Origin of the sequence: Jeotgalibacillus terrae, from assembly GCF_016908195.1 — a bacterium.
GTDB classification, from domain to species: domain Bacteria; phylum Bacillota; class Bacilli; order Bacillales; family Jeotgalibacillaceae; genus Jeotgalibacillus; species Jeotgalibacillus terrae.
The window spans coordinates 1-50,196 of sequence record NZ_JAFBDK010000023.1; the positions used below are offsets into that span (position 1 = coordinate 1).

Genomic DNA, 50,196 nt, shown 5'->3' on the forward strand with positions numbered 1-50,196 from the left:
TCCCATGCCGAACACGGAAGTTAAGCTCTTCAGCGCCGATGGTAGTTGGGGGTTTCCCCCTGTGAGAGTAGGACGTCGCTAGGCACTTTGAAAAAAGTCTTTCCTTTAGGGGAAGGCTTTTTTTGTGCGTTTGGAAGGAAAAAGGCCAGTGACTTAAAGGCATGAAGTGCCAAGGGACGGAATCCTAAGTGCATTTCAGTGCTAAGAGCCAGTCACCTGAGTGCATTCAGGGCAAAGAGCCGGGATCCCAAGGACGGAAACCGGATGTGCACCCCTTCAGACTGCCACCATACGTCAGTAATTCCTTCATCTGATAGCTTCGTTCCTTCAGGCGCCCGCTGCGAACGATCTCTACCGCAATTCCTTTGTCAGTGGCACCAGCTCCTGCTACCTTACCCCTTAATAGATACCTAAAAATCACTACTTATCTGTACCCAACCCCTCAAATTGCACATAACCTAAAATGTGTTGTATAATCATAGTCAAAGATAGTCAAAGTCAAGGTGGGGGAGGTGGCAATGTGAAAAATATTTCTGATGTGATCGAAAACTATTTGAAAGAGGTTTTAGAGAAGAGCGGGAGTGAAATAGTGGAAATAAAGCGCAGTGAAATTGCTGAGCGTTTTCAGTGTGTGCCTTCTCAGATTAATTATGTGATGAAAACCCGTTTTACGATTGAAAGTGGCTACGTTGTGGAGAGTAAGCGTGGTGGCGGAGGGTATATACGTATTATAAAGGTAAAAAGTGATGATCACGCTCATTTAATTGATCAGATATTGGCAATTCTTCAGCCGGCAGTTCCACAGGCTGCTGCTGAGAGTGTGGTTTTCAGGTTGATTGATGAAGAAGTTATTTCTAAGCGTGAAGCAAAGCTAATGCTTAGTGCGATGGATCGTTCTACGCTTAATGTCCCGCTGCCTGTCCGGGATGAAGTAAGGGGACGTATTCTGACTGCTATGCTGACGGTTTTAAAATATCAATAAGGTCGCGGGGTGATCGAGATGATGTGTGAGCAATGCCAGGAGCGGCCTGCTGCTGTTCATTTAAAGAACGTGGTGAATGGAAAGACGACAGAGGTTCATTTATGTGAAGTGTGTGCCCAGGATAAGGGCGAGGCTTTTATGAATGATGATGGTGCTTTTTCATTCAACCATCTGCTTGCAGGGCTGTTGAATGTTTCGCCGGTTATGAAGCAGAATCAGCCAACACAAAATAGGCGTGGGACAGTGGAATGCAGCGGCTGCCAGATGACATTTGACCAGTTTTTAAAGATTGGGAAGTTTGGCTGTCCTAAGTGTTATGAGTCATTCAGAGACCAGCTGCCACCTATTTTAAAAAGGCTGCACAGCGGTAATACTGTTCATCAGGGGAAGCTGCCTGAACGTCAGGGCGGAACGATTCACATGAAGAGGAAGGTCAGTGATCTTCGTGTTGAATTGAAGTCATTGATTGAGCAGGAGGAGTTTGAACAGGCTGCGACCATTCGTGATCAGATCCGTTCTCTTGAAAAAGAAATAGATAGTGAAAGGGGCGGTGCTGATGAGTCTTAAGAGGTTTTTGAATCAGGCGGTCAGCTCCTGGATGAATGAGGATGGTCCTGCTTCTGAGATTGTTCTGTCTACGAGGATCAGACTCGCCAGGAACCATAACCAGTACGCGTTTCCTACTGTATTTACAAAGGAAGAGGCGGAACAGACTGCCCAGGCAATGAGAGCTGCTGTAGAGCAGGCAGGGTATCCGCTTGAAGAACTGAAAATGAATGAACTTCAGGGACTTGAGAAAAGGGTGCTTGTAGAAAAGCATCTGATCAGTCCGAATCTTGCAGAAGATACAGGCTCGTCATCTGTGTGGCTGTCAGATCAGGAAGATATCAGTCTGATGGTCAATGAAGAGGATCATTTAAGAATTCAGTGTCTGTTTCCGGGGCTTCAGTTAAAAGAGGCTTTACGGAAGGCGCTTGAAATTGATGATGCGATTGAACAGCATTTTGATTATGCATTTGATGAGAATTTTGGTTATCTGACGACGTGCCCGACAAATGTGGGGACGGGATTGCGTGCATCTGTTATGATGCATTTACCAGGATTAATGATGACCCATCAGATGAACCGGATTATTCCTGCGATTGGACAATTTGGTCTGGTGGCGAGAGGAATTTACGGTGAAGGCAGCGAAGCTTTAGGTAACATCTTTCAGATCTCCAACCAGACGACTCTCGGTAAGTCTGAAGAAGACATTACGGAGGATCTGCTGCATGTGGTGGATCAGATTATTGCCCAGGAGAAAGCTGCCCGGGAAGCACTGGTGAAGTCATCAGGTATTCAGCTTGAAGACAGAGTGTTCCGGTCATATGGAACGCTGCGTTACAGCAGAGTGATTGAGTCAAAGGAAGCGGCGAAATGTCTGTCGGATGTTCGCCTCGGTATTGATCTTGGCTTCATTGAAAATGTGTCGAGAAGCATTTTGAATGAGCTGATGATTTTAACGCAGCCAGGATTTTTACAGCAGTATGCAGGAGGTTTCCTGCGTCCTGTGGAAAGAGATATCAGACGTGCTTCGCTGATCCGCGAGCGTCTGGAGATGGATGTAAGTAAAGATAAAGGAGGATCAGACTTATGATGTTTGGACGATTCACAGAGAGAGCACAAAAAGTATTAGCATTGGCACAGGAAGAGGCGATCCGTCTTTCCCATTCAAATATCGGTACTGAGCATATCCTTCTTGGTCTCGTTCGTGAAGGAGAGGGCATTGCAGCGAAAGCACTGCAGACGCTTAATTTGAGCACAACGAAAATTCAGGAAGAAGTAGAAGAATTGATCGGCAAAGGGACAGAACAGTCACCGAGCGTTCACTATACACCTAGAGCAAAGAAAGTGATTGAGCTTTCAATGGATGAAGCGCGTAAGCTTGGTCATTCCTATGTAGGAACTGAACATATCCTTCTTGGCTTAATCCGTGAAGGAGAAGGCGTGGCAGCACGTGTACTCAATAACCTTGGCGTGAGCCTGAATAAAGCCCGCCAGCAGGTGCTTCAGCTTCTTGGCAGTAATGAAGCAGGCAGCCAGCAGGCATCAAACGCGAGCGCAAATACGCCGACGCTTGACGGACTTGCACGTGACCTGACAGTCATTGCACGTGAAGGAAGCCTTGATCCGGTTATCGGAAGAAGCAAGGAAATCCAGCGTGTGATTGAAGTGTTAAGCCGCCGTACGAAGAATAACCCTGTATTAATCGGTGAGCCTGGTGTCGGTAAAACAGCAATTGCTGAAGGGCTGGCACAGCAGATTGTACAAAATGAAGTGCCGGAAATTCTGCGTGATAAGCGCGTCATGACACTTGATATGGGTACAGTTGTTGCAGGTACAAAATACCGCGGTGAATTTGAAGACCGTCTGAAAAAGGTAATGGATGAGATCCGCCAGGCGGGTAACGTCATTCTGTTCATCGACGAGCTTCATACATTAATTGGTGCAGGCGGAGCAGAGGGTGCGATTGATGCATCCAACATCCTGAAGCCGTCACTTGCACGCGGTGAGCTTCAGTGTATCGGTGCGACAACGCTTGATGAATACCGTAAGTATATCGAGAAGGACGCAGCGCTTGAGCGACGTTTCCAGCCGATTCAGGTAGATGAGCCGACAGCTGAAGAGTCAGTGCTTATTCTAAAAGGGCTGCGTGACCGCTATGAAGCCCACCATCGCGTATCGATTACAGATGCAGCGATTGAAGCTGCAGTGAAAATGTCTGACCGTTATATCTCAGACCGTTTCCTTCCGGATAAAGCAATTGATTTAATTGATGAAGCAGGCTCTAAAGTGCGTCTGCGTTCATATACAACACCGCCTAATCTGAAAGAACTTGAAGCTAAGCTTGAAGGCATCCGTAAAGAAAAGGATGCAGCCGTTCAGAGTCAGGAATTTGAAAAAGCAGCGTCTCTGCGTGATTCTGAGCAGAAGACGAAAGAGAAGCTTGAAGAAACGAAGAAAGAGTGGAAAGAAAAGCAGGGTCAGGAGAATACTGAAGTCACTGTTGAAGATATTGCGCACGTTGTCTCTACGTGGACAGGTGTACCGGTATCACGCCTTGCTGAGACTGAAACGCAGAAGCTTCTGCATCTTGAAGATTCGCTTCACGGCCGCGTCATCGGTCAGGAAGATGCTGTAACAGCTATTGCTAAAGCAGTACGCCGTGCCCGTGCAGGTCTGAAGGATCCGAAGCGTCCGATCGGTTCATTCATTTTCCTTGGACCAACCGGTGTCGGTAAAACAGAACTTGCCCGCGCGCTTGCTGAATCAATGTTCGGTGAAGAGGATGCGATGATTCGTATCGATATGTCTGAGTATATGGAAAAACACTCGACATCACGTCTTGTCGGTTCACCTCCAGGCTATGTAGGATATGAAGAAGGCGGCCAGCTGACTGAGAAAGTCCGCCGCAAGCCATACTCAGTCGTGCTGCTTGATGAGATTGAAAAAGCGCACCCTGATGTCTTTAATATTCTTCTTCAGGTACTTGAAGATGGACGCCTGACAGATTCTAAAGGCCGTACAGTCGACTTCCGCAACGTCGTACTGATTATGACGTCAAACGTTGGTGCAAGTGCACTGAAACAGAACCGTCATGTAGGATTTGCGGTACAGGATTCCAGTCAGGATTACAAGGATATGAAAGGCAAAGTGCTTGAAGAATTAAAGCGCGCCTTCCGTCCGGAGTTCCTGAACCGTATCGATGAAACCATTGTGTTCCATTCTCTTGAAAAGAACCATTTAAAACAGATCGTATCACTGATGTCAGGAGAGCTTGTTAAGCGCCTGAAGGAAAAAGACATTGATCTGGTGATTACAGAAGCTGCAAAAGAAAAAATTTCAGATGAAGGTTTCGATCCTGAATACGGAGCGCGTCCGCTGCGCCGTGCGATTCAAAAGCATATCGAAGACCGCCTGTCTGAAGAGCTGCTGAAAGGCAATGTGCTTGAAGGCTACAGAGTGGAAATTGATTATAAAGACGGTGAGTTTACCGTATCACGTAAAGAAGAAGCGGATGTAACGCAATAATGGCTGAAGGTGCACGTGTGAATGAATACAATCACGTGCACCTTTTTTAACGGAGGTTATCAGTTTGGCAAAAAAGAAATCCAAGTTTATGTGTACGTCATGCGGGTATGAGTCTGCTAAATGGATGGGTAAATGTCCGGGGTGTGGAGAGTTCAATACGATGGTGGAAGAAGTAACGGTGACTGGCAAACAGCCGAGAAAATCTTTTACCCATACACCGGAAGGCAGCCAGTCTAAGGCGACACCGCTGATTAAAGTTGAGACACAGGAAGAAACGCGCGTTTTGACAAAAATGCAGGAGTTAAACCGCGTGCTCGGTGGGGGCGTTGTTCCCGGTTCTATGGTGCTGATCGGGGGAGATCCCGGTATCGGAAAATCCACGCTGCTGCTCCAGGTATCATCACAGCTCGCTGAAACGAAAAATAAAGTGCTTTATATCTCAGGTGAGGAATCAATCAAACAGACGAAGCTTCGTGCTGACCGCCTGAGTGTTACCTCAGAAGAGCTGATGATCTATGCTGAGACAAACCTTGAGTCGATTCACCACTCCATCGAGCAGGTATCCCCTGATATTGTCATTATTGATTCTATTCAGACGGTCTATCACCCTGAAGTCACATCAGCACCCGGAAGCGTTACGCAGGTACGTGAATGTACAGCGGAACTGATGCGGATTGCCAAGACGAAGAATATTGCGATTTTCCTTGTGGGGCACGTAACGAAAGAAGGGTCTATTGCAGGGCCGAGAATCTTAGAACATATGGTAGATACCGTCCTCTATTTTGAAGGGGAGCGTCATCATACTTACAGAATTCTGCGCGCTGTGAAAAACCGTTTTGGTTCGACAAATGAAATGGGTATTTTTGAAATGCGTGAAGAAGGGTTAAGAGAGGTCGGCAACCCGTCAGAGATTTTCCTTGAAGAACGCTCCCAGGGGGCCGCCGGTTCGACAGTTGTGGCATCAATGGAAGGAACGCGGCCGATTCTCGTTGAAATTCAGGCACTTGTCACACCGACAAGCTTTAACAACCCGAGAAGAATGGCGACAGGAATTGATCAGAACCGTGTGTCTCTTTTAATGGCAGTACTTGAAAAGCGTGTCGGACTGATGCTGCAGACGCAGGATGCCTATCTGAAAGTAGCGGGTGGTGTGAAGCTGGATGAGCCGGCAGTTGACCTTGCTGTACTTGTCAGTATTGCGTCAAGCTACCGGGACGAGCCGCCGAAGCCTTTTGACTGTATGATCGGTGAGGTTGGGCTGACTGGTGAGGTGCGCAGAGTGTCAAGGATCGAACAGCGTGTTCAGGAAGCGGCAAAGCTTGGCTTTAAGCGTGTCATAATCCCTGAAAATAATATTGGGGGCTGGACGTTCCCGGAAGGCATTGAAATTATTGGCGTATCAAATGTAGCAGAAGCACTGAAGAAGACATTGGAGGGATAAAAGATGGATAACAGGAGAAGAAAGCGCCCGTCAGCTGATATTATTCAGCTTGTTGCACCGGGTACACCTTTTAGAGAAGGAATTGATAATGTGCTGCGTGCAGGGACAGGCGGACTGATTGTTGTCGGATGCAACGATAAGATGAAGCCGCTTGTAGACGGGGGCTTTCAGATCCATTGTCCATTTTCCCCGACTTATCTGTATGAACTTGCGAAGATGGATGGTGCGATTATTCTCAATGAATCAGGGAGCAAGATTCTCATTGCCAATGCGCAGCTGAATCCGAGCCCGATGGTTCCTTCATCTGAAACCGGTATGCGTCACAGAACAGCTGAGCGGGTGGCAAGAGAGACAGATTCGCTTGTGATTGCGATTTCACAGAGACGGAATGTCATTACGCTGTACAAAGGAACTTACCGTTACGCATTAAAAGAGATTGCTGTGATTTTAGCGAAAGCGAATCAGGCACTTCAGACACTTGAGAAATATCGCACTGTGCTTGATCAGAGCCTGTCACACTTAACACTTCTTGAATATGAGGAAGCGGTGACGTATAACGATGTCTTACAGGTGATTCACCGTTTTGAAATGGTCATCCGTATTAAAAATGAGCTCCTGCTCTACCTGAATGAACTGGGGTCTGAAGGCCGTCTTGTTAGACTGCAGCTGAATGAGCTGCTTGCTGACCTTGAAAAAGAAGCGGCTATGGTCATCAGGGATTATGCTTCATATGATCAGGCCAGCGCCCATGATATGTATGAGGCGTTTGCTGAAAAAGTGTCATCTAAAATCATGGAGGATGAATCCATCATGAAGATGCTCGGTCATCCGTCATCAACTGAATATGAGAGTCAGGCAGTGCCACGAGGGTATCGTGTACTGAATAAGATTCCAAGGCTTCCGCTTACGATTATTGAAAATATCATAGGGGATTTCGGTACGCTTGATCAGTTGAAGAAGGCGACGGTTGAAGAACTTGATGAAGTCGATGGAATTGGAGGCGTCCGGGCAAGAAAAATCAAAGAAGGATTGAAGTCAGTGAAAGAACAGTCTTTGGCGGACCACTAACAAAAAATGGTTTGTAAGCATTCTCTTTGTATGATATGATAATTCATTTTTATTAAAATTGACTTGCTTATTACTGTCATGCTACTCTTTTCACAAGCTTTATTTATAGAAAAATTTTCATCTGAGGAGGTGAAGGAATGTTAAAACGTATTATTCAAGTCTGTTTCCTGATCGTCGGCGGAACATTAGGCGTATTTTTATTACCTGAATTAGTCCTTATACCTTTTAATCTTGATTATGCACTTTTAAACAACCCTTATGTGACTGCTATTTTAGGAGCGATCATCTTTTATGCTGCTACGTTTTGGGCGATTAAGTATGTAGTTAATTTTATTACCTGGGCAGAGGATTCTCTTGTAAAGGCACCTGTTACAGATATTTTATTCGGGGCACTTGGACTGATCATCGGTCTGATTACCGCTTTCCTTCTGGGGGTGGCAGTTAATGATATTGAGATTCCAATCGTTAATACTGTTGTTCCGATTCTGTTAACACTGATTCTCGGGTATCTTGGATTCCAGGTTGGTTTCACAAAAAGGGACGAACTGGTCCAGCTGTTTTCACGAGGCGGTGCAGCTAAAAGAGCAGAAGAATCTGCTGCAAAAGAAGTCAGTGATGTTCCGGCTTCAAAGCGCCACAAGATCCTTGATACAAGCGTGATTATTGACGGTCGTATTGCGGATATCTGTCAGACAGGCTTTTTGGACGGTGAGATTGTCATTCCTCAATTCGTGCTTGGTGAACTGCAGCATATTGCGGATTCATCAGACGCACTGAAGCGTAACCGGGGCCGCCGGGGACTTGATATTTTAAAAAGAATTCAGCGTGATATCCCGATTCAGGTTACGATTTATGAAGGTGATTTTGAAGAGATCCAGGAAGTCGACAGTAAGCTTGTAAAGCTTGCAAAAGTACTGAATGGTATTGTTGTGACTAATGACTTTAACTTAAATAAAGTATGTGACCTGCAGGATGTGCAGGTGCTGAATATTAATGACCTTGCCAATGCTGTAAAACCTGTTGTGCTCCCGGGTGAAGAACTGCACGTACAAATGATCAAAGACGGTAAAGAACAGAACCAGGGAATTGCCTACCTTGATGACGGCACGATGATCGTAGTAGAGGACGGCAAAAACTTTATCGGCAAACATATCGATGTAATCGTAACGAGTGTGCTTCAGACTTCAGCCGGCCGCATGATTTTCGCTAAGCCGAAGTCGTATGAAAAAGCACTGTAAAAGGAGTTTCAGATGACATATGAAGTGGTAATTCCGGCAGCGGGCCGGGGCAAACGCATGGGAGCAGACCGCAATAAGCTGCTGCTTGACTTAAAAGGGATTCCGGTTATCATCCATACGCTGCAGGTATTTGAACGCGATCCGTTATGCAGCGGCGTGATTCTTGTCATTCACCCTGACGACAAAATGATACTTCAAAAGCTGATTGATCAGTATCATCTGACAAAAATCACGCAGATGGTGCCAGGCGGTGCTGAACGTCAGCACAGTGTCTATGAAGGACTCAAAAAGGCAGCTGCTAAGGTTGTGATGGTTCATGACGGGGCGCGTCCTTTTATCAGTGAGGATGTCATCCACAAGCTTGCAGAAGCCGCTGCATCAGAAGGCGGTGCGATTGCGGCTGTTCCTGTAAAAGATACAATTAAAAAAGTTCAAAATGGCACAGTAACGGAAACAGTTGAGCGTTCAGATCTGTGGTCAGTTCAGACACCTCAGGCTTTTTTGCTTGAGGTGCTGATGGCTGCCCATGAGAATGCAGTCCGTATAGATTTTCTCGGCACAGATGAAGCGTCACTGGTCGAAAAAACTGGCGGAAAAGTAGCGGTTATTGAGTCGGATTATGATAATATAAAGCTGACAACAAAAGAAGATCTCGTTTTTGCTGAAGCGATTTTAGCGAAAAACGGTCAATAGAGAGGGGAAACTGCCATGTTTCGAATTGGACAGGGCTATGACGTCCATCAGCTTGCAGAGAACCGTCCACTCATTATCGGCGGGGTAACAATTCCTTATGAAAAAGGACTTCTCGGTCATTCAGATGCAGATGTGCTGCTTCATGTAGTGGCAGATGCAGCGCTGGGTGCGATCGGTGAAGGTGATATAGGAAAGCATTTTCCGGATACAGATCCGGAATTTAAGGATGCCGATTCAAAGAAACTGCTTCAGCACGTCTGGGGCATTGTCAGAGAGAACGGCTACCGGTTAGGCAACATAGACTGTACGATTATTGCACAAAAGCCAAAGATGGCGCCTCATATCAGTGATATGCGCAAAGTAATCGCAGAGCTTCTCGAAGCGTCAGAAGGCCAGGTCAACGTCAAAGCGACAACAACTGAGCAGCTGGGCTTTGAAGGACGCGGCGAAGGCATCGCTGCACAGGCAGTTATTCTTTTACAGAAAACATAATAAGTTAAGCTGCTTAAAGTCGTTTTGGATTTATAAACTCATAGGGGCATGATTTTATAAAAATACACTTTGTAACATGCACAGCGGTGATCGCAGTGGAAGGCGGCGACTCCGGGACGATTAGAGGGAAGCTGAGACCCCGCAGCCGAAGGCGAGGAGGCTCAGCAACCTCCGTCCGGAAAGCGTCCGCCTGAAACGGAGATCTAACGCCAAAATATTAAGCAATCATTCTAGGAGGATTTTTTTATGTCTACAGACATTCGCGTGCGTTACGCACCAAGCCCGACAGGACACCTGCATATCGGGAACGCAAGAGCAGCATTATTTAACTATCTATTCGCAAGAAGCCACAACGGGACATTCATTATCCGCGTTGAAGATACTGATACAAAGCGGAACATTGAAGGTGGAGAAGAATCTCAGCTTGAGTATCTGAAGTGGCTCGGCATTGACTGGGATGAAAGCATTGATGTCGGCGGAGACTACGGCCCATACCGCCAGTCAGAGCGTAATGACCTTTACAAAAAGCACTATGATGACCTGCTTGAGCGCGGGCTTGCATATAAATGCTATTGCACAGAGGAAGAACTTGAAGCAGAACGCGAAGGACAGATCGCACGCAGCGAAATGCCGCGTTACAGCGGAAAGTGTCGCAACCTGACAGATGAAGAGCGTGCAGCACTTGAAGCGGAAGGCCGCAAGCCGAGTATCCGTTTTGCTGTACCGCAGGGGAAGACGTATACATTCAATGATATCGTAAAAGACGATGTGTCATTTGAAAGTGATGGTATCGGCGACTTTGTTATTGTGAAAAAAGACGGGATTCCGACTTACAACTTCGCAGTGGCAGTAGATGATCACTATATGGAAATCTCTCATGTACTGCGCGGAGATGACCACATTTCCAATACACCGAAGCAATTGATGATTTATGAGGCGTTCGGATGGGATATTCCGAAGTTCGGTCATACGACACTGATTGTCAATGAAGAGCGCAAGAAGCTGAGCAAGCGTGACGGCTCAATTATTCAGTTCATTGAGCAGTATAAAGACCTTGGCTATCAGCCGGATGCGTTATTCAACTTTATTGCCCTGCTTGGCTGGTCACCTAAAGGCGAAGATGAGCTATTCTCAAAAGAAGAGCTGATTGAACGCTTTGATGCTGACCGTCTGTCGAAGTCACCGGCAGTATTTGACACGAAAAAGCTTGAGTGGATGAATAATCAGTATATGAAGAATCTTGACCTTGATGAGGTTGTGGCGCTGTCAGTTCCTCACCTTGAAGAAGCAGGTAAGATTTCAAAAGACCGCACAGCTGAACAGAATGAGTGGGTGAGAAAGCTTGTAGCACTTTATCAGGAGCAGATGAGCTATGGTGCTGAGATCGTGGCACTGTCTGAACTGTTCTTTAAAGATGAGATCGCTTATGACGAAGAAGCGAGCGCAGTCCTTGCTGAGGAGCAGGTGCCTGAAGTAATGGCAGAACTGAGCCGCCAGCTTGAAGCACTTGAAAACTTCGAAGCGGCAGAAATTAAAAAGGCGATTAAAGCAGTACAGAAAGAAACCGGTCATAAAGGTAAAAAACTGTTTATGCCAATCCGTGTAGCAGCGACTGGTCAGACACATGGACCGGACCTTCCGAGTGCAATTGAAGTATTAGGAAAAGAAAAAGTACTTGCACGCCTTGCGAAGCTGACTGATTAACATTTTGAAAAGAATAGTATATAGTATGTCTATAGAAAACTTTTAAACAGCTGATGAACACAGTGATATAAATAAAAGCTTTGAGAGGGAGAAGTAGGAAAAGTGGAAGCGCCGAAAGAGAGAACCGCCATCAGGCTGAAAGCGGTTTGGGCTGAATGCTTTCTGAAATGCACCCTTGAGCCTTTTGCTGAAAGTTGATGTAGGCAACAGCGGTTCAGGCCGTTATCCTGACTAAGTTGGGGGCAGTATTGCCTCAAACAGAGTGGAACCGCGCAAAAGCGTCTCTGTCATTTGACAGAGACGCTTTTTCTATTTTAAAACAGTTAATTCTGATCGTATTAGTTGGATTTGAGTGTAAATCGGATAAAATGAAAGGAGTGAACCGTATGTTCAAGCGGATTCGTGAAGATATAGATACGGTGTTCGACCAGGACCCGGCAGCCCGCTCAGCTTTTGAAATCGTTCTGACTTATTCAGGGCTTCATGCAATCTGGGCTTACAGGATCGCACACTGGTTTTATAAGCGGAAAATGTTCTTTATTGCCCGGGCAATATCGCAAATTGCAAAGGTTCTCACAGGCATTGAAATTCATCCTGCAGCAAAAATCGGGCGCCGCTTTTTCATTGACCACGGCATGGGTGTCGTCATTGGAGAAACGTGCGAAATCGGGAATAACGTGACGGTTTTTCAGGGGGTAACCTTAGGTGGGACCGGTAAAGAAAAAGGAAAGCGTCACCCGACACTTGAAGATAACGTACTGATTGCTACAGGTGCAAAAGTGCTCGGATCGATTATTGTCGGTGAGAATTCAAAAGTTGGAGCGGGATCTGTTGTATTAAAAGACGTACCTGCGAATTCCACAGTTGTTGGTATACCAGGTAAGGTCGTGATCAGAGACGGCAAGAAAGTCCGCAGGGATCTTGATCATCAGGATATGCCGGACCCGATCTGGGAGCGGATCAGAACACTCGAAACAGAACTGGCTTTTGTTAAAGATCAGCTGAAGAAAGAACGTGAAAGGAGCTCACAGCCATGAGCATTCAAATGTATAACACTGTAACAAGAAAGAAAGAACCGTTTAAACCGCTAGAAGAAGGAAAAGTATCCATGTATGTGTGCGGTCCAACCGTTTACAACTATATTCATATTGGGAATGCACGTCCGCCGATCGTCTTTGATACAGTCAGACGTCACCTTGAATACAGAGGATACGATGTCAATTATGTATCTAACTTTACAGATGTAGACGACAAATTGATCCGTGCAGCTAATGAACTTGGTGAAGAAGTGCCTGCAGTGGCAGAGCGTTTCATTGACGCTTATTTTGAAGACGTGGGTGCACTTGGATGCGCGCGCGGTACTGCACATCCGCGTGTAACAGAAAACATTGACCTGATCATTGAGTTCATCGAGTCACTGATCGAGAAGGACTTTGCTTATGAATCAGGCGGTGATGTCTATTACCGCACAAGAAAGTTCAATGGTTACGGCAAGCTTTCTCACCAGTCAATTGATGAGCTGCGCATTGGTGCAAGAATTGAGTCTGATGAGCGAAAAGAAGATGAACTGGATTTCGTTCTCTGGAAAGCGGCGAAAGAAGGAGAAATTTCCTGGGAAAGTCCATGGGGAGAAGGGCGTCCGGGCTGGCATATTGAGTGCTCTGCAATGGCACGCAAGTATCTCGGAGATACAATTGATATTCATGCAGGCGGTCAGGATCTGGCTTTCCCTCACCATGAAAATGAAATTGCCCAGTCTGAAGCCTTAACCGGTAAACCATTCGCCAACTACTGGCTCCACAATGGTTATATCAACATTGATAATGAAAAAATGTCAAAATCACTCGGTAACTTTGTCCTTGTGCATGACATTTTAAAAGAAGCAGATCCGCAGGTGCTGAGATTCTTTATGCTGTCTGTACATTACCGTCATCCGATTAACTATAACCGCGAATTGCTTGAAGCGGCGGGGGCGGGACTTGACCGGATCCGTACAGCTTATGAAAACTTAAAGCACCGTAAAGAAGCAAGCTCAGGACTGACTGAAAACGATACAGAATGGTTTGAAAAAGTTGCAGCACAGAAAGAAGCATTTATTAAAGAAATGGATGATGACTTTAATACAGCCAACGCGATCTCTGTTCTGTTTGATCTTTCAGGAGAAGCAAATCTTTATTTAAGAGAAAAGAATACCTCTCCGGAAGTCATTGATGCATTTACGGATACACTAAAAGAACTAGCAGGTGTACTTGGCATTGAAATGAAAGAGCAGGAAATGCTTGATGAAGACATTGATGCGCTCATTCAAAAACGTGAGACAGCGCGTAAAGATCGTGATTTTGCGACAGCAGATGCCATTCGTGATCAGCTGAAAGACATGAATATTATTCTGGAAGATACAAAACAGGGTATCCGCTGGAGAAGAGGGTAATATGACGTATTCATCTCCACTTGATCCAAAGCAGTTGAATGCACTTGCGCTTGCCTATATGGGGGATGGTGTCTATGAGCAGTATGTCAGGCACCATCTTCTCAAGATCGGCACCATCCGCCCCCATGCCCTGCAGCGGGAAGCGATCCGTTATGTATCAGCAAAAGCACAGGCGCAGGTACTGCATCAGATGTTTGAAGAAGAGCTGTTTACTGAAGAGGAGATGGCGATCATCAGACGTGGACGCAATGCCAAGTCAGGCAGCGTACCTAAGAACACAGATGTCGCCACTTACCGTTACAGCACAGCATTTGAAGCAGTGATCGGCTATTTATATTTAACAGAACAAAAAGAACGTATGGAAGAAATTATATTAAAGGCGATTTCCATGATAGTGGAAAGCAGAAAGGAGCCGGGCAATGAGTGAAGAGTTTATTGGCGGCAAAAATCCGGTACTTGAAGCACTGAGAGCCGGAAGAGAAATCAATAAGATCTGGATTGGTGAAGGATCTCAGAAAGGACAGATGCAGCAGGTGATTCAGCTGGCTAAAGAGGCGAATGTACTTGTGCAGTTTGTACCGAAAAAGAAGATTGACCAGCTGTTGGATGGGCAGCACCAGGGTGTTGTTGCATCAATCGCAGCTTATGAATATGCAGAACTTGATGATGTGTTTGCCCTGGCTGAAAAAAAGGGTGAGGATCCGTTTATCATGATCTTAGATGAGCTTGAAGATCCCCATAACCTCGGTTCGATTATGAGAACAGCAGATGCAGTCGGCGTTCACGGCATTATTATTCCAAAGCGCCGCGCGGTTGGTCTGACTGCGACAGTAGCGAAAGCTTCAACAGGAGCGATTGAACATGTGCCGGTTGTGCGCGTGACGAACCTTTCCCGTACGCTGGATGAGCTGAAAGATAAAGGATTATGGATTGCCGGAACGGATGCAAAAGGCAGTGAAGACTATCGCCGTTTTGATGGCACGATGCCTGTTGGTCTCATTATCGGTAGTGAGGGAAAAGGAATGAGCAGAATCCTGCGTGATAAATGTGATTTTCTGATCCACCTTCCGATGAGTGGACATGTTACTTCGCTGAACGCTTCAGTTGCCGCAAGCATTCTGATGTATGAAATCTACCGCCGCCGTCATCCGCTGGAAGGATGACGTGCGATGAAAAACGTGCTGCTCGTCGATGGCTACAACATTGTAGGCGCCTGGCCTGAATTAACTGAATTAAAAAGCCACGACCTTGGTTCAGCGCGGGACAGGCTGATTGAAATGATGGCGGAATACCAGGGCTATACGGGCCACCGCGTCATTATTGTCTTTGATGCGCAGTTTGTCGAAGGCATGTCCAAAAAAATGTATAACTACCGCGTAGAAATTATTTTCACGCGGAAAAATGAGACGGCTGATGAGCGGATTGAAAAGCTTGCAATTGAACTGAATGATATACGTACCCAGGTGATTGTAGCAACTAGTGATTACACAGAGCAATGGGCAATATTCGGTCAGGGAGCGCTCAGAAAGTCCGCCCGTGAACTTTTAATTGAAGTGAAGCAAATTGAGAAGAAAATATCAAAAAATATTGAAAAAAACCAGTCAGCACGCCCTGTATCCAAAATTCCGATCAGTGATGAAGTCGCCGAAATATTCGAAAAATGGAGGCGTGGAGACAAATGAGCGGTTGACGCTCGAAAATTCAGTAAAGTATAATATTTCTATCTATTTGTTTCACAGAGTCGGGGGGATCCATTTGAACGCACATACTCAGACGTCGGACCGAAACTTATTCAGCGGAATGGAAGACGATAAGATCATCGAACTGATTCATCATGGTAACAGCGATGCACTTGATTTTCTGATTAATAAATACCGCCAATTCGTCAGGGTGAAAGCCCGCTCTTATTTTCTGATTGGAGCTGACAAGGAAGATATTATACAAGAAGGCATGATTGGACTTTATAAGGCAATCAGAGACTACAAGGGTGAGAAACTGACATCCTTTAAGGCATTTGCCGAGCTTTGTATTACCCGCCAGATTATTACCGCTATCAAAACAGCAACCCGCCAGAAGCACATCCCGCTTAATTCCTATGTGTCCCTGGATAAGCCAATCTATGATGAGGAGTCTGACAGGACGCTGATGGATGTCATTTCACCTGCCAAGCCGACTGACCCCGAAGCACTCGTGATCCATCGGGAGGAGTTCAGTAAGATTGAAGGGAAAGTAGCTGAGCTGCTCAGTGACCTTGAAAGGAAAGTGCTTGCACTATACCTGGATGGTCAATCCTATCAGGAAATATCTGAAGAACTGGATCGTCATGTCAAATCAATTGATAATGCACTTCAGCGTGTCAAAAGAAAGCTTGAGCGCTATCTGGAGGCGCGGGAATTGACTTTCTAGCTTGAATGTTATATTGACACAACTTCCATAGAGTGTTATTTTTTAAAGGATGCACATCCTGAAAAGGAATGAACATTATGACTAAAAAGACAATCCTTGCCTGTACGGAATGCGGGTCCCGTAATTATACGATTCCTGCAAACGGTAACAGACAGACCGATAGATTAGAAGTAAAGAAATTTTGCCGTTACTGCAATGCACATACTGTTCATAAACAGACAGTATAATGGTCTGCCCCCGGGCAGGCACTAATGATTAACACTGGTTGGAGGGTACGTCATCATGAGTAAAATCAGCAACTTTTTTCGTAACGTTGCTTCCGAAATGCGCAAGGTCAGCTGGCCAAAGCGTAAAGAACTTACAAAGTACACTGTTACAGTACTATCAACAGTTGTCTTTGTTGCAGTGTTCTTTTTCGTAGTTGATATGGGTATTGATGCGATCATTAACTGGATTTTATAATCCGCTTTGTTTTCGCAACTGATCAGCATTTCGTGTACAATAGCAGGAGACATGCAAAAGCCCGTTTAACGGGTTTTTTCATTGTTTAAAATGATTTTTGGATATTATGACTGTCAGATAGATAAGTGTTATGTGAAAAAAGGCAAGCGCCTTAAAAGAGGAGGAACCCCTTCGTGGAAAAGAATTGGTATGTTGTTCACACATATTCCGGTTACGAGAATAAGGTGAAAATGAACTTGGAAAAACGGGTAGAGACAATGGGGATGCAGGATAAAATCTTCCGCGTGGTTGTACCTGAAGAAGAAGAGACTGAAATTAAAGATGGTAAAGCAAAAACAGTGAAGCGTAAAACATTCCCTGGTTATGTGCTTGTAGAAATCGTAATGACAGATGACTCATGGTACGTTGTGCGTAATACGCCGGGCGTAACAGGCTTCGTCGGATCATCAGGCGGCGGCGCAAAGCCGACTCCGCTGCTTCCGGAAGAAGTTACACAGCTGCTTAAGCAGATGGGTATGCAGGAGCGCACAATCGATGTGGACTTTGAACTTGGTGAAAATGTAACCGTGAACGACGGTCCATTCGCTAACTTTGCAGGCGTGATCGAAGAGATCGACGCTGATAAAGGAAAAGTGAAAGTACTCGTTAACATGTTCGGCCGTGAAACACCGGTTGAACTTGAATTCACACAGATTACGAAGCTGGATTAAGAGGTGTTACAGCGGTTTTGATTCGATTAATGAAAAGGGACTTTACTAAGAGGTTTAATAAAACCCATCTTTAGTATCGGCACAGCTCTTGGTTGTAGCGGAAGGGGGCGACTCCAGCAGGAGAAGTCGGACAGGTGAGACCCCGCAGTGCGAAGCGCGAGGAGGCTCACCGCCGACCCTGCGGAAAGCGTCCCCCTGGAGCTACAACCAACAGCCAACTTGAATATAACCAAGAGAAAAAACCGCTTATTTCACCAATTTCCTTAAAATATAAAAAGAACGTCTTGAATTATGATTTGAAAGATGGTAACATCTTTTAAGTCAGTATGTCTCAATAGAGAGACTGAACTAACATTTTATATTCTTTATATAAAAAGAATCAGTTTTGAGTGGGAGGGCAAAAACAAAAGCCCTATTACCACATCACGGACTTAAGGAGGTGTGTCTCGTGGCTAAAAAAGTTATTAAAATGGTAAAGCTTCAAATCCCTGCTGGGAAAGCTAATCCAGCTCCGCCGGTAGGTCCTGCACTAGGTCAGGCTGGTGTTAACATTATGGGATTCTGTAAAGAGTTTAACGCTCGTACAGCTGATCAGGCTGGTCTTATCATCCCTGTTGAAATTACGGTTTTTGAAGACCGTTCATTTACATTCGTTACTAAAACTCCGCCGGCTGCAGTTCTTCTTAAGAAAGCAGCAGGAATCGAGTCAGGTTCTGGTGAACCAAACCGCAACAAAGTAGCGGCTGTCAAGCGTGACAAGGTACGTGAAATCGCGGAAACAAAAATGCCAGATCTTAACGCAGCTGATGTTGAAGCAGCAATGCGTATGGTCGAAGGTACGGCTCGAAGCATGGGTATCACGATTGAAGACTAATTGATGTTTTGTTTTTGGACTGGGTTGCGAAGCTGAAGAACTTTCACTCGCAACCTTTATTCGTGGGAGGTTATTCCGCTAAAACCACATTAGGAGGAACTTATAATGGCTAAAAAAGGTAAAAAGTATCAAGAAGCTGCAAAGCTTGTTGACCGTTCAGTAAACTACTCAGTAACTGAAGCAATCGAGCTTGCACAAAAGACAAGCACAGTAAAATTCGATGCAACAGTGGAAGCAGCATTCCGTCTTGGAATCGATACTCGTAAAAACGACCAGCAGATCCGTGGAGCAGTAGTGCTTCCAAACGGAACTGGTAAAACGCAAAGCGTTCTTGTTTTCGCTAAAGGCGAAAAAGCGAAAGAAGCTGAAGCGGCTGGCGCAGACTACGTAGGAGACAGCGAGCTTGTTCAAAAGATTCAGGGCGGCTGGTTTGATTTCGACGTAATCGTTGCAACACCTGACATGATGGGTGAGGTTGGTAAGCTTGGACGTGTCCTTGGACCAAAAGGCCTTATGCCAAACCCTAAAACTGGTACAGTTACATTTGACGTTGAGAAAGCTGTTAATGAAATCAAGGCTGGTAAAGTTGAATACCGTGCTGAAAAGTCTGGTATCATCCACGTGCCAATCGGTAAGGTTTCATTTGATCAGGAAAAGCTTGTTGAAAACTTCAATGCAATCTTTGATGTTGTTCAAAAAGCGAAGCCATCTTCATCTAAGGGTACTTACATGAAGTCAGTAGCTGTAACAACGACTATGGGCCCTGGAATCAAGGTTGACCCATCTTCTGTAACAGTAAAATAATTTCTGAAACTTATTGACACAACGGGAGAACGTCTGATATGATGTTCTCTGTTGTGAAATTATATATTCATTTGTACCGTAGACAGCAGGTGTCTCAGACTTAATTTCCTGCCGAGGTCATGACGATTAAAAGAACTTTCTTTTATTTGAAATGATACGCCTCTATGTCTACTTTCCGGCATAGAGGCTTTTTTATGATCGGGACGGTATAGGTGTACAGCAAATATTACAGGAGGTGTTAGGATGAGCAGTATTATCGAGCAAAAGAAACAGGTTGTAACAGAAATCCAGGAAAAGCTTCAATCAAGTGCAGCATCTGTAATTGTTGACTACCGCGGACTATCTGTTTCAGAAGTAACTGAGCTTCGTAAACAGCTTCGTGAAGCAGGCGTTGAGTTTAAAGTATACAAAAACTCAATGACTCGCCGTGCGGCAGAAGCTGCTGGTCTTGAAGGTCTTGATGAAAGCCTTACAGGTCCTAATGCAATCGCATTTTCTGCTGAAGATGTTGTTGCGCCAGCGAAGATTCTTAACAACTTTGCGAAAGACCACGAAGCACTTGAACTTAAAGCAGGTGTGATCGAAGGTACTGTAGCGTCACTTGACCAGGTGAAAGCTCTTGCGGAACTTCCATCACGCGAAGGCCTACTTTCTATGCTTCTTAGCGTTCTTACTGCGCCAATGCGCGGATTCGCATTTGCGACTCAAGCAGTTGCAGATCAAAAAGAAGAACAGGGCGCATAATTCCCTGTTAACCGGATAGCAATATCCAAAAAAACTAAAAACATTCCACGAGGAGGAACTATATCATGACTAAAGAACAAATGATCGAAGCAATCAAAGAAATGACAGTTCTTGAACTGAACGACCTAGTAAAAGCAATCGAAGAAGAATTCGGCGTATCTGCTGCTGCTCCTGTAGCTGTAGCTGGTGGCGGAGGCGGCGAAGCTGCTGCTGAGCAAACTGAATTTGACGTTGTTCTTACTGAAGCTGGTTCTCAGAAGATCAAGGTTATCAAAGTGGTTCGTGAAATCACTGGTCTTGGCCTGAAAGAAGCGAAAGAAATGGTTGATAACACACCTAAAGCTGTTAAAGAAGGCGCTTCTAAAGAAGAAGCTGAAGAGCTTAAAGCTAAACTTGAAGAAGTTGGCGCTGGCGTAGAAGTTAAGTAATTTTGCCTTAAGAGAAAGTCCGCTTGAAATATAGCGGGCTTTTTTTATCGAAAAGAAGAAGGGTGGAGTGATCAGAGTGGCAGATCATTATTACTCAAAGAAACCCGGCGTTGAAAGTAAACCGAACTGGTGGAACTATACGCTTCGCGGTCATGTCATCAAATTTAAAACCGATCAGGGTGTATTCTCAAAAAAAGAAGTAGATTTCGGTTCGAGGGTGCTAATTGAAGCGTTCGAAGAGCCTGTAACCGGGGGTCCGGTCCTGGATGTGGGCTGCGGCTACGGTCCGATTGGTTTGTCGCTCGCTAAAAGTATGCCCGAGCGAAGTGTTCACATGGTAGATGTGAATGAGCGGGCGCTTGAATTAGCAAAAGAAAATGCGGAACAAAACCAGATTCGCAATATCTCAATTTATGAAAGTGATTGCCTTGATCAGGTGGAGGAGCAGTCTTTTGCAGCCATTCTTACAAATCCGCCGATCCGCGCAGGGAAGCAGACTGTACACCGCATTTTTGAACAGAGTGCAGAAAAACTTACCTCAGGCGGTGAGCTTTGGGTAGTCATTCAAAAAAAACAGGGCGCACCATCCGCTAAGGCGAAGCTTGAAGAATTATTCGGTGCTGTGGAAACGGCTGATAAGCAAAAAGGCTACTTTATCTTCCGTGCGAAAAAAGATTGACCGGCTATAACGGTTGTGTTACTATTATAAGATGTAAAAATATTAATATCAGTAAGTATGTCCATTTTGTATAAATGGGCTGTCTTTTGGGTAAAATGGTTTAAATAAAGTTTTAAAGAATAGAAAATGTGGAGATTTCCCGTTTTCTATTTGTGTTATGTTCGTTTTTTCTTTTTTAAAGAAATAAACGGACACTAAAATGCTTGATTTGAGGGGTGAATCAGTTGACAGGTCAACTAGTTCAGTATGGACGACACCGCCAGCGCAGAAGCTATGCGCGTATTAGTGAGGTGCTGGATTTACCGAATCTGATAGAGATTCAGACAGCTTCTTACGACTGGTTTTTAGAAGAAGGATTACGCGAAATGTTCCGAGATATTTCGCCGATCGAAGATTTCACAGGCAACTTGTCACTTGAGTTTATTGATTACAGCCTTGGTGAGCCGAAATATTCTGTTGATGAATCTAAGGAGCGCGATGTAACTTATTCTGCGCCGCTTCGTGTGAAGGTTCGTCTATTGAATAAAGAAACCGGTGAAGTAAAAGACCAGGATGTATTTATGGGAGACTTCCCGCTGATGACTGAAACAGGTACCTTCATTATTAATGGAGCAGAACGTGTTATCGTTTCTCAGCTTGTACGTTCTCCAAGTGTATATTTCCACGATAAAATGGATAAAAACGGGAAGAAAGGCTTTGGCGCAACGGTTATTCCAAACCGTGGTGCGTGGCTTGAGTACGAAACTGATGCAAAAGACGTTGTTCACGTCCGTATCGACCGTACGCGTAAGCTTCCTGTGACTGTATTACTGCGTGCACTTGGTTTTGGTTCGGATCAGGAGATTATTGACCTGGTTGGAGACAACGAGTATATCCGTAATACGCTTGAAAAAGACAATACCGAAAGTGTTGAAAAAGCGCTTCTGGAAATCTATGAGCGTCTGCGTCCGGGCGAGCCCCCGACAGTAGAAAATGCGAAGAGTCTTCTGGAATCCCGTTTCTTTGACCCTAAGCGTTACGATCTGGCTAATGTAGGCCGTTATAAAATGAATAAAAAGCTTCATATTAAGAACCGTCTTTTCGGTCAGGTGCTTGCTGAAACGCTTGCTGATCCGGAAACTGGCGAAATTATCGCAGAAAAAGGAACATTACTTGACCGCCGTAATCTTGATAAGCTGATTCCTAACCTTGAAAGCGGAGTAGGTTTCATGACTTACAATCAGGTGAGTGGAGTTGTCGAAGAAGACTTAAAGCTTCAGACAATTAAAATTCAGGTACCTAATTCTGAAGAAGGTCAGGAAATTAATGTAATCAGTAATGCATATGTTGATGACAGCGTGAAAAACATCACGGTAGCTGACATTGTATCTTCAATCAGTTACTTCTTTAACCTGCTGCACGGCGTTGGCTTAACAGATGATATTGATCACCTTGGTAACCGTCGTCTGCGTTCAGTAGGGGAGCTTCTTCAAAACCAATTCCGTATTGGTCTCTCACGTATGGAGCGTGTTGTTCGTGAAAGAATGTCTATTCAGGATACGAATACAATTACGCCTCAGCAGCTGATTAACATTCGCCCTGTAATCGCGTCTATTAAAGAGTTCTTTGGAAGCTCTCAGCTTTCTCAGTTCATGGATCAGACAAATCCGCTTGCAGAATTAACGCATAAGCGTCGTCTTTCTGCGCTTGGACCGGGTGGTTTGACACGTGAACGTGCAGGCTTTGAAGTACGTGACGTACACTATTCTCACTATGGCCGTATGTGTCCGATCGAGACACCTGAGGGCCCGAACATCGGTCTGATCAACTCACTTTCAAGCTTCGCAAAGGTAAACCGTTTCGGCTTCATCGAGACACCTTACCGCCGCGTTGACCCTGAAACTGGCAGAGTGACAGAACGCATTGATTATCTGACTGCTGATGAAGAGGATAATTATGTTGTAGCACAGGCAAATGCCCGTCTTGGTGATGACGGTTCATTCCTTGATGAAGAAGTTGTTTCCCGTTTCCGCGGTGAGAACACTGTATTCAAGCGTGACCGTATTGACTATATGGATGTATCGCCTAAGCAGGTCGTATCTGCTGCGACAGCATGTATCCCGTTCCTTGAAAACGATGACTCGAACCGTGCGTTAATGGGAGCGAACATGCAGCGTCAGGCAGTTCCGTTAATGAATCCGGAAGCGCCTTTTGTAGGTACAGGAATGGAACACGTTTCTGCGAAGGATTCAGGTGCTGCTGTTATTAATAAGCATGAAGGAATCGTTGAGCGCGTACAGGCAAACCAGGTTTGGGTACGCCGCTTAGTAGATGTGGACGGCAGGGAAACTGAAGCCGACCTTGATAAGTACAAGCTGCAGAAATTCATACGTTCCAACCAGGGAACATGCTACAACCAGCGTCCAATCGTTGCTGTAGGTGACCGCGTTGAAAAAGGTGAAATTCTTGCAGACGGACCATCGATGGAAGCAGGAGAGCTTGCGCTTGGACGTAACGTTCTTGTCGGCTTCATGACATGGGACGGTTTTAACTACGAGGATGCTGTTATCATGAGTGAGCGCCTTGTAAAAGATGATGTATACACGTCTATTCATATTGAAGAATATGAATCAGAGTCCCGTGATACAAAGCTTGGACCTGAAGAAATCACACGTGACATTCCTAACGTTGGTGAAGATGCACTGCGCAATCTTGACGACCGTGGAATCATCCGTGTCGGTGCTGAAGTAAAAGACGGCGATATTCTTGTTGGTAAAGTAACGCCTAAGGGTGTAACGGAACTGACAGCTGAAGAGCGTCTGCTTCATGCAATCTTTGGTGAAAAAGCACGTGAAGTACGTGATACGTCACTTCGTGTACCACACGGAGCAGGCGGAATCATCCTTGATGTGAAAATCTTTAACCGTGAAGACGGCGATGAGCTGCCTCCTGGTGTAAACCAGCTGGTACGTGTCTATATCGTACAGAAGAGAAAGATCTCTGTAGGGGATAAGATGGCCGGACGTCACGGTAACAAGGGTGTTATCTCACGTATTCTTCCGGAAGAAGATATGCCATATCTTCCAGACGGCACGCCGATTGACATTATGTTAAATCCACTGGGTGTACCATCCCGTATGAACATCGGTCAGGTTCTTGAGATGCACATGGGAATGGCTGCCCGCGCAATGGGTATTCATATTGCTACACCGGTATTTGATGGTGCCAATGAGGAAGACGTTTGGGAAACAATCGCAGAATCAGGTATGTCACGTGATGGTAAGACAGTTCTTTATGATGGAAGAACCGGCGATCCGTTCGACAACCGTGTATCTGTCGGCGTCATGTATATGATCAAGCTGGCTCACATGGTTGATGACAAGCTTCACGCACGTTCAACAGGACCATACTCACTTGTTACACAGCAGCCACTGGGCGGTAAAGCACAGTTCGGCGGACAGCGTTTCGGTGAGATGGAGGTTTGGGCACTTGAAGCATACGGTGCTGCATATACACTTCAGGAAATTCTAACTGTCAAATCAGATGACGTTGTCGGACGTGTGAAAACGTACGAAGCGATCGTTAAAGGTGACAGCGTTCCGGAACCGGGCGTTCCTGAATCATTTAAAGTATTAATCAAAGAACTTCAGAGTCTTGGCATGGACGTGAAGATGCTGTCTGCCAACGATGAAGAAATCGAAATGCGCGACCTGGATGACGATGACGACATCCACCAGGCTGATGCATTGAATATTGCCCCGGAAACAGAAGCAGCGGCTTCTGAAACTGTCGGCACGAAAGAATAGTTGTGACACTGGGAATCAACAAAAGGGTGAAACCTTTAAACGAAAAGGGAGGTAGGCTCCTTGATAGATGTTAATAACTTTGAATATATGAAAATTGGTTTAGCCTCACCAGATAAGATCCGTTCTTGGTCATTTGGTGAAGTGAAGAAGCCTGAAACGATCAACTATCGTACACTGAAGCCTGAAAAAGACGGTCTTTTCTGCGAGCGAATCTTCGGCCCGCAGAAAGACTGGGAGTGTCATTGCGGTAAATACAAACGCGTCCGTTATAAGGGCGTCGTTTGTGACCGCTGTGGTGTTGAAGTAACACGTGCGAAAGTGCGCCGTGAACGTATGGGTCACATCGAACTTGCAGCACCTGTTTCTCACATCTGGTACTTCAAAGGCATCCCGAGCCGTATGGGACTTGTTCTTGACATGTCACCGCGTGCGCTTGAGGAAGTTATCTACTTTGCTTCTTACGTAGTAACAGAAGCAGGAGATACTGCACTTGAAAAAAAACAGCTTCTATCTGAGAAGGAATACCGTGCGTACCGTGAAAAGTACAGCGGCAAATTCCAGGCTGCAATGGGAGCTGAAGCAATCCGCAAGCTTCTTCAGGATATCGATCTTGATAAAGAAGCGGAAACGCTGAAAGAAGAATTAAAAACTGCTCAGGGGCAGCGACGTACGCGTGCGATCAAGCGTCTTGAAGTAGTTGAATCATTCCGTAACTCAGGTAACCTTCCTGATTGGATGGTTCTTGATGTACTACCTGTGATCCCACCGGAACTTCGTCCGATGGTTCAGCTTGATGGCGGACGTTTCGCTACATCTGACCTGAATGACCTGTACCGTCGTGTGATCAACCGTAACAACCGTCTGAAGCGCCTATTGGACCTTGGTGCACCAAGCATCATCGTTCAGAACGAGAAGCGTATGCTGCAGGAAGCTGTAGATGCACTAATCGATAACGGCCGCCGCGGACGTCCTGTTACAGGACCGGGTAACCGTCCACTAAAATCTCTTTCTCATATGCTGAAAGGGAAGCAGGGACGTTTCCGTCAGAACCTTCTTGGTAAGCGTGTTGACTATTCAGGCCGTTCAGTTATCGTAGTTGGACCTAGTCTGAAAATGTATCAGTGCGGACTGCCGAAGGAAATGGCACTTGAACTGTTCAAGCCTTTTGTAATGAAAGAGCTTGTTGAGCGCGGACTTGCGCATAATATTAAGAGTGCAAAACGTAAGATTGAACGTGTTCATGATGAAGTATGGGACGTACTTGAAGATGTCATTAAGGAGCATCCGGTTCTTCTTAACCGTGCACCGACGCTTCACCGTCTTGGTATCCAGGCATTCGAACCTACACTGGTTGAAGGCCGTGCGATCCGTCTTCACCCGCTCGTATGTACAGCTTATAACGCTGACTTTGACGGTGACCAGATGGCGGTTCACGTACCACTATCATCTGAAGCTCAGGCTGAAGCGCGTCTTCTTATGCTTGCTGCACAGAACATCCTTAACCCGAAAGACGGAAAACCTGTTGTTACGCCGTCTCAGGATATGGTACTTGGTAACTACTACCTGACATTAGAACGTAAAGATGCTGTAGGTGAAGGTTCAGTATTCCACGATGCGGATGAAGTCCTTCTTGCATACCAGAATGGTTATGTACACCTGCACACACGTATTGCGATTCATGCAGGTGCTGTTAACAAACCAACATTTACAGAAGAACAGACGAAGAAACTTCTTCTGACAACAGTCGGAAAAGTGATCTTTAACGAAATTCTTCCTGAAGAGTTCCACTACATTAATGAGCCGACAATGGAGAACCTTGAGGTGAACACACCTGATAAGTACTTCGTTGACCCGACCACTGATGTAAAAGAACACTTCAAATCAGCAGACCTTGTAACGCCGTTTAAGAAAGGATTCCTTGGAAGCATCATCGCTGAAGTCTTCAAGCGATTCCACTTAACGGATACATCTAAAATGCTTGATAGCATGAAAAATCTTGGATTCAAGCACTCAACACGTGCTGGTATTACAATCGGTATCGCTGATATCGTGGTACTTCCTGAAAAGCAGGGAATCCTTGACGATGCACAGTTAAAGGTTGATAAAGTCCAGAAGCAATTCCGCCGTGGTCTGATCACAGAAGAAGAGCGCTATGAGCGTGTCATCTCAATCTGGTCAGCTGCAAAGGACATTATTCAGGATAAGCTGATGCTTACACTCGACAGTCTGAATCCGATCTACATGATGAGTGATTCAGGTGCCCGTGGTAACGCATCTAACTTTACGCAGCTTGCCGGTATGCGTGGTCTGATGGCCAACCCGGCTGGACGTATCATCGAGCTTCCGATCAAGTCAAGTTTCCGTGAAGGTCTGACAGTACTTGAGTACTTCATCTCTACACACGGTGCACGTAAAGGTCTTGCCGATACAGCATTGAAGACTGCCGATTCAGGTTACCTGACTCGCCGACTTGTTGACGTGGCACAGGATGTTATCGTCCGTGAAGAAGATTGCGGCACTGACCGCGGTCTGCGCGTAAGCTCACTGAAAGATGGAACAGAAGTCATCGAAGCGCTTGAAGAGCGTCTTGAAGGCCGTTATTCAAACCAGACAGTCAAACATCCTAAGACTGGTGAAATCTTCGTAAAACGTAATGAGCTGATTACAGAAGACATCGCCCGTCAGATTATTGAAGCTGGTATAGAAGAAGTATCAATCCGTTCTGCATTCACTTGTAACACGCGTCATGGCGTATGTGAGAAGTGTTATGGTAAGAACCTTGCGACTGGTGAAAAAGTTGAAGTCGGCGAAGCAGTCGGTATCATCGCAGCCCAGTCAATCGGTGAGCCGGGTACACAGCTTACAATGCGTACATTCCACACAGGTGGTGTAGCAGGAGACGATATTACACAGGGTCTTCCGCGTATCCAGGAAATTTTCGAAGCGCGTAATCCTAAAGGTCAGGCTACGATCTCTGAAATTGATGGTGTCGTAACTGAAGTAACAGAAGGTAAAGACCGTCAGCAGGATATTACAGTAAAAGGTGAAGTAGAAACAAAGACGTATTCTGCTCCTTATACTGCCCGTATTAAAGTTGCAGTTGATGACGTGATCGAACGCGGTCAGGTTCTGACAGAAGGTTCAATCGATCCGAAGGAACTGATCAAGATCCGTGACGTTGCTGCTGTACAGGAATATCTGCTTAAAGAAGTACAGAAAGTATACCGTATGCAGGGTGTTGAAATCGGTGATAAGCACGTTGAAGTCATGGTTCGCCAGATGCTTCGTAAAGTCCGTGTCATTGAAGCCGGAGAAACTGAACTGCTGCCAGGTTCACTGCTTGATGTACACCAGTTCATGGAAGCGAATCAACAGGTTCTGCTTGATGGTAAGCAGCCGGCAACTGGTCGTCCGCTTATCCTGGGGATCACAAAAGCATCTCTTGAAACAGAATCATTCCTTTCAGCTGCATCATTCCAGGAGACAACTCGTGTCCTGACAGACGCAGCAATCAAAGGAAAGCGTGATGAACTGCTTGGACTGAAAGAAAATGTTATCATCGGTAAGCTTGTTCCAGCCGGAACAGGAATGCAGCGCTATCGTCAGGCTGAAATTGAGAATGAAGAAATCCAGGAAGAAGAAGCAGTTTCCGTGGAATAATTCAATCAAGGTCTGTGAAAGCAAAAGTGGTGGCGCCCTCTGTGGCGCCACCTTTTTAATAGAATATTTTAAAGAAGAATGCGATTGTTTCTATAAAGATACTAGCGGTTGATTGTAGTGGGGGACGGAGACTCCCGCCCCAGGAAGGGACAGGTGAGACCCCGGAATGCGAAGCATGAGGAGGCTCACCGCCCGGGGGCAAGAAAGCGGAGTCCCCCACGGAAATCAACAGCGGTTACCAGAGATCAACCGATTCTCATTAATCTTTATAAACACTCCGCAATAATTTACAAACTTTGTTGACATCCAGCCATTGAGATGATAATATATTCAAGGTTGCTACTAATCAACAACCTGTTACTTTGGAGGATATGATTATGTCTTATGAAAAAGTATCACAGGCTAAACACATCGTTGTAGGATCCAAGCAAGTTGTAAAGGCACTCAAAGCAGGGTCAGTGAAGGAAGTCATCGTTGCAGACGATGTCGACCGCCATGTAATTGACCGGGTGCTACTCACCGCTGAAGAGATGAACGTAAACGTAACCCATGTTGATTCCATGAAGAAGCTGGGTAAAGCGTGCGGGATCGAGGTTGGTGCTGCTGCGGTAGCCATTACTATGTAAACATGTTTTTGCAGCAGAAGTTGCAAAGACTTTGTTTTTTTCCCTAAAATGAACCACCTGGATGTGTGGGCTTAAAATATTGAGGAAGGGAGGACATAAACATGCCTACTATTAACCAATTAGTGCGTAATCCACGCCAATCAAAGGGCTCAAAGTCTGACTCACCAGCACTTAACAAAGGTTACAACAGCTTCAAGAAGAAAGCGACTAACCTTTCATCACCACAAAAGCGTGGTGTTTGTACTCGTGTTGGTACAATGACACCGAAGAAGCCGAACTCGGCACTTCGTAAATATGCTCGTGTGCGTCTTACAAACCAAATCGAGGTTACAGCATACATTCCTGGTATCGGGCACAACCTTCAAGAACACAGTGTTGTTCTTATTCGCGGAGGACGTGTAAAAGATTTACCAGGGGTACGTTACCACATCGTACGTGGTGCGCTTGATACTGCTGGTGTAGATGGACGTCGTCAAGGTCGTTCACTATACGGTACTAAGAGACCAAAAGACCAAAAGTAATCGATTCAATATAAAGAAGTTATTTTCCTATGAAAGGAGGAAATCACATGCCTCGTAAAGGTGCAGTTGCAAAACGTGACGTTTTACCGGATCCGATTCATAACTCGAAGCTGGTAACTCGTCTTGTAAACAAAATCATGATTGACGGAAAGAAAGGTACAGCTCAGCGTATCTTATATTCTGCTTTCGATATCGTTCAGGAACGTTCTGGGAAAGATGCTCTAGAAGTATTCGACCAGGCGCTTAAGAACATTATGCCAGTTCTTGAAGTACGTGCTCGTCGTGTCGGCGGAGCGAACTATCAGGTACCGGTTGAGGTGCGTCCGGAACGTCGTACTACACTTGGACTTCGCTGGTTAGTAAACTATGCGCGTCTTCGTGGAGAAAAGACTATGGAAGAGCGTCTTGCTAATGAAATTCTTGATGCAGCAAACAACACTGGCGCTTCAGTTAAGAAGCGTGAAGATATGCATAAAATGGCTGAAGCAAATAAAGCATTTGCTCACTACCGCTGGTAAGATTCAGCATTTTATCAACCAAATCTCATTTAGTAGGAAGGAGAAAGACCAATGCCTAGAGAGTTCTCCTTAAAAAACACTCGTAATATCGGTATCATGGCTCACATCGATGCCGGTAAGACGACTGCTACGGAGCGTATCCTTTACTACACAGGCCGTATCCACAAAATCGGTGAAACGCACGAAGGTGCATCACAGATGGACTGGATGGAGCAGGAGCAGGAGCGTGGGATCACGATCACATCTGCTGCTACAACAGCTTCATGGAAAGGCCACCGTGTAAACATCATTGATACACCTGGACACGTAGACTTCACAGTAGAAGTTGAACGTTCACTTCGTGTACTTGATGGTGCTGTAGGTGTACTTGATGCCCAGTCGGGTGTTGAGCCACAGACAGAAACTGTATGGCGTCAGGCGACAACATACGGTGTTCCTCGTATCGTATTCGTTAATAAAATGGATAAGATCGGGGCAGACTTCCTTTATTCTGTAGGAACACTGCACGACCGTCTTCAAGCTAATGCTCATCCAATTCAACTGCCAATCGGTGCGGAAGATGAATTCGAAGGAATCATCGACCTGGTTGAAAATGTAGCATACTTCTATGAAGATGATCTTGGTACTCGTACTGAGCAGCGTGAAATTCCTGAAGAATACAAGGAACAGGCTGAAGAATACCGCGGAAAGCTAATTGAAGCGGTAGCAGATCTTGATGAAGATCTAATGATGAAATACCTTGAAGGCGAAGAAATGACAGTGGATGAAATCAAAGCTGCGATCCGTAAAGGAACTTGTGACGTTGAATTCTATCCTGTAATCTGTGGTTCTGCTTTCAAGAACAAAGGTGTTCAGCTTCTGCTTGATGCAGTACTTGACTACCTTCCGTCACCACTTGATGTTAAGCCAATCACAGGACATGTTCCTGAGTCAGAAGAAGAAATTGTTCGTCCAGCTAGCGACGAAGAACCATTCTCTGCGCTTGCATTTAAAGTTATGACTGATCCTTATGTAGGTAAGCTTACATTCTTCCGTGTTTATTCTGGTGTGCTCCAGTCTGGATCATACGTACAGAACGCAACGAAAGGTAAGCGTGAGCGTGTAGGACGTATCCTGCAGATGCACGCTAACTCTCGTGAAGAAATTTCGGAAGTGTTTGCTGGAGATATCGCTGCTGCAGTTGGTCTTAAAGACACAACTACAGGGGACACACTATGTGACGAAAAGAGTCTTGTAATTCTTGAGTCTATGGAATTCCCTGAGCCAGTTATCTCTGTTGCGATCGAACCTAAGTCTAAAGCTGACCAGGACAAAATGTCTCAGGCGCTTCAGAAGCTTCAGGAAGAAGATCCAACATTCCACGCACACACTGACCAGGAAACTGGACAGACGATCATCGCAGGTATGGGTGAACTTCACCTTGATATCCTTGTTGACCGTATGAAGCGTGAATTCAAAGTAGAAGCTAACGTGGGTGCTCCACAGGTATCTTACCGTGAAACATTCCGCGGCTCTGCACAAGTTGAAGGGAAGTTCGTCCGCCAGTCTGGTGGTCGCGGACAGTTCGGTCACGTTAAGATCGAATTCTCTCCTAACGAAGAAGGAGCAGGCTTTGAATTTGAAAACGGCATCGTTGGGGGATCTGTACCACGTGAATACATTCCAGCTGTTCAGCAGGGTCTAGAAGACTCTCTTGACAACGGTGTACTTGCTGGTTACCCTCTAATCGACATCAAAGCGAGACTATACGATGGTTCATACCATGACGTTGACTCCTCTGAGATGGCGTTTAAGATTGCCGCATCTATGGCACTTAAAAATGCAGTTTCTAAGTGTAACCCGGTTCTTCTTGAGCCGCTAATGCGCGTAGAAGTTATGATCCCTGAAGAATACATGGGAGACATCATGGGTGACGTTACAGCTCGCCGTGGACGCGTAGAAGGTATGTCTGCTCGCGGTAACACACAAATCGTTAAAGCATTTGTACCGCTTGCTGAAATGTTCGGTTACGCAACTTCACTTCGTTCTAACACGCAGGGACGTGGAACATTCTCAATGTTCTTCGATCACTACGAGGAAGTACCGAAGTCTGTGAGTGAAGAAATCATCAAAAAAAATAAAGGTGAATAATTGATTTCACCCTTACAATAAAGTATAACTACTTATGTAAGCTATGGTGAGTCCGGGGGCAGCCGCCTCTGGTAAGCCATATTTAAAAATAAAACTAATTAACTTTAATTATTTTAAGGAGGAATTCCGTAATGGCTAAGGAAAAATTCGACCGTTCGAAAACCCATGCGAATATTGGAACAATCGGACACGTTGACCATGGTAAAACAACTCTAACTGCTGCAATCACAACTGTACTTCACAAGAAATATGGTCGTGGATCTGCAATGGCATATGATCAAATTGATGGTGCTCCAGAAGAGCGCGAGCGCGGAATCACAATCTCAACTGCACACGTTGAGTACGAAACTGACACTCGTCACTACGCACACGTTGACTGCCCAGGACACGCTGACTATGTTAAGAACATGATCACTGGTGCTGCACAGATGGACGGCGGTATTCTTGTAGTATCTGCTGCTGATGGCCCAATGCCACAGACTCGTGAGCACATCCTTCTTTCTCGTCAGGTAGGTGTACCTTACCTTGTTGTATTCATGAACAAGTGTGACATGGTAGACGACGAAGAACTACTTGAACTAGTTGAAATGGAAATCCGTGACCTTCTTTCTGAGTACGATTTCCCTGGCGACGACATTCCAGTAATCAAAGGTTCTGCACTTAAAGCACTTGAAGGAGAAGAAGAGTGGGAAGAGAAAATCTTCGAACTTATGGAAGCTGTAGATAGCTACATTCCAACTCCTGAGCGTGACACTGAAAAGCCATTCATGATGCCAGTTGAGGATGTATTCTCAATCACTGGTCGTGGTACAGTTGCTACAGGACGTGTTGAGCGTGGACAAGTTAAAGTTGGTGACGAAGTAGAAATCATCGGTCTTTCTGAAGAGCCGAAGAAAACTACTGTTACTGGTGTTGAAATGTTCCGTAAGCTTCTTGACTATGCAGAAGCTGGCGACAACATTGGCGCACTTCTTCGTGGGGTTTCTCGCGACGACATTAACCGTGGACAGGTTCTTGCTAAGCCAGGAACAATCACTCCACACACAAACTTCAAAGCTGAAGTTTATGTTCTATCAAAAGAAGAAGGTGGACGTCACACTCCATTCTTCACTAACTACCGCCCACAGTTCTACTTCCGTACTACGGACGTAACTGGCGTATGTAACCTTCCTGATGGAGTAGAAATGGTTATGCCTGGCGACAACATCGAAATGACTGTTGAGCTAATCTCTCCAATCGCGATCGAAGAAGGAACTAAGTTCTCTATTCGTGAAGGTGGACGTACAGTAGGCGCTGGCGTTGTAGCTTCTATCCAGAAGTAATAGCGACTTTGCGATACAAATCCTGCATCCTTATGGGTGCAGGGTTTTTTTGCGTGTGAACAGAAGAGGTAAGTAGAGTCCGGGGGGATTCTGACCAGTAAACGTAAGTTGGGGAGCTGTATTTCCTAAGTTCTGACCTGAATCTCATTCAGCTGGACTGCTCATCAATAACCAGGCTGAAAAAACCCCGATTCCCGATCATTCAATGTTAATGACCGCACTTCCCCCAGCCTCCCAAAACCGCTAAACTACTACAGAAGAAACTCATCACCACGTACTTTGAAAGGGGAACAACCCATGCAGCCAATTCACCTCTGGCTATCTGTCTACGATCAGCAAAATAAAAAGCCGCAGCGCACAGTTCAGCCTATGCTCCCTGCAGTCATCCTGGCCTATCAGCAATCAATCAGTCAGCCTGATGTCCATGCAGACGAGGCTTATCAAATACTCACAGACTTACTAGAAGGCGATCATTTCCTGACAACCATCACTGAATGGGAGAAGCAAAACTATTACTCTATAGAAGAAAGACGTTTTGGAACGATGGTCTCAAGGCTGTTCCATCTAGAAAAAAAGGCGCTGCAGACTCAACAGGAATTGAGGGAATTAAAAAACCGGATCGAACTTCATATGCTTGAAGAAGAAGACCTTCACTATCTGTCTTTCAGCTCACTCATTAACATGAGACATCGCATGTTTCATTCAGATCAACCATGGCTGAACGCAGCTGAACAATGGATTCACCAGCGTAAAAACCTATGAATTTTCTGCATATTTTCTTACCACTTGAAAGTCAGCTGGAAGGGTCTTATAATAGACAAAGTGTATTCGGAAAGTAATTTTGCAACAGGGGTTGCACAATCTGATTATTTTCTGTATAATATTTAATGTTGGTCTTTGACTTGCGATGAAGCAGGAGGTTGCCGACACACCCGGCCGCTTTGCCATGGCTCGTGTGTGGGAAATTTCTGCGGAGAATGTCTATTCCTAAATAGGCGAAAAAGGAGGGAAAATAATGGCAAAACAAAAAATCCGTATCCGTTTGAAAGCTTACGATCACAGAATTCTTGATCAGTCTGCTGAGAAGATTGTTGAAACTGCAAAACGTTCAGGTGCTAGTGTATCGGGTCCAATCCCGCTTCCAACTGAAAAGTCTGTTTACACAATCCTTCGTGCGGTCCACAAATACAAAGATGCGCGTGAGCAGTTTGAAATGCGCACACATAAACGTCTTGTAGACATTGTGAACCCGACACCACAAACGGTAGATGCGCTAATGCGTCTTGATTTACCGTCTGGCGTTGACATCGAAATCAAACTTTAATCAACAAAAAATAAATTACTAAACAATAATAGGAGGTGTGACTAATGACCAAAGGAATCTTAGGTAGAAAGATTGGAATGACTCAGGTTTTTGCTGAGAACGGCGATCTTATCCCAGTAACAGTAATCGAAGCTACTCCAAACGTAGTTCTTCAAAAGAAAGCTGTTGATACTGACGGATATGAATCAATCCAGATCGGTTTTGAAGACAAGCGCGAAAAGCTTGCTAACAAACCATCAAAAGGACATGCCGCTAAAGCTGAAACGGCTCCTAAGCGCTTCGTCCGTGAAATCCGCGGTGTTGAGCTTGGCGAGTATGAGATTGGTCAAGAAGTCAAGGTTGATATTTTCGCAGAAGGCGATGTAATTGATGTAACAGGAGTATCGAAGGGTAAAGGTTTTCAGGGTGCAATCAAGCGTCACAACCAATCCCGCGGACCAATGACTCACGGTTCTCGTTACCACCGTCGTCCTGGTTCAATGGGTCCTGTTGATCCAAACCGCGTATTCAAGGGTAAATTACTACCTGGACGCATGGGCGGAGAAAGAATTACAGTTCAGAACCTTTCAATCGTGAAAGTTGATGCTGAGCGTAATCTATTACTTGTAAAAGGGAACGTTCCTGGCCCTAACAAGTCACTTATCACAGTAAAAAGCGCAATTAAAGCGAAATAATAGACGTTAATCGGAAAGGAGGAAACAGGAATGCCTAAAGTATCCGTATTTAAACAGGATGGTTCACAAGCCGGTGATATCGAGCTTAACGAATCCATCTTCGGCATTGAGCCAAACAACGCAGTGATGTTCGAAACTGTACTGATGCAGCGTGCTGCACAGCGTCAGGGAACTCACAAAGTAAAAAATCGTTCTGCAGTAGCTGGCGGTGGTCGTAAGCCATGGCGTCAGAAGGGAACTGGACGTGCCCGTCAAGGTTCGATCCGTTCACCACAATGGCGTGGCGGTGGAGTCGTATTCGGCCCAACACCTCGTAGCTATAGCTATAAGCTTCCTAAAAAAGTTCGTCGTCTGGCGATCAAATCAGCTCTTTCAAGCAAAGTTGCTGAAGAAAATATCTTAGTTCTAGAGGCGCTTTCATTCGAATCGCCAAAGACAAAGGAATTTGCTACAGTATTAAGCAGCCTTTCACTAGACAAGAAAGTCCTAGTAGTGACTGAAGGTCTTGACGAAAACGTTGCTCTATCTGGACGTAACATTCCAGGCGTAACAGTTATTTCTGCTACTGGCGTCAACGTACTTGATGTACTTGGCCACGACAAAGTGGTTATGACGAAAGGTGCAGTTCAAAAAGTAGAGGAGGTGCTTGCATAATGGATGCTCGCGATATTATTAAGCGCCCCGTAATTACAGAGCGTTCTTCAGACCTTATGGGTGAGAAGAAGTACACGTTCGAAGTCGACACTCGTGCTAACAAAACACAAGTGAAAGACGCAATCCAGGAGATCTTTGGTGTGGATGTTGAGAAAGTAAACATCATGAACTACAAAGGTAAATTCAAGCGCATGGGACGTTACACTGGTTTTACTAACAAGCGTCGCAAAGCGATTGTAACTCTGACAGAAGAAAGTAAAGAAATCGAATTTTTTGAGGTTTAAATAAACCGATAAATAGAAGAGGAGGGAACAGACATGGCGATTAAAAAGTACAAACCTACCTCTAATGGTCGTCGCGGCATGACAGCTTCTGACTTTGCTGAGATTACAACTAGCAAGCCGGAAAAATCGCTTCTTGCGCCAATTAAGCGTAAGGGTGGCCGTAACAACCAGGGTAAGTTAACAGTTCGTCATCAAGGTGGAGGCCATAAGCGCCAATACCGTGTCATCGATTTCGCTCGTACGAAAGATGGCATTCCAGGACGCGTTGCTACGATCGAATATGATCCAAACCGTTCAGCAAACATTGCACTAATCAACTACGTTGATGGTGAGAAGCGGTATATCCTAGCTCCTAAAGGACTTGTAGTAGGCATGGAAATCATGTCAGGCCCTGAAGCGGACATCAAAACAGGTAACGCACTTCCACTCGTTAACATTCCAGTGGGTACAGTAATCCACAACATCGAGCTTAAGCCTGGTAAAGGTGGTCAGCTTGTGCGTTCAGCTGGTACATCAGCACAGGTTCTAGGTAAAGAAGGTAAATACGTGCTTGTACGTCTTAACTCAGGCGAAACTCGTATGATCCTTGCAACTTGCCGTGCTACTGTAGGACAAGTTGGTAACGAACAACACGAACTAATCAACATCGGTAAAGCAGGACGTTCACGCTGGTTAGGCAAGCGCCCAACTGTACGTGGTTCTGTAATGAACCCGAATGATCACCCACACGGTGGTGGTGAAGGTAAAGCGCCAATCGGCCGTAAATCACCAATGTCACCATGGGGCAAACCAACTCTTGGTTACAAGACTCGTAAGAAGACAAACAAGTCCGATAAGTTTATCGTACGCCGTCGTAAAAAATAACGGGATTGAGCTACGGTTCATCAAACGGGCCGTAGGACAATCACGAAGGGAGGTTCCAGTATGGGTCGCAGCTTGAAAAAAGGACCTTTTGTGGACGATCATTTAATGTCAAAAGTTGAGAAGCTTAACGAATCAGACAAGAAGCAGGTTGTAAAAACTTGGTCTCGTCGTTCTACTATCTTCCCTAACTTCATCGGTCATACAATCGCTGTATACGATGGACGCAAACACGTACCAGTTTACGTGACTGAAGATATGGTTGGTCATAAACTTGGCGAATTCGCGCCAAGCCGTACGTACAAAGGTCACGCAAGTGATGATAAGAAAACAAGACGCTAATTGAGAGGAGGCTATCCTAATGCAAGCAAAAGCTGTTGCAAACACAGTTCGTATTGCTCCTCGTAAAGTACGCCTAGTAGCAGATTTAATCCGCGGTAAGCAGGTTGGCGAAGCGGTGGCTATTTTGAACCACACACCACGCGCTGCATCACCAGTAATCGAGAAAGTATTAAAATCTGCTGTAGCGAACGCTGAGCATAATTACGACATGGACATTAACAACCTTGTGATTTCAGAAGCATATGTTAACGAAGGACCAACACTGAAACGTTTCCGTCCTCGTGCACAAGGTCGTGCAAGTGCCATTAATAAACGTACAAGCCACATTACAATCGTGGTATCTGAAAAAAAGGAGGGATAACACGTGGGTCAAAAAGTACATCCAATTGGACTACGTATCGGAGTCATTCGTGACTGGGAATCAAAATGGTTCGCAGGCAAAGACTACGCAGACTTACTTCATGAAGACCTTAAAGTTCGTGACTACATCGAAGGTCGTCTGAAAGAAGCATCAGTTTCTAAAGTAGAAATCGAACGTGCGGCTAACCGCATTAACATTACAATTCACACTGCTAAGCCAGGTATGGTTATCGGTAAAGGTGGTACTGAAGTCGAAGCACTTCGTAAAGACCTTAACAAGATCACTGGCAAGCGAGTTCACATCAACATCGTTGAAATCAAACGCGCTGATCTTGATGCGAAACTTGTAGGTGAAAATATTGCACGTCAACTGGAAAACCGTGTATCTTTCCGTCGTGCACAAAAGCAATCAATCCAACGCACAATGCGTGCTGGCGCTAAAGGGATCAAAACTCAGGTTTCTGGTCGTCTAGGCGGAGCAGACATCGCACGTGCTGAACATTACAGTGAAGGTACTGTTCCACTTCATACTCTTCGCGCTGACATCGACTACGCTCACGTTGAAGCGGATACTACGTATGGTAAGCTCGGAGTTAAAGTATGGATCTACCGTGGAGAAGTTCTTCCTACCAAGAACCACAAGAAATCCGAGGAAGGAGGAAACTAATCATGTTATTACCTAAACGCGTGAAATATCGTCGTGTACACCGCGGAAAAATGCGCGGCCAGGCAAAAGGCGGTACTGAAGTAAGCTTTGGTGAATACGGTCTTCAAGCTCTTGAAGCTAGCTGGATCACTAACCGTCAGATCGAGTCTGCCCGTATCGCGATGACTCGTTACATGAAACGTGGCGGTAAAGTATGGATTAAAATCTTCCCACACAAGCCTTACACTAAGAAACCTCTAGAAGTCCGAATGGGTTCCGGTAAAGGGGCACCAGAAGGATGGGTAGCAGTTGTAAAGCCGGGTAAGATTATGTTCGAAATCGCTGGAGTATCTGAAGAAGTTGCTCGTGAAGCACTTCGTCTTGCATCACACAAACTTCCGGTTAAGACTAAGTTTGTAAAACGAGAAGAAATTGGTGGTGAATCAAATGAAAGCTAATGAAATTCGTGACCTAACCACTGCCGAAATTGAACAAAAAGTAAAATCTTTGAAGGAAGAGCTATTTAACCTTCGTTTCCAACTGGCTACTGGTCAGCTTGAAAACACTGCTCGCATCCGTCAAGTACGAAAAGCCATTGCTCGCATGAAAACCGTGATTCGTGAAAGAGAAATTGGCGCTAACAACTGATAACTGAGAGGAGGTTTGCAGCATGAGTGAACGCAACCAGCGTAAAGTTTACACTGGCCGTGTTGTTTCGGACAAAATGGACAAAACAATCACAGTGCTAGTTGAAACGCAAAAGAAACATTCACTTTATGGCAAACGAGTAAAGTACTCTAAGAAGTACAAAGCTCACGATGAACAAAACCAAGCCAAGACTGGCGATATTGTTCGTATTATGGAAACTCGTCCGCTTTCAGCAACAAAACGTTTCCGTCTAGTGGAAGTCGTAGAAGAAGCGGTTATTATCTAATATATTGTTCGGAAATGTAATTCCGAAGGGAGGTAACCTACATGATTCAACAGGAATCGCGTTTAAAAGTAGCTGACAACTCTGGCGCACGTGAAGTATTAACCATTAAAGTTCTTGGAGGTTCAGGCCGCAAGACTGCTAATATTGGTGATGTGATCGTCTGCACAGTGAAACAAGCAACACCAGGAGGCGTTGTTAAAAAAGGTGAAGTTGTAAGAGCGGTAATCGTTCGTACAAAGAGCGGTGTTCGTCGTAAAGATGGTACGTACATCAAGTTTGATGAGAACGCTTGTGTCATCATTCGTGACGACAAAGGCCCTCGTGGAACTCGTATCTTCGGACCGGTTGCTCGTGAACTTCGTGACAGCAACTTCATGAAGATTGTTTCTCTAGCACCAGAAGTTCTTTAATTGATAATCAACCACCGTATCAAGGAGGTGCGACAGGATGCACGTTAAAAAAGGCGATAAAGTAATGGTTATTTCCGGAAAAGATAAAGGCAAGACAGGTACTGTACTTGCTGCTAATCCGAAAGCTGACCGCGTAATTGTTGAAGGTGTGAACATCGTCAAGAAACATTCAAAACCTTCACAGATGAATCCACAAGGTGGAATCTCTAACATGGAAGCAGCGATTCACGTATCAAACGTGATGCTGATCGATCCGAAAACGAACGAACCAACACGCGTTGGTTACAAAGTTGAGGACGGTAAAAAAGTACGTATTGCTAAAAAATCAGGTGAATCTTTAGATAAATAGTTAATGAAGAGGGGAGGTACTCAAGCATGAACCGCCTAAAAGAAAAGTTCAATAGTGAAATCACACCTGCTCTAGTTAAGAAGTTCGATTACACTTCTGTAATGCAGGTGCCAAAAATCGAAAAAATCGTAATCAACATGGGTGTTGGTGAAGCAGTTCAAAACACTAAATCACTGGATACAGCTGTAGAAGAGCTTACGACTATTACTGGTCAGAAGCCTCTAATTACAAAAGCTAAGAAATCTATCGCAGGTTTCCGTCTTCGTGAAGGTATGCCAATCGGTGCGAAAGTTACACTTCGCGGCGAGCGTATGTATGACTTCCTAGACAAGCTAATCTCTGTATCTCTACCACGTGTACGTGACTTCCGCGGAGTATCTAAAAAGTCTTTCGACGGACGCGGTAACTACACTCTTGGTGTTAAAGAGCAGCTAATCTTCCCAGAGATCGATTATGACAAAGTAAACAAAGTACGTGGCATGGACATCGTAATTGTTACGACAGCTAACTCAGACGAAGAGTCTCGTGAGCTTCTTACACAATTCGGTATGCCATTCCAAAAGTAATCTCTACAAAAGGGAGGCGTAAACGTGGCTAAAAAATCAATGATTGCGAAACAACAGCGCAAACAGAAATTCAAAGTACAAGAGTATACACGTTGCGAACGTTGCGGACGTCCACACTCAGTACTGCGTAAATTCAAGCTGTGCCGTATTTGTTTCCGTGAACTAGCATACAAGGGTCAAATTCCTGGCGTTAAGAAAGCCAGCTGGTAATACCCGATTTTGGGAAGGAGGTAAATTAATATGACAATGACAGATCCAATCGCAGATCTTCTGACTCGCATCCGTAATGCGAATCAGGTCCGTCACGAGAAGCTAGAGGTTCCTGCTTCTAACATGAAGAAAGAAATCGCAGAAATCCTTAAGCGTGAAGGTTTCATCCGTGACGTTGAATATATCGAGGACAGCAAGCAGGGTATCATTCGCATCTTCCTTAAGTATGGTGCAAACAATGAGCGTGTTATCACTGGCCTTAAGCGTATTTCTAAGCCTGGACTTCGCGTATACGCAAAAGCTGATGAGCTTCCACGTGTACTGAACGGTCTTGGAATCGCAATCGTATCTACTTCAACTGGCGTTGTAACTGACAAAGAAGCTCGCGCTAAGCAAGTTGGCGGAGAAGTTCTAGCATACGTCTGGTAATATCTTTTAATCGAAAGAGAGGTGCAACAAAATGTCTCGTGTAGGAAAAAAACCAATCGAGGTACCTTCAGATGTAACATTAACTTTTGACGGTTCACATGTTACTGCTAAAGGACCTAAAGGTGAACTTTCATTCACTTTTAATTCAGAAATGAAATTCGAGCAGGAAGGCAGCACACTTACAGTTGTCCGCCCTTCTGACTCAAAAGAACACCGTACAATCCACGGTACTACTCGTGCGATCCTGAACAACATGGTCGAGGGTGTATCTAAAGGATTCGAACGCAGCCTTGAGCTTATCGGGGTTGGGTATCGTGCTCAGAAACAAGGCAACAAGCTTGTTCTTAACGTAGGATACTCTCACCCAGTTGAGATCACACCGGAAGAAGGAATCGAAATCGAAGTTCCTTCAAACACAAAGGTTACAATTAAAGGCGCAAGCAAAGAGCGCGTTGGCGCACTAGCTGCAAACATCCGTGACGTACGTCCACCAGAGCCTTACAAAGGTAAAGGAATCCGTTACGAAGGCGAATATGTTCGTCGTAAAGAAGGTAAAACAGGTAAATAATGCCGCTTAGGCGCATGAAAGGAGTGACCTTGATTGATTACTAAAGTTGACAAGAATGCGGTACGTAAGAAACGTCATGCACGTGTTCGTACAACGATCACGGGAACTGAATCTCGTCCGCGTTTGAATGTTTACCGTTCAAACAAGCACATCTACGCTCAGCTTATCGATGATGCAAATGGTGTAACACTAGCTGCTGCATCTTCAAAAGAGCTTGGCCTTGAATCTGGCGGAAACGTCGATGCTGCACAAAAGGTTGGCGAAGCAATCGCTACACGTGCAGTAGAAAAAGGAATGAAATCAGTCGTATTTGACCGTGGAGGATATCTTTACCACGGACGCGTGAAAGCTCTTGCTGAAGCTGCACGTGAAAACGGACTTGAATTTTAATAGAAAAAGGAGGGACAATCCAGATGCGTCGCATTGATCCAAACAAACTTGAACTTGAAGAACGCGTAGTTACGATTAACCGTGTCGCTAAGGTTGTTAAAGGTGGCCGCCGCTTCCGTTTCTCTGCTCTAGTAGTAGTAGGAGACAAGAATGGCCATGTAGGTTTCGGTACAGGTAAAGCCCAAGAGGTACCTGATGCGATCCGTAAAGCAATCGAAGACGCGAAGAAAAATCTGATTGAAGTACCAATGGTTGAAGGAACAACTCCTCACCTTGTTACAGGCCGCTTCGGTGCAGGCTCAATCTTAATCAAACCAGCATCTCCTGGTACAGGAATCATCGCTGGTGGACCAGTTCGTGCGGTACTTGAACTTGCAGGTGTCCACGACATTCTTTCAAAATCACTAGGCTCTAACACACCAATCAACATGGTTCGTGCCACAATTGACGGCCTTAAGCAGCTTAAGCGTGCAGAAGACGTTGCTAAGCTACGTGGCAAGTCAGTGGAAGAACTGTTAGGATAAGGAGGGATAAGTGATGGCAAATAAACTAGCAATTACCCTCACTCGCAGCGTGATCGGACGCAGTAAAGATCAGCGTGCAACAGTACAGGCTCTTGGTCTTCGTAAGACTAACCAGACTGTTGAACAGCAGGATAACGAAGCTATCCGCGGCATGATCAATAAAGTGTCTCACCTGGTATCAGTTAAAGAAATCTAATTTGATGTTTATCAACAAGGAGGTGCCACTATGAAACTTCATGAGTTAAAACCAGCAGAAGGATCTCGCAGAGAACGCAATCGCGTTGGCCGCGGTATCGGTTCTGGTAATGGTAAAACTTCAGGTAAAGGTCACAAAGGTCAAAACGCCCGTTCAGGCGGAGGCGTAAGACCAGGCTTTGAAGGTGGTCAGAACCCATTAGCACGCCGTCTTCCAAAACGTGGATTCACTAATATCCACCGTAAGGAATATGCGGTTGTTAATCTTGACACACTTAACCGTTTTGACGAAGGTACGGAAGTAACTCCGGAACTTCTAATCGAAACTGGAGTAGTAAGCAAAGAATTAGCAGGAATCAAGATCCTTGCTAAAGGTAACGTAGAGAAGAAGCTGACTGTTAAAGCTCACAAATTCTCTTCTGCTGCTAAAGAAGCAATTGAAGCTGCCGGCGGAACAACTGAGGTGGTTTAATGTTTCGGACAATCTCCAATTTTATGCGCGTGGGTGATATAAGAAATAAAATTATTTTCACCCTTTTAATGTTGGTGGTCTTTAGGATCGGAACTTTCATTCCAGTTCCGGGTGTAGATGCACAAGTTCTTCAGGCACAGGATGAAATGGCCGGCCTGATCGGATTTATGAATACATTCGGTGGTGGAGCATTAATCAACTTCTCGATCCTCGCGATGGGCATTATGCCGTATATCACGGCCTCCATCATTGTACAGCTTTTGCAAATGGACGTAGTACCGAAGTTTGCTGAGTGGTCAAAGCAGGGAGATGTTGGTCGTCGTAAGCTGGCTCAGTTTACACGTTACTTCACGATTGTACTGGCATTCATCCAGGCAATCGGAATGTCTTATGGCTTTAATCGTATGTACGGCGGATCACTGATCCCTGACACATCGGTTACAACGTACATGCTAATCGCAGTTGTACTGACAGCCGGGACAGCCTTTTTAATGTGGTTAGGAGAGCAGATCACAGCAAAAGGTGTTGGAAATGGTATTTCCATCATTATCTTTGCAGGTATCGTGGCCGCTATTCCTAATGGCGTTAATCAGTTATACGCACAACAGATTCAGGGTGCAGGGGAACAACTTTTCCTTAACATCGTGATTCTGGCACTATTGGTACTCGCGATTGTCGCAATTACAGTTGGCGTTATTTTCGTCCAGCAGGCATTGCGTAAAATTCCGGTTCAATATGCAAAGCGTGTAGGCGGCAAGAATGCACCGGCAACGGGCGGACAGTCGTCACACATTCCATTGAAAGTGAATGCTGCAGGGGTAATTCCGGTTATCTTCGCGATTTCCTTTATTATCACACCGCAGACACTCGTTACTTTCTTTGGTCAAAACAACATTACAACAACGATTCAGGAAGTATTTGATTACACGCAGCCAATCGGTATGACGATTTATGTTGCGCTGATCGTTGCGTTCACGTATTTCTACGCATTCATTCAGGTGAATCCGGAGAATATGGCAGAAAACCTTAAAAAACAAGGTGGTTATATCCCAGGGATCCGACCTGGACAAGCGACTCAGGATTACCTGACGAGCGTTCTTTACCGTTTAACTTTCGTAGGTGCGATTTTCCTTTCAGTAATTTCAATCCTGCCAATCTTCTTCATTAATCTTGCAGGACTTCCACAATCGGTTCAAATTGGCGGTACTAGCCTATTGATCGTTGTAGGGGTTGCACTTGAGACAATGAAGCAGCTTGAAGCACAGCTGGTAAAACGGAATTATAAAGGGTTCATGAGATAATCACATGGTTTTGGGGTGAGAGCCCTGAAGCCCATCGTAAATGAGGGGGCTTACTTGTGAATATTGTTTTAATGGGATTACCTGGTGCTGGTAAAGGTACTCAGGCTGAAAGAATTATTGAAAAATATAATATCCCCCACATTTCGACAGGGGATATGTTCCGTGCAGCGATTAAAGACGGCACAGAGCTTGGAATGAAGGCGAAATCGTACATGGATCAGGGTGACCTGGTACCGGACGAAGTAACGATCGGTATTGTCCGTGAACGATTAAGCAAAAACGATTGCCAAGAAGGGTTTCTGTTAGATGGTTTCCCGAGAACAGTGGCACAGGCCGATGCGCTTGATGCATTACTCAAAGACCTTGGCAAAGAACTTGACTATGTTCTAAACATTAAGGTGGAAAAAGAAGAACTGATGACGCGTCTTACCGGCCGCTGGATTTGTAAGACCTGCGGTGCGACGTATCACACAGTATTCAACCCTCCTGCAGTAGAAGGTGTATGTGATAAAGACGGTGGAGAGCTTTACCAGCGTGAAGATGACAAACCTGAAACTGTACAAAATCGTTTAGATGTTAATATGAAGCAAACTCAGCCGCTTCTTGACTTTTACAGTCAAAAGGGTGTGCTCAGAGACATTGACGGCCAGCAGGATATTAACAAGGTATTCGCTGATGTTGATGAATTGCTTGGGGGCCTTCGCTAATGATCATTTGCAAGACTCCTCGCGAGATTGAGATCATGCGCGAAGCAGGCAAGATCGTTGCGTTAACCCATCAGGAGCTGCAAAAGCATATAGCGCCTGGTATCACAACGAAGGAACTTGATGAGATTGCTGACCGGTTCATCCGTCAGCATGACGCGGTTCCATCCTTCAAAGGATACAACGGTTTTAGCGGAAGCATTTGTGCATCTGTGAATGAAGAACTCGTACATGGTATTCCAGGTAACCGAACGCTTGAGAACGGCGACATTATCAGTATTGATATTGGCGCAAAGTACAAAGGCTATCACGGTGACTCAGCCTGGACTTATCCGGTAGGAACGATTCCTGAAGAGACACAAAAGCTGCTTGAAGTTACGGAAGAGTCACTCTACCGTGGCCTGAGTGAAGCTAAACCGGGTGTTCGTCTGTCGAACATCTCTCATGCTGTTCAAACGTATGCTGAAGAAAACGGTTTTTCAATCGTACGGGAGTATGTGGGGCACGGTGTAGGGCAAGACTTACATGAGGCACCGCAAATTCCTCATTTTGGTCCACCTGATAAGGGACCCCGCCTGAAGCCCGGCATGGTACTAGCGGTTGAACCGATGGTGAATGCAGGAAGTCGCTACGTCAAGACACTTGCTGATAACTGGACAGTCGTAACAGTTGATGGTAAAATGTGTGCGCACTTTGAACACACGATTGCGATCACAGAAGAAGGTTACGAGATCCTGACAAGAACCTGATTGAAGGTGATCCTTTTTGTTTGAATCCGATTCGCCCCCCGGGATAGGGCAAATTGTGCAGGTGAACAAGGGCCGCGATACGGGAGTATATGCGGTTGTCATTCATCGGTTAGATGAAAAGTTTGTTTTAATTGCGGACGGTGAAAACCGGAAGTTTGACCGGCCCAAGAAAAAAAACATCCATCATTTGACTTCATGCGACTATGTATCCCCTGAAGTTCAAAATAGTATATCCGAAACAGGGCGTGTGACAAACGGCAAGCTGCGTCATGCAGTGACGACATTTGTCAGCACTCTGAAAGATTGATAAAGAAGGGAGATTTGTTCGATGGCGAAAGACGATGTTATCGAAATTGAAGGCACCGTTGCTGAAACTTTGCCTAATGCAATGTTTAAGGTAGAATTAGAAAATGGTCACACTGTGCTTGCACACGTGTCAGGTAAAATTCGTATGCACTTCATTCGAATCCTGCCAGGCGACAGAGTAACTGTGGAGTTATCTCCATACGATCTGACTCGCGGCCGTATCACTTACCGTTACAAATAATCTTTTGCACTCCGAACCACTAAGGAGGTTTAGATAAGATGAAAGTGAGACCATCTGTTAAGCCAATCTGCGAAAAGTGCAAAGTCATCCGCAGAAAAGGTAAAGTAATGGTGATTTGCGAAAATCCTAAACACAAACAAAAACAAGGCTAATAAAGAAGGAGGTGCTCGTGTAAATGGCACGTATTGCTGGAGTAGATATCCCTCGCGATAAGCGCGTTGTGATTTCTCTAACTTATATTTTTGGTGTTGGTAAATCAACTGCAAGTCAAATCCTTAAAGAAGCTGGTGTTTCTGAAGACACTCGCGTTCGTGATCTGACTGAAGATGAACTTAACAAAATCCGTGAAATCCTTGACAGCTACAAAGTGGAAGGTGACCTTCGTCGTGAAACGTCACTTAACATTAAGCGTCTAATGGAAATCGGTTCATACCGTGGTCTTCGCCACCGTCGTGGTCTTCCTGTAAGAGGACAGCACACGAAAAATAATGCTCGTACTCGTAAAGGTCCTCGTAAGACTGTAGCGAACAAGAAAAAATAATTAGGTAAAGGAGGTTACTTCCTACAATGGCACGTAAACAACAAACTCGTAAGCGTCGTGTGAAAAAGAATATCGAAGCTGGTATTGCACACATCCGCTCAACTTTTAACAATACAATCGTGATGATTACTGATACGCAGGGTAATGCAATTGCATGGTCAAGTGCTGGTTCACTTGGTTTCCGCGGATCTCGTAAGTCAACTCCATTCGCAGCACAAATGGCAGCTGAAACAGCAGCTAAAGCTTCAATGGAACACGGACTAAGAACTCTTGAAGTAACAGTAAAAGGTCCTGGTGCTGGTCGTGAAGCGGCTATTCGTGCACTTCAGGCTGCAGGTCTTGACGTAACGGCAATCAAAGACGTAACGCCAGTGCCTCACAATGGCTGCCGCCCGCCAAAACGTCGTCGTGTTTAATTTTTCTGTATAAGATCAGCTGATTCCGGTTAATACTGGAAAAGGCAGTTTCCTTCTTACAGAGATGATAGATCCAGTTGTAAAGCACAATGGGAACCGTAAACATGGGGAATTTCGGATACCTTTCCGGGATTTCGACGTTTTGAAGGAGGGTAAATTTGAATGATCGAAATTGAAAAGCCAAAAATTGAAACGGTTGAGATCAGCGATGATGCCAAGTACGGAAAATTCGTTGTAGAGCCACTTGAGCGTGGGTATGGTACAACATTGGGTAACTCCTTGCGTCGTATCCTATTATCTTCACTTCCTGGTGCAGCAGTAACGTCAATCCAGATTGACAGTGTACTGCACGAATTTTCAACGATCGAAGGCGTCGTAGAAGATGTCACAACAGTTGTAATGAATATCAAGAAACTGGCATTGAAGATCTATTCAGATGAAGAAAAAACATTGGAAATCGATGTTCAAGGTGATGGTCAGGTAACTGCGGCCGATATTACTCATGACAGTGACGTAGAGATTCTTAACCCGGATCTTTATATCGCAACAGTGGGCAAAAACGGTCACCTTCGCATGCGTTTAACTGCATCAAGAGGACGTGGTTATACACCAGCAGACCAGAACAAGCGTGAAGATCTGCCAATCGGTGTAATCCCGGTTGATTCAATCTACACACCTGTTTCCCGTGTAAACTATCAGGTTGAAAATACTCGTGTTGGTCAGCTGACGAACTTCGATAAGCTTTCACTTGATGTCTGGACAGACGGAAGCATTGGCCCGAAAGAAGCTATTGCTCTAGGTGCTAAGATTCTGACTGAACACCTTAACATTTTCGTTGGCTTAACCAATGAAGCGCAGAATGCAGAAATCATGGTAGAAAAAGAAGAAGATCAGAAAGAGAAAGTATTGGAGATGACAATCGAAGAACTTGATCTGTCTGTTCGCTCTTACAACTGCCTGAAGCGTGCAGGAATCAACACAGTCCAGGAACTGGCTAACAAGTCAGAAGAGGATATGATGAAAGTGCGTAACCTTGGACGTAAGTCTCTTGAAGAAGTTAAGGCGAAATTAGATGAACTTGGGTTAGGCCTTCGCAAAGAAGACTAATGAACTGATAGAACAGAATTTTAATAAAGGAGGGAACCCTTCATGGCTTACAGAAAGTTAGGACGTACAAGCTCTCAGCGTAAAGCACTTCTTCGTGACCTTACAACTGACCTTATCGTCAACGAACGTATTGAAACAACTGAAGCTCGCGCGAAAGAACTTCGCTCAACAGTAGAAAAAATGATCACTCTTGGAAAACGTGGTGACCTGCACGCACGTCGTCAGGCAGCTGCATTCATCCGTCGCGATCAGGCAACTGTTAAGAACGAAGAAGGCGAAGAGTCAACAGTATACGCTCTTCAAAAACTATTCAACGATGTAGCACCTCGTTATACTGAACGTCAAGGTGGATACACTCGTATCATGAAAGTTGGTCCTCGTCGCGGAGACGGCGCACCAATGGTAATCATTGAATTAGTATAATTCTTGATTGCACCGGAGAGGGCGGAGCCTAACTGCTCTCGCCCTCTTTATTTAACGATTCATACGACACGCAAAAAGCAGAGCGCTACGATGGGCAGGTTCGCCTGTCCCGTCTAGCTCTAAGCACCTCATTCATCCATCGTCACAATGGAGACGGAAATATAATAGTCACACTTGCGCATTTCCTTGAATGAGGTGCGCGCTTTTTTTGTATTAAGCTATGTTAAACTCGAGGGGAGAGTTTGATGTAGTTTAGTATGAAAAAATAGTTAATAAGTAGATACGAACGAGAATTGATCTTCGCTGCAGGCGGATGCTTTCCGCAGGGCGTGCGCTGAGCCTCCTGATATGAACAAAACTGTCAAGAGTGCTGCTCCCAACCCGGTTTGGATCTTTTTTAGTCCGCCCTTAAGAAACGAAGCTTTTT

63 protein-coding genes, 1 rRNA gene and 2 other annotated features are annotated in these 50,196 nt (G+C 45.2%); all 64 genes read left to right on the forward strand.

The window, feature by feature from the left end:
- A 5S ribosomal RNA gene (gene rrf, locus JOD21_RS16810) occupies positions 1–84 on the forward strand; the annotation flags it as partial.
- A gap of 436 nt (positions 85–520) precedes the next feature.
- On the forward strand, positions 521–982 hold the full coding sequence (locus tag JOD21_RS16815; protein WP_204730721.1) for a CtsR family transcriptional regulator: 462 nt from the start codon (positions 521–523) through the stop codon (positions 980–982).
- Between the two features lie 18 nt (positions 983–1,000).
- The gene (locus tag JOD21_RS16820; protein ID WP_204730722.1) at positions 1,001–1,549 is read left to right on the forward strand and encodes a protein-arginine kinase activator protein McsA; all 549 of its coding nucleotides are present in this window, start codon (positions 1,001–1,003) and stop codon (positions 1,547–1,549) included.
- Complete coding sequence (locus tag JOD21_RS16825) at positions 1,539–2,618, forward strand: protein-arginine kinase McsB (RefSeq protein WP_204730723.1); 1,080 nt, start codon at positions 1,539–1,541, stop codon at positions 2,616–2,618. Before JOD21_RS16820 ends, JOD21_RS16825 begins: the two co-directional genes overlap by 11 nt.
- Positions 2,615–5,053 (forward strand): ATP-dependent protease ATP-binding subunit ClpC, encoded by a 2,439-nt coding sequence (gene clpC / locus JOD21_RS16830; protein WP_204730724.1) that lies wholly within the window; start codon positions 2,615–2,617, stop codon positions 5,051–5,053. The genes JOD21_RS16825 and clpC overlap by 4 nt, the downstream gene beginning before the upstream one ends.
- A 64-nt stretch (positions 5,054–5,117) precedes the next feature.
- Positions 5,118–6,494, forward strand: coding sequence for a DNA repair protein RadA (radA, locus tag JOD21_RS16835; RefSeq protein ID WP_204730725.1), 1,377 nt, complete (start codon positions 5,118–5,120; stop codon positions 6,492–6,494).
- Between the two features lie 3 nt (positions 6,495–6,497).
- Entirely contained in the window at positions 6,498–7,562 is a 1,065-nt protein-coding gene (disA, locus tag JOD21_RS16840; protein WP_204730726.1) for a DNA integrity scanning diadenylate cyclase DisA, read from the forward strand.
- Positions 7,563–7,699: 137 nt separating this feature from the next.
- Positions 7,700–8,800 carry a PIN/TRAM domain-containing protein gene (locus JOD21_RS16845; RefSeq protein ID WP_204730727.1) on the forward strand — a complete coding sequence of 367 codons (1,101 nt, stop codon included), beginning with the start codon at positions 7,700–7,702 and terminating at the stop codon, positions 8,798–8,800.
- A 12-nt stretch (positions 8,801–8,812) separates the two neighbouring features.
- Positions 8,813–9,493: a 2-C-methyl-D-erythritol 4-phosphate cytidylyltransferase gene (gene ispD / locus JOD21_RS16850; protein WP_204730728.1), complete on the forward strand. Its 681-nt coding sequence runs from the start codon at positions 8,813–8,815 to the stop codon at positions 9,491–9,493.
- 15 nt (positions 9,494–9,508) lie between these two features.
- The gene (gene ispF, locus JOD21_RS16855) at positions 9,509–9,985 is read left to right on the forward strand and encodes a 2-C-methyl-D-erythritol 2,4-cyclodiphosphate synthase (RefSeq protein ID WP_204730729.1); all 477 of its coding nucleotides are present in this window, start codon (positions 9,509–9,511) and stop codon (positions 9,983–9,985) included.
- Between the two features lie 246 nt (positions 9,986–10,231).
- A complete protein-coding gene (gltX, locus tag JOD21_RS16860) occupies positions 10,232–11,689 on the forward strand; it encodes a glutamate--tRNA ligase (protein ID WP_204730730.1) in 1,458 nt (485 codons plus the stop codon).
- A 71-nt stretch (positions 11,690–11,760) separates the two neighbouring features.
- Positions 11,761–11,978: a binding site (T-box leader), on the forward strand.
- A gap of 97 nt (positions 11,979–12,075) precedes the next feature.
- Positions 12,076–12,726 carry a serine O-acetyltransferase gene (gene cysE, locus JOD21_RS16865; protein ID WP_039806237.1) on the forward strand — a complete coding sequence of 217 codons (651 nt, stop codon included), beginning with the start codon at positions 12,076–12,078 and terminating at the stop codon, positions 12,724–12,726.
- Positions 12,723–14,120: a cysteine--tRNA ligase gene (gene cysS / locus JOD21_RS16870; RefSeq protein WP_204730731.1), complete on the forward strand. Its 1,398-nt coding sequence runs from the start codon at positions 12,723–12,725 to the stop codon at positions 14,118–14,120. The genes cysE and cysS overlap by 4 nt, the downstream gene beginning before the upstream one ends.
- A 1-nt stretch (position 14,121) precedes the next feature.
- Positions 14,122–14,547, forward strand: coding sequence for a Mini-ribonuclease 3 (locus JOD21_RS16875; RefSeq protein WP_204730732.1), 426 nt, complete (start codon positions 14,122–14,124; stop codon positions 14,545–14,547).
- The gene (gene rlmB, locus JOD21_RS16880) at positions 14,540–15,283 is read left to right on the forward strand and encodes a 23S rRNA (guanosine(2251)-2'-O)-methyltransferase RlmB (RefSeq protein WP_204730733.1); all 744 of its coding nucleotides are present in this window, start codon (positions 14,540–14,542) and stop codon (positions 15,281–15,283) included. Before JOD21_RS16875 ends, rlmB begins: the two co-directional genes overlap by 8 nt.
- Positions 15,284–15,289: 6 nt before the next feature.
- Positions 15,290–15,802 carry an NYN domain-containing protein gene (locus JOD21_RS16885; protein ID WP_204730734.1) on the forward strand — a complete coding sequence of 171 codons (513 nt, stop codon included), beginning with the start codon at positions 15,290–15,292 and terminating at the stop codon, positions 15,800–15,802.
- A 4-nt stretch (positions 15,803–15,806) separates the two neighbouring features.
- Positions 15,807–16,526 carry an RNA polymerase sporulation sigma factor SigH gene (sigH, locus tag JOD21_RS16890; RefSeq protein ID WP_204730755.1) on the forward strand — a complete coding sequence of 240 codons (720 nt, stop codon included), beginning with the start codon at positions 15,807–15,809 and terminating at the stop codon, positions 16,524–16,526.
- A gap of 77 nt (positions 16,527–16,603) precedes the next feature.
- Positions 16,604–16,753: a 50S ribosomal protein L33 gene (gene rpmG, locus JOD21_RS16895; RefSeq protein WP_084218539.1), complete on the forward strand. Its 150-nt coding sequence runs from the start codon at positions 16,604–16,606 to the stop codon at positions 16,751–16,753.
- Between the two features lie 55 nt (positions 16,754–16,808).
- The gene (gene secE / locus JOD21_RS16900) at positions 16,809–16,988 is read left to right on the forward strand and encodes a preprotein translocase subunit SecE (RefSeq protein WP_041120822.1); all 180 of its coding nucleotides are present in this window, start codon (positions 16,809–16,811) and stop codon (positions 16,986–16,988) included.
- 173 nt (positions 16,989–17,161) lie between these two features.
- On the forward strand, positions 17,162–17,698 hold the full coding sequence (gene nusG / locus JOD21_RS16905) for a transcription termination/antitermination protein NusG (protein ID WP_204730735.1): 537 nt from the start codon (positions 17,162–17,164) through the stop codon (positions 17,696–17,698).
- Positions 17,699–18,146: 448 nt separating this feature from the next.
- Positions 18,147–18,572 carry a 50S ribosomal protein L11 gene (rplK, locus tag JOD21_RS16910; protein ID WP_039806251.1) on the forward strand — a complete coding sequence of 142 codons (426 nt, stop codon included), beginning with the start codon at positions 18,147–18,149 and terminating at the stop codon, positions 18,570–18,572.
- A 105-nt stretch (positions 18,573–18,677) separates the two neighbouring features.
- Positions 18,678–19,376, forward strand: coding sequence for a 50S ribosomal protein L1 (gene rplA / locus JOD21_RS16915; protein ID WP_204730736.1), 699 nt, complete (start codon positions 18,678–18,680; stop codon positions 19,374–19,376).
- A gap of 58 nt (positions 19,377–19,434) precedes the next feature.
- Positions 19,435–19,578 (forward strand) — a sequence feature (ribosomal protein L10 leader region).
- A gap of 41 nt (positions 19,579–19,619) precedes the next feature.
- Positions 19,620–20,120 carry a 50S ribosomal protein L10 gene (rplJ, locus tag JOD21_RS16920; RefSeq protein WP_204730737.1) on the forward strand — a complete coding sequence of 167 codons (501 nt, stop codon included), beginning with the start codon at positions 19,620–19,622 and terminating at the stop codon, positions 20,118–20,120.
- A 65-nt stretch (positions 20,121–20,185) separates the two neighbouring features.
- Positions 20,186–20,548 (forward strand): 50S ribosomal protein L7/L12, encoded by a 363-nt coding sequence (gene rplL / locus JOD21_RS16925; RefSeq protein WP_041120826.1) that lies wholly within the window; start codon positions 20,186–20,188, stop codon positions 20,546–20,548.
- A 76-nt stretch (positions 20,549–20,624) separates the two neighbouring features.
- Complete coding sequence (locus JOD21_RS16930; RefSeq protein WP_204730738.1) at positions 20,625–21,227, forward strand: methyltransferase; 603 nt, start codon at positions 20,625–20,627, stop codon at positions 21,225–21,227.
- A 224-nt stretch (positions 21,228–21,451) separates the two neighbouring features.
- Positions 21,452–25,012, forward strand: a complete 3,561-nt coding sequence (rpoB, locus tag JOD21_RS16935) for a DNA-directed RNA polymerase subunit beta (RefSeq protein WP_204730739.1) — start codon at positions 21,452–21,454, stop codon at positions 25,010–25,012.
- Positions 25,013–25,072: 60 nt separating this feature from the next.
- Positions 25,073–28,672, forward strand: a complete 3,600-nt coding sequence (rpoC, locus tag JOD21_RS16940) for a DNA-directed RNA polymerase subunit beta' (RefSeq protein WP_204730740.1) — start codon at positions 25,073–25,075, stop codon at positions 28,670–28,672.
- A 377-nt stretch (positions 28,673–29,049) separates the two neighbouring features.
- Positions 29,050–29,298, forward strand: a complete 249-nt coding sequence (locus JOD21_RS16945) for a 50S ribosomal protein L7ae-like protein (RefSeq protein WP_204730741.1) — start codon at positions 29,050–29,052, stop codon at positions 29,296–29,298.
- Between the two features lie 101 nt (positions 29,299–29,399).
- Positions 29,400–29,819, forward strand: a complete 420-nt coding sequence (rpsL, locus tag JOD21_RS16950) for a 30S ribosomal protein S12 (RefSeq protein ID WP_041120831.1) — start codon at positions 29,400–29,402, stop codon at positions 29,817–29,819.
- A gap of 47 nt (positions 29,820–29,866) precedes the next feature.
- Positions 29,867–30,337, forward strand: coding sequence for a 30S ribosomal protein S7 (rpsG, locus tag JOD21_RS16955; RefSeq protein WP_039806267.1), 471 nt, complete (start codon positions 29,867–29,869; stop codon positions 30,335–30,337).
- A 51-nt stretch (positions 30,338–30,388) separates the two neighbouring features.
- Positions 30,389–32,467 (forward strand): elongation factor G, encoded by a 2,079-nt coding sequence (gene fusA / locus JOD21_RS16960; RefSeq protein WP_204730742.1) that lies wholly within the window; start codon positions 30,389–30,391, stop codon positions 32,465–32,467.
- 131 nt (positions 32,468–32,598) lie between these two features.
- Complete coding sequence (gene tuf, locus JOD21_RS16965; RefSeq protein ID WP_204730743.1) at positions 32,599–33,789, forward strand: elongation factor Tu; 1,191 nt, start codon at positions 32,599–32,601, stop codon at positions 33,787–33,789.
- 297 nt (positions 33,790–34,086) lie between these two features.
- A complete protein-coding gene (locus JOD21_RS16970) occupies positions 34,087–34,551 on the forward strand; it encodes a hypothetical protein (protein WP_204730744.1) in 465 nt (154 codons plus the stop codon).
- Between the two features lie 253 nt (positions 34,552–34,804).
- Entirely contained in the window at positions 34,805–35,113 is a 309-nt protein-coding gene (gene rpsJ, locus JOD21_RS16975) for a 30S ribosomal protein S10 (protein WP_039806276.1), read from the forward strand.
- A gap of 44 nt (positions 35,114–35,157) precedes the next feature.
- Positions 35,158–35,787: a 50S ribosomal protein L3 gene (gene rplC / locus JOD21_RS16980; protein WP_204730745.1), complete on the forward strand. Its 630-nt coding sequence runs from the start codon at positions 35,158–35,160 to the stop codon at positions 35,785–35,787.
- 30 nt (positions 35,788–35,817) lie between these two features.
- Positions 35,818–36,441 (forward strand): 50S ribosomal protein L4, encoded by a 624-nt coding sequence (rplD, locus tag JOD21_RS16985; protein WP_041120836.1) that lies wholly within the window; start codon positions 35,818–35,820, stop codon positions 36,439–36,441.
- The gene (gene rplW / locus JOD21_RS16990; protein WP_041120837.1) at positions 36,441–36,725 is read left to right on the forward strand and encodes a 50S ribosomal protein L23; all 285 of its coding nucleotides are present in this window, start codon (positions 36,441–36,443) and stop codon (positions 36,723–36,725) included. Before rplD ends, rplW begins: the two co-directional genes overlap by 1 nt.
- Before the next feature lie 33 nt (positions 36,726–36,758).
- On the forward strand, positions 36,759–37,589 hold the full coding sequence (rplB, locus tag JOD21_RS16995; protein ID WP_041120838.1) for a 50S ribosomal protein L2: 831 nt from the start codon (positions 36,759–36,761) through the stop codon (positions 37,587–37,589).
- Between the two features lie 60 nt (positions 37,590–37,649).
- Positions 37,650–37,928, forward strand: coding sequence for a 30S ribosomal protein S19 (gene rpsS / locus JOD21_RS17000; protein WP_041120839.1), 279 nt, complete (start codon positions 37,650–37,652; stop codon positions 37,926–37,928).
- A 19-nt stretch (positions 37,929–37,947) separates the two neighbouring features.
- Entirely contained in the window at positions 37,948–38,289 is a 342-nt protein-coding gene (rplV, locus tag JOD21_RS17005; RefSeq protein ID WP_039806287.1) for a 50S ribosomal protein L22, read from the forward strand.
- A gap of 3 nt (positions 38,290–38,292) precedes the next feature.
- A complete protein-coding gene (rpsC, locus tag JOD21_RS17010; protein ID WP_041120840.1) occupies positions 38,293–38,955 on the forward strand; it encodes a 30S ribosomal protein S3 in 663 nt (220 codons plus the stop codon).
- A 2-nt stretch (positions 38,956–38,957) separates the two neighbouring features.
- Positions 38,958–39,392, forward strand: a complete 435-nt coding sequence (gene rplP, locus JOD21_RS17015) for a 50S ribosomal protein L16 (protein WP_039806290.1) — start codon at positions 38,958–38,960, stop codon at positions 39,390–39,392.
- Positions 39,382–39,582 (forward strand): 50S ribosomal protein L29, encoded by a 201-nt coding sequence (gene rpmC, locus JOD21_RS17020; protein ID WP_039806292.1) that lies wholly within the window; start codon positions 39,382–39,384, stop codon positions 39,580–39,582. Before rplP ends, rpmC begins: the two co-directional genes overlap by 11 nt.
- Positions 39,583–39,604: 22 nt before the next feature.
- A complete protein-coding gene (rpsQ, locus tag JOD21_RS17025) occupies positions 39,605–39,868 on the forward strand; it encodes a 30S ribosomal protein S17 (protein WP_039806294.1) in 264 nt (87 codons plus the stop codon).
- A gap of 41 nt (positions 39,869–39,909) precedes the next feature.
- Positions 39,910–40,278 (forward strand): 50S ribosomal protein L14, encoded by a 369-nt coding sequence (rplN, locus tag JOD21_RS17030; protein ID WP_039806296.1) that lies wholly within the window; start codon positions 39,910–39,912, stop codon positions 40,276–40,278.
- A 37-nt stretch (positions 40,279–40,315) separates the two neighbouring features.
- Positions 40,316–40,627: a 50S ribosomal protein L24 gene (gene rplX / locus JOD21_RS17035; protein ID WP_204730746.1), complete on the forward strand. Its 312-nt coding sequence runs from the start codon at positions 40,316–40,318 to the stop codon at positions 40,625–40,627.
- A gap of 26 nt (positions 40,628–40,653) precedes the next feature.
- Positions 40,654–41,193, forward strand: coding sequence for a 50S ribosomal protein L5 (gene rplE / locus JOD21_RS17040; protein ID WP_041120842.1), 540 nt, complete (start codon positions 40,654–40,656; stop codon positions 41,191–41,193).
- A gap of 24 nt (positions 41,194–41,217) precedes the next feature.
- On the forward strand, positions 41,218–41,403 hold the full coding sequence (gene rpsN, locus JOD21_RS17045) for a 30S ribosomal protein S14 (RefSeq protein WP_036787751.1): 186 nt from the start codon (positions 41,218–41,220) through the stop codon (positions 41,401–41,403).
- Between the two features lie 30 nt (positions 41,404–41,433).
- Positions 41,434–41,832 carry a 30S ribosomal protein S8 gene (rpsH, locus tag JOD21_RS17050; protein WP_039806304.1) on the forward strand — a complete coding sequence of 133 codons (399 nt, stop codon included), beginning with the start codon at positions 41,434–41,436 and terminating at the stop codon, positions 41,830–41,832.
- 31 nt (positions 41,833–41,863) lie between these two features.
- Complete coding sequence (gene rplF, locus JOD21_RS17055; protein WP_204730747.1) at positions 41,864–42,400, forward strand: 50S ribosomal protein L6; 537 nt, start codon at positions 41,864–41,866, stop codon at positions 42,398–42,400.
- Between the two features lie 33 nt (positions 42,401–42,433).
- Entirely contained in the window at positions 42,434–42,790 is a 357-nt protein-coding gene (gene rplR / locus JOD21_RS17060; RefSeq protein ID WP_204730748.1) for a 50S ribosomal protein L18, read from the forward strand.
- Positions 42,791–42,813: 23 nt separating this feature from the next.
- Positions 42,814–43,314, forward strand: a complete 501-nt coding sequence (gene rpsE / locus JOD21_RS17065) for a 30S ribosomal protein S5 (RefSeq protein ID WP_204730749.1) — start codon at positions 42,814–42,816, stop codon at positions 43,312–43,314.
- 13 nt (positions 43,315–43,327) lie between these two features.
- Positions 43,328–43,510: a 50S ribosomal protein L30 gene (gene rpmD / locus JOD21_RS17070; protein WP_039806311.1), complete on the forward strand. Its 183-nt coding sequence runs from the start codon at positions 43,328–43,330 to the stop codon at positions 43,508–43,510.
- 30 nt (positions 43,511–43,540) lie between these two features.
- On the forward strand, positions 43,541–43,981 hold the full coding sequence (gene rplO / locus JOD21_RS17075) for a 50S ribosomal protein L15 (protein ID WP_041120845.1): 441 nt from the start codon (positions 43,541–43,543) through the stop codon (positions 43,979–43,981).
- On the forward strand, positions 43,981–45,282 hold the full coding sequence (gene secY, locus JOD21_RS17080) for a preprotein translocase subunit SecY (protein ID WP_204730750.1): 1,302 nt from the start codon (positions 43,981–43,983) through the stop codon (positions 45,280–45,282). The genes rplO and secY overlap by 1 nt, the downstream gene beginning before the upstream one ends.
- Positions 45,283–45,338: 56 nt before the next feature.
- Complete coding sequence (locus JOD21_RS17085; protein WP_204730751.1) at positions 45,339–45,989, forward strand: adenylate kinase; 651 nt, start codon at positions 45,339–45,341, stop codon at positions 45,987–45,989.
- Positions 45,989–46,735, forward strand: a complete 747-nt coding sequence (gene map, locus JOD21_RS17090) for a type I methionyl aminopeptidase (protein ID WP_204730752.1) — start codon at positions 45,989–45,991, stop codon at positions 46,733–46,735. Before JOD21_RS17085 ends, map begins: the two co-directional genes overlap by 1 nt.
- Before the next feature lie 16 nt (positions 46,736–46,751).
- The gene (locus tag JOD21_RS17095; protein WP_204730753.1) at positions 46,752–47,042 is read left to right on the forward strand and encodes a KOW domain-containing RNA-binding protein; all 291 of its coding nucleotides are present in this window, start codon (positions 46,752–46,754) and stop codon (positions 47,040–47,042) included.
- Between the two features lie 21 nt (positions 47,043–47,063).
- Entirely contained in the window at positions 47,064–47,282 is a 219-nt protein-coding gene (gene infA / locus JOD21_RS17100; RefSeq protein ID WP_039806323.1) for a translation initiation factor IF-1, read from the forward strand.
- A gap of 38 nt (positions 47,283–47,320) precedes the next feature.
- Entirely contained in the window at positions 47,321–47,434 is a 114-nt protein-coding gene (gene rpmJ / locus JOD21_RS17105; protein ID WP_003156543.1) for a 50S ribosomal protein L36, read from the forward strand.
- A gap of 23 nt (positions 47,435–47,457) precedes the next feature.
- Positions 47,458–47,823, forward strand: coding sequence for a 30S ribosomal protein S13 (gene rpsM / locus JOD21_RS17110; protein ID WP_041120850.1), 366 nt, complete (start codon positions 47,458–47,460; stop codon positions 47,821–47,823).
- 26 nt (positions 47,824–47,849) lie between these two features.
- Positions 47,850–48,239, forward strand: coding sequence for a 30S ribosomal protein S11 (rpsK, locus tag JOD21_RS17115; RefSeq protein ID WP_041120851.1), 390 nt, complete (start codon positions 47,850–47,852; stop codon positions 48,237–48,239).
- A gap of 162 nt (positions 48,240–48,401) precedes the next feature.
- Positions 48,402–49,346, forward strand: a complete 945-nt coding sequence (locus JOD21_RS17120; RefSeq protein ID WP_204730754.1) for a DNA-directed RNA polymerase subunit alpha — start codon at positions 48,402–48,404, stop codon at positions 49,344–49,346.
- A gap of 42 nt (positions 49,347–49,388) precedes the next feature.
- Positions 49,389–49,769, forward strand: a complete 381-nt coding sequence (rplQ, locus tag JOD21_RS17125; RefSeq protein WP_039806331.1) for a 50S ribosomal protein L17 — start codon at positions 49,389–49,391, stop codon at positions 49,767–49,769.
- The last annotated feature ends 427 nt before the right edge of the window (positions 49,770–50,196 follow it).

Bases quoted from the DNA above. Each gene is read 5' to 3' on its own strand.
- JOD21_RS16820 (WP_204730722.1), top strand. From the start codon at position 1,001: ATGATGTGTGAGCAATGCCAGGAGCGGCCTGCTGCTGTTCATTTAAAG.
- JOD21_RS16825 (WP_204730723.1), top strand. From the start codon at position 1,539: ATGAGTCTTAAGAGGTTTTTGAATCAGGCGGTCAGCTCCTGGATGAAT.
- clpC (WP_204730724.1), top strand. From the start codon at position 2,615: ATGATGTTTGGACGATTCACAGAGAGAGCACAAAAAGTATTAGCATTG.
- disA (WP_204730726.1), top strand. From the start codon at position 6,498: ATGGATAACAGGAGAAGAAAGCGCCCGTCAGCTGATATTATTCAGCTT.
- JOD21_RS16845 (WP_204730727.1), top strand. From the start codon at position 7,700: ATGTTAAAACGTATTATTCAAGTCTGTTTCCTGATCGTCGGCGGAACA.
- ispD (WP_204730728.1), top strand. From the start codon at position 8,813: ATGACATATGAAGTGGTAATTCCGGCAGCGGGCCGGGGCAAACGCATG.
- ispF (WP_204730729.1), top strand. From the start codon at position 9,509: ATGTTTCGAATTGGACAGGGCTATGACGTCCATCAGCTTGCAGAGAAC.
- gltX (WP_204730730.1), top strand. From the start codon at position 10,232: ATGTCTACAGACATTCGCGTGCGTTACGCACCAAGCCCGACAGGACAC.
- cysE (WP_039806237.1), top strand. From the start codon at position 12,076: ATGTTCAAGCGGATTCGTGAAGATATAGATACGGTGTTCGACCAGGAC.
- cysS (WP_204730731.1), top strand. From the start codon at position 12,723: ATGAGCATTCAAATGTATAACACTGTAACAAGAAAGAAAGAACCGTTT.
- JOD21_RS16875 (WP_204730732.1), top strand. From the start codon at position 14,122: ATGACGTATTCATCTCCACTTGATCCAAAGCAGTTGAATGCACTTGCG.
- rlmB (WP_204730733.1), top strand. From the start codon at position 14,540: ATGAGTGAAGAGTTTATTGGCGGCAAAAATCCGGTACTTGAAGCACTG.
- JOD21_RS16885 (WP_204730734.1), top strand. From the start codon at position 15,290: ATGAAAAACGTGCTGCTCGTCGATGGCTACAACATTGTAGGCGCCTGG.
- rpmG (WP_084218539.1), top strand. From the start codon at position 16,604: ATGACTAAAAAGACAATCCTTGCCTGTACGGAATGCGGGTCCCGTAAT.
- secE (WP_041120822.1), top strand. From the start codon at position 16,809: ATGAGTAAAATCAGCAACTTTTTTCGTAACGTTGCTTCCGAAATGCGC.
- rplA (WP_204730736.1), top strand. From the start codon at position 18,678: ATGGCTAAAAAAGGTAAAAAGTATCAAGAAGCTGCAAAGCTTGTTGAC.
- rplJ (WP_204730737.1), top strand. From the start codon at position 19,620: ATGAGCAGTATTATCGAGCAAAAGAAACAGGTTGTAACAGAAATCCAG.
- rplL (WP_041120826.1), top strand. From the start codon at position 20,186: ATGACTAAAGAACAAATGATCGAAGCAATCAAAGAAATGACAGTTCTT.
- JOD21_RS16945 (WP_204730741.1), top strand. From the start codon at position 29,050: ATGTCTTATGAAAAAGTATCACAGGCTAAACACATCGTTGTAGGATCC.
- rpsL (WP_041120831.1), top strand. From the start codon at position 29,400: ATGCCTACTATTAACCAATTAGTGCGTAATCCACGCCAATCAAAGGGC.
- rpsG (WP_039806267.1), top strand. From the start codon at position 29,867: ATGCCTCGTAAAGGTGCAGTTGCAAAACGTGACGTTTTACCGGATCCG.
- fusA (WP_204730742.1), top strand. From the start codon at position 30,389: ATGCCTAGAGAGTTCTCCTTAAAAAACACTCGTAATATCGGTATCATG.
- tuf (WP_204730743.1), top strand. From the start codon at position 32,599: ATGGCTAAGGAAAAATTCGACCGTTCGAAAACCCATGCGAATATTGGA.
- JOD21_RS16970 (WP_204730744.1), top strand. From the start codon at position 34,087: ATGCAGCCAATTCACCTCTGGCTATCTGTCTACGATCAGCAAAATAAA.
- rpsJ (WP_039806276.1), top strand. From the start codon at position 34,805: ATGGCAAAACAAAAAATCCGTATCCGTTTGAAAGCTTACGATCACAGA.
- rplC (WP_204730745.1), top strand. From the start codon at position 35,158: ATGACCAAAGGAATCTTAGGTAGAAAGATTGGAATGACTCAGGTTTTT.
- rplD (WP_041120836.1), top strand. From the start codon at position 35,818: ATGCCTAAAGTATCCGTATTTAAACAGGATGGTTCACAAGCCGGTGAT.
- rplW (WP_041120837.1), top strand. From the start codon at position 36,441: ATGGATGCTCGCGATATTATTAAGCGCCCCGTAATTACAGAGCGTTCT.
- rplB (WP_041120838.1), top strand. From the start codon at position 36,759: ATGGCGATTAAAAAGTACAAACCTACCTCTAATGGTCGTCGCGGCATG.
- rpsS (WP_041120839.1), top strand. From the start codon at position 37,650: ATGGGTCGCAGCTTGAAAAAAGGACCTTTTGTGGACGATCATTTAATG.
- rplV (WP_039806287.1), top strand. From the start codon at position 37,948: ATGCAAGCAAAAGCTGTTGCAAACACAGTTCGTATTGCTCCTCGTAAA.
- rplP (WP_039806290.1), top strand. From the start codon at position 38,958: ATGTTATTACCTAAACGCGTGAAATATCGTCGTGTACACCGCGGAAAA.
- rpmC (WP_039806292.1), top strand. From the start codon at position 39,382: ATGAAAGCTAATGAAATTCGTGACCTAACCACTGCCGAAATTGAACAA.
- rpsQ (WP_039806294.1), top strand. From the start codon at position 39,605: ATGAGTGAACGCAACCAGCGTAAAGTTTACACTGGCCGTGTTGTTTCG.
- rplN (WP_039806296.1), top strand. From the start codon at position 39,910: ATGATTCAACAGGAATCGCGTTTAAAAGTAGCTGACAACTCTGGCGCA.
- rplX (WP_204730746.1), top strand. From the start codon at position 40,316: ATGCACGTTAAAAAAGGCGATAAAGTAATGGTTATTTCCGGAAAAGAT.
- rplE (WP_041120842.1), top strand. From the start codon at position 40,654: ATGAACCGCCTAAAAGAAAAGTTCAATAGTGAAATCACACCTGCTCTA.
- rpsH (WP_039806304.1), top strand. From the start codon at position 41,434: ATGACAATGACAGATCCAATCGCAGATCTTCTGACTCGCATCCGTAAT.
- rplF (WP_204730747.1), top strand. From the start codon at position 41,864: ATGTCTCGTGTAGGAAAAAAACCAATCGAGGTACCTTCAGATGTAACA.
- rpsE (WP_204730749.1), top strand. From the start codon at position 42,814: ATGCGTCGCATTGATCCAAACAAACTTGAACTTGAAGAACGCGTAGTT.
- rpmD (WP_039806311.1), top strand. From the start codon at position 43,328: ATGGCAAATAAACTAGCAATTACCCTCACTCGCAGCGTGATCGGACGC.
- rplO (WP_041120845.1), top strand. From the start codon at position 43,541: ATGAAACTTCATGAGTTAAAACCAGCAGAAGGATCTCGCAGAGAACGC.
- secY (WP_204730750.1), top strand. From the start codon at position 43,981: ATGTTTCGGACAATCTCCAATTTTATGCGCGTGGGTGATATAAGAAAT.
- map (WP_204730752.1), top strand. From the start codon at position 45,989: ATGATCATTTGCAAGACTCCTCGCGAGATTGAGATCATGCGCGAAGCA.
- infA (WP_039806323.1), top strand. From the start codon at position 47,064: ATGGCGAAAGACGATGTTATCGAAATTGAAGGCACCGTTGCTGAAACT.
- rpmJ (WP_003156543.1), top strand. From the start codon at position 47,321: ATGAAAGTGAGACCATCTGTTAAGCCAATCTGCGAAAAGTGCAAAGTC.
- rpsM (WP_041120850.1), top strand. From the start codon at position 47,458: ATGGCACGTATTGCTGGAGTAGATATCCCTCGCGATAAGCGCGTTGTG.
- rpsK (WP_041120851.1), top strand. From the start codon at position 47,850: ATGGCACGTAAACAACAAACTCGTAAGCGTCGTGTGAAAAAGAATATC.
- JOD21_RS17120 (WP_204730754.1), top strand. From the start codon at position 48,402: ATGATCGAAATTGAAAAGCCAAAAATTGAAACGGTTGAGATCAGCGAT.
- rplQ (WP_039806331.1), top strand. From the start codon at position 49,389: ATGGCTTACAGAAAGTTAGGACGTACAAGCTCTCAGCGTAAAGCACTT.